Origin of the sequence: Filomicrobium sp. (assembly GCF_025698805.1) — a bacterium.
In the GTDB taxonomy this organism is placed as follows: domain Bacteria; phylum Pseudomonadota; class Alphaproteobacteria; order Rhizobiales; family Hyphomicrobiaceae; genus Filomicrobium; species Filomicrobium insigne.
The window spans coordinates 1-57,671 of record NZ_JAILWT010000004.1; the positions used below are offsets into that span (position 1 = coordinate 1).

Sequence of the window (57,671 nt, forward strand, 5' to 3'; positions counted from 1 at the left end):
TGTCATCGACGTGGGGATTAATCGTCTGCCAAATGGCCGTCTCGTCGGCGATTGCGACTACGAAGGCGTGCGGAAGCGGGCTTCCTACATCACGCCGGTACCAGGTGGCGTGGGGCCGATGACGGTCACGATGCTTCTGGTCAACACGATCAGCTCGGCAGAACGTTCATTAATGGCGGCTTCTTACCGGGCCTCAACAAACATTCACGAGGCTCACGGAGCATAATACATAAGGGCGTCGGCACCTGTTTCTTGACTTGACGGCCGGCGGGCTCCCCGCCGGATTGTCGTAAGTACATGTACAAACGGCTGGCGGGTCTTGGCAAAGCGGCTTGCGAGGTCCCGCCCCTGGAGCTATAAGGTCGCTTCGCTTGGCGACCGACCTCCGCGCAAAGTTCCTTTGCCGACGTTCGGCGGCAGCAATCACATATCCTCGGTCGGGCGGAGCGTAGCGCAGCCTGGTAGCGCACTTGCTTCGGGAGCAAGGGGTCGGGAGTTCGAATCTCCCCGCTCCGACCATTATTTCGGTTGTGATTTGCCACGCACTCCGTCCACATCATCATATACAGCCCCGCCAGACCGATGCGCGTATTCGTAGCCGAGCGCGCTATGGACCAGCCTCAGAGTCACCTCAAGAAGGTGACGCAGAGGATAAAGATAAATGCGCCCACCATTAGTGTGGCGTGGAATGACATGAGCAGGCGTCGAGCCTCAGCTTCAGGCATAAAACTTGAGAGTATCAAAGCCATAGTGGTTCATCTTTCTGCTCGCCGAGCTATGTGCTCGGCGTAACTGGCGCGCCTTGCAAACACGAGACAGCTGTGATTTATGCCGTATCACCGGTTCGCCGCCCCGAAAGTCTCCCGGAGCGGCGGACATGTCAGTTAGGTAAGGACTTTTTAGAGCTGGTTAGAGCTGGCGCCCGTTCGCAAAGGCATCAACCTCACGTTTGGCTTCCTCGTGATCTAGCGAGTATTTTGACTGAACCTGGGTAACCAAATCCGCATTGTCTTTTAGGGCTCTGATTTCCTGATGTGAGAACTTGCCCCACTTCTGCTCAATCTCGCCCCTCATACCGCTCGGTGAAGCCGTGTTGGGCTGGGTGTTTTTCTGGGCTTGTGCGTTGTCAGTCATGATGTATCTCCAAATTATACAATATTGAAAATCTAGATTTTGAAACTCGATGAATTCGAACTTCCAAACATACATATGGATAATACATTCGACAAAACAATGCCGATCGCAGAAATAAAAGCTTAAATACTAAATTTGCCAGCGCTGACACAAATATACTTGCAAATATTTCCGATTAAATATTTTAAAGATACTTATTCTTTCTACAAAGTCTATTTAACAACATTTGCTGTGTCGACTGATCCGCTACGAGCTTTGCCTTGCCTCGGTTACTGGTGCACAGCCCAATCCCAAAAGATTGCTTGCTTGAAGTCGCACCCTTACCACCCCTGATTGTTGCAGCCTCAACGACGTTGCTTTCGCGCTACTTGGTAGGGCACTTGCTTCGGGAGCAAGGGATTGGGAGTTCGCATCTCCCCGCTCCGACCATTATTTATCTTTCGGATAGTCGGGGCAGCCCCTTCGCGTCATAAGTTGTCCCGTGAGGGACGGGTACCGCCCTGGCTCGGTTTGCTCGCCGTTAGAGGGCATTGCCTGCACCCGCTGCGCGGGGCACGACTTCATTAAATTGGTGCTTCGGCTTTTGAGCTATAACGGTCACAAAAGCTCTACGACGTACTCGCGCAGACGCTCCGCCAGCCGCCGCGCATCGCCGCTCCGAATTCCCCGTTCATCGACGGTTTCGCCCAGATACGCCCTGCGCACATCCTCGAGGATCGCGGCATCCTGATTCCGGATTTGTGGGATGGCCCATTCAGCGGCTGCATCTTTCGTGACGAACTCACCCGTGCTGGCGGTTCGCCACATCCTCGCAAGTGTCAAAAGGACGTTCCGCTCGTCTCCTTCAAAACTGTCCAGCAGCGCCGGGAGTGCATCCCGCATGGCCTGCCGGACCTGCTCTGGGGGGATTACAGGCAGCAGCTCGGGTGCGCGCGGGCCGAACAGGGGCAGAGCCGCCTGACGGGCTTGCGCGAGAACCAGCGTATGTTCGGGATCATGTGCGGGCATCGGTCTATCACCAGCCTCGAAAGCGTCCCGCAACCATTCGCCATAGATGAATTCTGCCCGCGCCGGGAAGGCCACTTCAGCAAAGTCGGATCGACGGAATACCATGATCTCGAGGCAGCGCGGGCCTCCCGGCGTTGCAGGATGGCGGCCGGATAGTCGCAGCAGAGCCGTCAACAGTTCATCACGCTGATCGTCGGTCAGGTCGCGCTCCACGACCGCCAGAAGGTCAATGTCGCTCTGCCGCTGAAGCCGGTTTAAACCCGCCGACCCATGCAGATAAACAGCAAGCAACGTCTCCCCAAGGATGGCGCGCAAAGCCGCTACCGCTCTTTGTGTCTGCTCGGCTTGTTCTGGTCTCGTCTGCATTGGTCGCCTCGCTTCTCGTGAGGCGCTTAGCACCCAAAAGGTGGCTTTGTCCCGCATAGCCGCCCTCAAGAAGATCGCAGCGTCGCCACTCCTGGTTTCAGGACTTGCGCTTTTTTCCTCGCGCTATACGACGATCCGTTTGGTTCCAGTTCCGGATGAGACCAGGAGATTGCTGCATGCCAACCGCCCGCAGAATCGTTGTCGAGGCCCACGGTGGGCCAGAGGTTCTATCGCTTGTATCCGTAGACGTGCCACCGCCTGCCGCGGGAGAGGTGACAGTCCGACACTCCGCGATCGGCTTCAATTTCATCGACACCTACCAGCGTAGCGGCAGCTATCCGCTCGACTTGCCGAGCGGTCTCGGCTTTGAGGCGGCCGGGCGCGTTGAGGCGGTCGGGGACAGCGTGATCGGGATCAAAGTCGGCGACCGGGTTGCGTATATGAACGCGGGCGTGGGCGCCTACTCCGAACTGCGCAATGTCCCCGCAGCAAAACTCGTCGTCTTGCCGGACAACGTGAGCGATGAAGCTGCCGCTTCGCTGTTGTTCAAGGGAATGACTGCACAGTATCTCGTCCGCAAAACGCATGCTGTCCAGCCGGGCGACCTGCTGCTTGTTCATAGCGCTGCTGGCGGCGTTGGGCAGATCCTGACCCGCTGGGCTACCGCGCTTGGCGCGACCGTGATCGGAACGACGAGCTCTCCCCACAAGCGCGATCAGGCGCTGGCGGCCGGAGCCGTCGCGGTCATCGACACGAATGATGAGAATTGGCCAGAGGCATTTGTGAAAGCAGCAGGCGGCCGCAAGGCCCGCGTTGTCTATGATGCCGTTGGCAAAGACACGCTTCTCAAGTCCCTGGACTGCGCTGCGCCTTTCGGTCTCGTCGTCATTTACGGTGCCGCCTCGGGACGCGCACCTTCCATCGATCCCGAATTGCTGAACAAGAAAGGCTGCCTCTTCCTGACGCGCCCGTCCGTCTTCCCGCACAATGCCGATCCGGAGACGTTCCGCGCTAACGCGGCCGATCTGTTCGATGCCATCGGCAAAGGACATGTCACCGTCGACATCGGTGCGCGCTTTCCACTTGAGCAGGTCGCCGACGCCCATAGAGCCGCCGAGGCACGCAGCGTAACCGGCGCTATCGTGATCACGCCGTAGGCAACGTTCGTATCAACGTACGCCTCATGGGCGGGGTTCGAACTTTCCCCGCTCCCGGCCAAAGGGGGCTCCGACACGGCGGGTGAGCGTTGATGCGTCCGCTATGGCACGAACGCGATTGCCCGCGCGGGTGCGCCGGACCCCTTCGCGATCTTCATCGGCAGCACAACGCCCCACGCTCCGGTCGCAGGAAGTTGGTCGAGATTTGTCACGTTTTCCAAGCCGACCACATTGGCGGCGCCTGCGATGCGGTGGACGAGGAAGTCCTTCGAAGGCCCGTTGTCAATGCTGGCGGTGTCGACGCCCAGGACCGCAACACCGCGGTCGACAAGGAGGCGCGCCGCCTCAGGCCCATAGGAGGGAAAGTGCAGGTTGCTGGCATCGCCCGGCGTGTCGTCACCGAGATAAGCGCGCTTGTTAGGCCAGCGGTTGCTCCAGCCCGTCCGCAATAGAACGATAGCGCCGTCTGGGATCTTACCGTGGGCATGCTCCCAGTCGCTAACATCCTGTGCGCTTAACGTGTAATCGGTATCCTCGGCGGCCTTTGTCGACACGTCGATAACGACCGCTGGCCCGCTTAAGCGATCGATGGGAATTGCAGCGGTCGTCTGGCCACGTTCGGCAAAGTGAAAGGGTGCGTCGACGTGCGTGCCCCCATGCTCGGGTGAGCAAAATCTGTAGGACGCATAAAAGAAGCCCCGCTCGGTGACGCCTTTGTGTACTTCGTCGAGCTGAAAGGTTTTCGTCTCCGTCGGCCAATAGATTGTATTGGCGTCGATAGGATGGGTGAGGTCGACGATCGTCGCCTTGGAGACATCAAGGGCCTGCGCCGCTGGAGCTGAACTGAGTGAGGACGAAGTGACTATCAGCACGATGAACGCGAAGGTGAAGGACAATCGGAGAAATATGGTCATTGCAGCCTCTCGGAATCATTGCGATGGAGAGCGTATATGAACGCTGGCGCCGTCCACTATGCCGACCTGTTTTAGGCCAGCGTACCCCGTTACGTCCGCTTCCCACACGATCAAGTTGCCGAGACATACAGGGCGCCCGAGACGTAAGGGGTATCCGGTTCTATGGTGATTACGCCGTAGGGCTGGGACGATAGCTGTGCTGAGATGCAGAACCCTAACGTTAAGAGTTAGGAGTTAGGATCTCCGCCGTTCGATCATGTTTCCGTGACGATCGCGGACTTCGATCTCTAGCGAAACGGTGGCGCTAGTGGCAGCCGCTAGCCCAACGTGTACGAACTCCCCGATCTGCGCGATCCATTGCTCACGTGTGCTGTCAGGTCGAAGCTGAACGTGCTCGATGCGGCTAGCAGCCGCCACCTTGGCGGCACCCTGCTGCAATGGGAATGGGCTGACCGTAATGCCACCGTCTGTGCCGATGTCGTCAATCCTGTAGGCGACTGCGGCTAATGCCTCTTGGTTGAGACGGCGCTTGTATCGGCGGCACTCCACGAGGACGATTGCGCGATTGCTTTCGCGGATGCCCTTCGCATCGATTTCCCAGTCTGTTCCGCTCTTGCGGCCAGAAGCCCTCTGTTTGCCTTCGATTTCCGCGAGCCCAAAATGTTTGCCGATCAGCTGCAGAACGTATACCGCAACTTCCTCGTAGTTTTCCCATGCTTTATCGCGCTTGGTCGGACGGTGCGGTGGTGCGATGGACTTTTCCTATTGGCTAGACTTTCACTGTCAAAGTAACCGCGACTTTAATGTCCACCCGGGCGGAAGTCGACACTGGCTAGTCTTCCTTTGTCATCAGCTAAGTTCCCTTAGGTCAATCGTCCAACAGATCCGTCGGCTTCGCCCATTTATGCTATGTTAGAGCGCGTTAGATCGCAGCGCACCATTGCGCGGCCTTCAATCGCCGAAACAGAACCAGCGGGTAACCGCTCACTCTTAGCTTTTCCGATCATGAGCGCCAAACTGACATTCAATACAGACATGACGTTTTCGTACGGCGAACCGGCGCAAATGGCTCCGGGCGTGCAGCGGATCGTTGCGAATAATCCGGGTCCGTTCACGTTCAAGGGTACGAATACGTATCTGGTGGGGACCGAGGCACTTGCTGTCATCGACCCCGGTCCGGATGATCCAGCCCATCGCGATGCCATTCTTGCCGCGGCGAAAGGACGGCCGATAACGCATGTCCTCATCACGCATACGCATCGCGATCACGTAGATGGTCTTGCCGCACTGCAGGACGCGACCGGCGCCAAGAGCTACGGCTATGGCCGCCGAAAGTTCGCGACGCAAGTGAAAGGCACAAGCCCCTCGGGCACGGAATTTATCGATCTTGACTTTGCGCCAGATGTCGTGGTGCAGGATGGCGATGTGATCTCGGGGCCGGACTGGACTTTGCTCGGCCTTTACACACCTGGGCATGCGCCCGATCACCTCTGTTTCGAGCTTTGCGACCAGGGTGTGATCTTTTCGGGTGACCACGTCATGGGTTGGAATACGACGGTTATCGCGCCGCCCGAGGGACACATGGCGTCATATATGGCGTCTCTGGAACGTCTGCTTGAGCGCCAGGGTGAGTTCTATCTGCCTGGTCATGGCGGGCGTATCGAAACACCCCAGCGCGCCGTGAAGGCCTATCTGCTGCACCGGCAATGGCGCGAGCAAGCCGTGCTCCGCGCCGTGCGCGGTGGAGTTGGCAGCATTCGCGATATCGTCCGGCTTATCTATCCCGACCTTTCGGACAAGCTGATTATCGCAGCCTCGCTGTCCGTCCAGGCGCATGTCGAGCATCTGATGGACAAAGGTGAAATCGAAAAGCAAACGCCGCTCGATTTCGATACGCCGCTCAGCGCGCGCGCCTAGCGCTGCTGCGGCGTGGCGTGTCGCCCTCCGCAGTCGGTACTGTCGCTTCCAGCCGAACAACGATCTCCTTCAGTATTCGCCGGATGCGTTCCGTATTGCGTCCGAGATCATGGGCGCCGTAGCGCGAGGCCGACCGCACATCGATTTGCGCAGTCTGGCTGTTGCCGGTCACGCGGATCGCGACGTCATCGTAAAACCCCCAGATAGGTGTGCGGTCATAGGCTTCAATCAATCCGGTAGCCGGAAAATCCTCGCCAGGCGGTTCTTCATTAACGAGGGACAAACGCTGACGGCGCAGGGCGTCAGCGGAAATTTCGTAGGCCTCCGCTACGGAGCGATTGATCTGCAGTGGGCGCAGGTCCGGATAAGCCCGCATCTGCGCTTCCGCAAATGCCGCCCCTGGATACTTAGGGTTGTTCGCATCACGCGCGCGGGCGGCAGCCAACTTCTTGAAGGGTGGTGGGGACTTCGTATCCGTCGTCAAATCATTGATTTCGGGCTTGTCTCTGATCGTCGCCAACTGCGGCAGCGGCCAGCCAATGACGGCCAGTGCAATCAGAACCCCCACAAAGACCCGCGCGCCCCCGGCAGCGCCGACCCGCCATATTCGAACGCTGGCGATGAAAGCCAACGCGAGCGAGATAAACCCGCCGAGAATTGAAAGCTTGACGAGATTGAGCGCCACGGGTGTCGGAATAGAAAACAGCCTGTGAAGGAACAAGGCAGACAAAACAAGCGCCGCGCTGAAGAGCGCGATGCGCGTTGTCCAGCGTGCTGACACTGGTGTGGTCTCACTCGCATCCTCAGTAAGCGGCATCGTGAGGTCATTCCCCTTGCGAAGTGGTCGCGTGACGCACATCGTCACCGTGCAAAATTAGCTCATGACGACTGAGCCTGCGCGCCGCTCTATGGGAAGAGGCACTGCTTGTGCCATTCCACATCGGCTGTGGCTCGACGAAACACCAGACGATCGTGGAGACGGTAAGGCCGCTCGTGCCAGAACTCTATCTCCAGGGGGACCAGACGGAAGCCCGACCAATGGGGAGGACGCGCGACGTCGGAGCCAGAAAACCGGGCTTCCTGTTCCGCAACGCGACTTTCGAGAACCTCGCGCGAGGGTAGCCTGCGCGATTGATCAGACGACCATGCCCCGATCTGACTCCCCCGCGGGCGCATCGCAAAATAGGCGTCGGCCTCATCGGGCGTGACGGATGAAAGAATACCGCGCACGCGGATTTGGCGCTGCAGAGATTTCCAGTGAAACAAAAGCGCGGCCTGCGGGTGTGCCTTGAGCTCTTGAGACTTTGCACTGGTGAGGTTGGTGTAGAAAACAAAACCGCGGTCTGGACCGGCCTCGTCATCGAGACCCTTAAGCAGCACCATGCGCACATTCGGCATGCCGCGCTGATCGACCGTCGCCAGCGCCATTGCATTGGGATCGGCTGGCTCGCTCGCTTCCGCTTCCGTCAGCCACGCGGAGAACAAAGCAAAAGGATCATCCGCTCCGAGAAAGTCTTCACTGGCCGCTTGCCCCGGCTCCGTCTTGAAATTGCCGTCCTCTTTCGATTTCACTTCGCCACCGATCATGGTTAACGCCTCAATTTCCCGAATCGCACGAATGACGCGACCGTTTAGTTGCTCTTAACGCGTAACGTGCACACTTGGAATCTCGCGGCTTAAGTTTGTGGGCCGATTGTCTTGTCTTTGCGTTCTGCTTGATGTGAGCGTCATGCGTCATTGTAATTGCTTGCCTTCATTGCTGGCCATATTTGTGGTCATTGCCGCCGCCTCTATGATGGGCGCGGCTTCAGCAACTGCTGCGGATGCGCAAACATCATCTGCAAACGCCGAGTGCAAAGATACGCAAAACGGTGGGCAAACGCTGCGTCCCAAGTTTGCTGGGCTTTCCGCTCCCGCAGTTACCGTATTCGATGTCTCTGATCAGCGCGCGGCGCTCGAAAGTGTGCAGTATGCCCTGACTGAAATCAGTGACGGGGCTAGCTATGTCTGGCATCGTGGTCATGGTAAACTCTCCGGTGTCGTGCAGCCGACCCAGTCATTCAAGGACGCGAATGGCAAAATATGCCGTCATTTCGTCGTCATGCTCGCCTCGGGCACCTATACAAAACGCACGGAAACTGTCGCGTGTCGGACGGAGGATGGCATCTGGCAGCTAGACGGCTAAGAAATCATTGGCTTTTTTGATATTTCGGCGCTCGCCACCCCGCGGGCGCCCCTTCGTGTCACTTAGCCGCCGACTTCCTATCACATGGCCATCTGGACCACGGGGCCCTTTTGTGTAGGATGCGCGCGAAACATCATAGAAACTTAAAAAGGGCTTAGGGCTTATGACCGAACCTGCGCCGGGCACGGGCGCCGCCACTGGCACTCTGATGACTGGCAAGCGCGGCCTTATCATGGGGGTTGCCAACAATCGTTCAATCGCCTGGGGTATCGCCAAAGCATGTGTGGCGCAGGGCGCTGAAGTCGCTCTGACTTATCAAGGCGACGCGCTTAAAAAACGCGTTGAGCCATTGGCTGCTGAGCTTGGCTCCAACCTCGTGCTCCCGTGCGATGTCACCAATGCGGCTTCGATGGATGCCGTATTTGAATCTCTAGGCAATGCCTGGGGTGGCCTTGACTTCCTGGTCCACGCCATCGCGTTTTCCGACAAATCCGAGCTCGACGGCCGTTATGTCGACACCACGGAAAAAAACTTCTCACAAACGATGCTGGTGTCGTGCTTTTCGCTCACGGCATTGGCCCAGCGCGCTGAAAAGTTAATGCCGTCAGGGGGATCAATCCTCACGCTTACCTACTATGGCGCAGAAAAGGTCATGCCCCATTACAACGTGATGGGCGTTGCCAAGGCCGCCCTGGAAGCGTCCGTCCGTTATCTCGCCGCCGACCTCGGGCGTACGGGAATCCGCGTCAACGCTATTTCTGCCGGGCCGATCAAAACGCTGGCGGCATCGGGAATCTCGGACTTCCGGTATATCTTGAAGTGGAACGAGTATAATTCGCCGCTACGCCGTACCGTAACGATTGAAGAAGTGGGCTCTGCCGGGCTCTATCTTTTGTCAGATCTCTCACGTGGCGTAACCGGTGAGGTCCATCACGTCGACTCCGGCTATCACGTGCAAGGCATGAAGAACGAGGACGCGCCCGATATTACAGTGGCTAAAGGGGATTAGCTGGTTGCGGCCTTCCGCGGCCGCCTTTATCCCGCTTTTCGGATCATTCAGGGTCTACGGCATCAGCCTATCGATGCATTGCGCGCGTGTTGTGAGCTACCATATGCCTGAGGTGGCGGGCACGAAGCATTACGATGGGGACCATGCTTGAAGATGTCACAATATACTGCATCCGACACGGTGAAACGGATTGGAATGCAGAGTCGCGCTATCAAGGCCAGGCCAATATTCCCCTAAACGCGCGAGGGCGCGCGCAGGCCAAGCGCAACGGCGAAGCACTTCGGCAATTTCTGCCCCAGATCGCCGACGCGGACTTCGTCGCCAGCCCGCTCGACCGCGCGTATGAGACCATGCGTATCGTGCGCCGTGCGCTGGAGCTTCCAGAAGACGACTTCCGTCTCGAAGACAGATTGCGCGAAGTTCACTATGGACATTGGGAAGGTAAGCTGCTCACCGAGCTTCCTGAGCTCGATCCGGTGGGCGTGGCGGACCGGCGGGCCGATCCCTTCAAATGGCGTCCCGACGGGGGCGAGAGCTATTCAGACCTCATGGAGCGTGTGGCGGAATGGCTGGAGACCGTTAAGCGGGATACAGTTATCGCGGCGCATGGCGGCGTCAGCCGATCGCTCCGGGGGTATCTACTCGGTGCGGACATGGGCGGTGTCTTACGTGTGCCCGTGCCTCAAGATCAGGTCCTGATTATCCGCAACGGTGAAATGCAGTGGCTCTAGCGGCCATGCGCGCTCCCACACCTCTACCGTCTCATAAAAGCAGAAAGAGCTGAAGCAGCGGCCGCCTCAGCTCTTTCCAACGCTGGTTAAAGAATCGCTCCTACGGGTTGCTCAGACCCACAAGAGAAACTCCTTTTGCATGGTAATCACGACGCTCCCTTCGTTGTATGTCGTTCAGCTTGGTTGAACAAACGAAGGCGCGACGGACTCTTTACCTACGCGGCTGCGTGTTCCGGCTTAGCGTTCCTCATCCTAAGCATGTAAATGCCAGCCGGTTCCCTGTGGAATCTTCGGCTCGGTCATTGAGGTTGAAAACCCGGAGTTTGCCGAAGACACGCCTTGGGTGGGCTGTGTCGACGGGAATCACGCTGTTACTGAATCTGAGTCATAAGCTGCGTTGCGGGGCATTGTCATCCAGAATGCCCGCTACGGGTGGGTTGCGACGCGCTTGCCGGCCCCGTAAATGTCTTTTGCAACACACTCCGCTATAGAATCAGCGGGCAACCGACACCGAGGATGTATCATTCTCGTCGTCCCTTTTGCCGTACGAGGCCCATGTCACACAACTCATTCGGTCATCTTTTCCGCCTTACGACCTGGGGCGAAAGCCACGGTCCGGCGATCGGCGGCGTCGTTGATGGCTGTCCACCAGGAATTCCCCTTGAGGCCTCGGAAATTCAGACCTACCTCGACAAACGTAAACCGGGGCAATCGCGCTTTACGACGCAACGTAAAGAGCCGGATACAGTCGAAATCCTTTCGGGTGTTTTTCAGGATCAATCCGGTCGACAGGTCACGACCGGAACACCTATTTCCCTGATGATCCGAAACGTCGATCAGCGGTCGAAAGACTATGGTGAGATTGCCCGCACATTCCGCCCGGGACATGCCGACTTCACATACCAGCAGAAGTACGGAATTCGCGATTATCGCGGCGGCGGCCGTTCGTCTGCGCGCGAAACGGCTGTGCGGGTCGCGGGGGGTGCCGTCGCGCGCAAGATCCTCGACGGCGTGACATTCAAAGGCGGATTGGTCCAGATCGGCCCACACAAGATCAATCGTGACCGGATTGACTGGGGGACCGTCGATGACAACCCCTTCTTCTGCCCCGATCCGAGCGTGGTCGACTTCTGGTCGACCTATCTCGACGGCATCCGCAAGGATGGTTCCTCCATCGGCGCAGTCGTCGAGGTGATCGCGGAGGGTGTGCCGGCGGGCCTCGGCGCCCCGCTCTACGGAAAACTCGATCAAGATCTCGCGTCAGCGATGATGAGCATCAACGCCGTTAAGGCCGTCGAAATCGGTGACGGCATGATGGCGGCGACGCTTACGGGAGAAGAGAACGCTGATGAAATCCGTCTCGACAGGGATGGGCAACCAGTGTTCCTATCAAACCATGCAGGCGGCATTCTGGGCGGTATTTCAACGGGGCAGCCCATCGTCTGCCGGTTCGCGGTAAAACCGACGTCGTCAATTCTCAAGCCGCGCTTGACGATTGATGCCGACGGCAACGAGACGGAAATCGTCACAAAAGGCCGGCACGACCCGTGTGTTGGAATTCGGGCCGTGCCAATCGGGGAAGCCATGATGGCAATCGTACTTGCCGACCATTTGCTGCGTCATAGGGGACAATGCGGACCGGGCGGCTAGCCAAACAGTACTTGAGGGCAGAATGGGCATTCCCGCGCGAGATATTGAACACGCCGAAGGTTACATCGTCCGCTACGATAGCGCGAAAGCGGGTACCCGCGTTTATGCAATGGCAGCGATCGGCGTGGGCGTGTGCGCCGCCGCTATTTTGCTGGGCAGCGAAATTTTGATTGCCCTTGGCCTCGGCGCTCTCGCCACGGCTTATTATTTCTATCCGTTTCTGGAAGCACGCCGCGCCCGGCTGGGGGCCAATGAATACGGCATCTTCATAGAGGGTTTCGGCCTTATCGACTGGCGATCCATCCGGCGTATCGAGCTCGTTCCCACTTCCGTGAGGAGTATCATCCTCCACGAGTTGCAAATCCAGCTTAGCCAACCGGTCTCAAGAGCACTGCTCGTCGATTGGCGCCGCATGCCACTTTACCGCCGGCTGATGCGCCTTCCCTGGGTTATAACTCCTGATGACAACACGCTCCACGTCGAGTTGGACTCATTCAAGCAGTCCCCCGAGACGGTGCACCGCACTCTGCAAAGCATCTGGCAGCACTATCGCGGCTGGTGAGCTTCACTTGGGAACCGGTGTGCTCTCATTCTGTACCCGGGTCTTCGCGGGCAGAGGTACACCTGCAGTTTTGAACGCTTCTGCCTGACGCGCCTCGACGACTGCAGGGTCGAAGTCTTGAATGGTTTCATTAAACAGCTCGTACCAGTTGAGCTTGGCGCCAAGATGCAGGAATACGCCACCTAGGCCAATCGCAGCGCGATCCATGAAGACGAACTCGCGCGGGACGGTCACTGGCCCCTTTTCCTTCAGCATCTTGCTCACAGTGAAGGCTTCCTTGCGGCCATACTCGCCCGGAGCGGTATCCTCGGCGATGGTGCGCTCGCGATCATCGAGTAAGGGGCCGTAGATGAACCGCGCCCAGATCGTCAGCGCCTCGATTAGTTCGTCGTTGAGGCCCCGAAAGCCCCACCTCTCGTAGGCATGGACGATGAGGTCGCGGTCGTTGCGTTGCAATCCCGTATAAAGATCGATGACGCCGCTGATGAACGAGATCGGAAAGGTCCGGATGCATCCGTAATCCAGGAGGTTCACGCCGCCGGGTTTCGCGTCAGCCTCGGAGGATGGGAAGATCGTGTAGTTGCCCAGATGCGGATCGCCATGAATGGCCCCGAAATGACTGAAGGGGTACCACCATGCTCGGAACATCGCGCGCGCAATCGTATTGCGGTCTTCGAGTGCGTGCTCCTTGAACTCCAGCAGTGGGCGCCCTTCCAGCCACGTCATGGATAGCAGCCGTTTGGTCGACAGCTCCGGCACGACCTCGGGCACCCGGATCGCCGCGTCGTCTCGGAAGATCAAATCGTAGAGCGCGATGTGGCAAGCTTCGAGTTCGTAATCGAGTTCCTCGCGCAGGCGCAGTGAGATCTCCTGATAGATTTCTTTCGTATCGATGCCTGGATCCATCCGGGCGTGAAGCTGGAAGATGACCCAGAGCTGATTGAGATCCGCCTCCACGGCCGATTGCATATCGGGATACTGCAGCTTGACCGCCAGATCGCGGCCATCGGCTGCGACAGCGCGATGGACTTGCCCTAGCGAGGCCGAAGCTGCTGCTTCCGTCGAGAAGTCCTTGAACCGGTCACGCCATTCCGGCCCAAGCTCCGCGACCATGCGCCGACGCACGAATCCGGGGCCCATCGGCGGTGCCTGGCTTTGAAGCTGCGCCAGCTCTCTGGCATATTCCTTTGGGAGAGCCTCTGGAATGGTTGAAAGCAGCTGGGCCACTTTCATAATCGGTCCCTTAAGTCCTCCGAGTGCCGCGGCAAGATCCTGCGCTGCCTTTGATCGGTCAAACTCAAGACCAAGAAAGCGTTGCCCCGCAAACCGCGCGGCCACGGAGCCGACGTTGGAGCCAACACGGGCATATCGCGCAGCGCGCGCTGAAAAGCGATTTTCTTCGTTGCTCATGTAGCTTTCCGGTTTTGACTTCAGGACTTCTCTCAACGGATATCGCCACGCCCGTCGCGCGCTTCAACATGATGTTATGCCAACGTGAGATCGGCTTCACCGGCATTTCATGCTATCGCAGACCCAATACAAGAGGCCGCCTTTTATTCAACGTGCGAAGCGATAGAAACGGATTACACCTATGTTCTTCCGAGCCCCCGTCTTAGTCGCCATCATGGGCCTGGTTTGGGGCGGCGTTGCTCTTGCCGCCGAAACTCAAGCCCCGCCATTGCAGGTCTTCAAGTCCGCCACATGCAGCTGCTGCTCAGCCTGGATCAAGCATATGACCCAACACGGCTTTACAGCTGAGGCGCAGGACGTTGCCGCAGGTGAACTGGCGCGGATCAAGCAATCCGCTGGCATCGGACCGCAGCACGCCTCCTGCCACACGGCCAAGATCGGCGGCTATTCCATCGAAGGTCACGTACCGGCCGCCGATGTGAAGCGGTTGCTTGCGGAAAAGCCAGATGCCGTTGGGCTTGCGGTTCCGGGGATGCCGATCGGATCACCCGGAATGGAAGCGGGCGACACGCGCGAGCCGTACGAGGTGCTTCTCATCAAGCATGACGGCACGAGCGAAGTCTGGTCGAAGCAGAACCAGTAGTTCTCAGCGGTTCATTGTGCCTTCGTCGAGGGTAACGCTGAGCGAGATCGCCGAAGCTCCCGCGAACAAGTCGCGGGATGACCGATGTGTGGGTGCGAGCGCATTACCCCCGCAACCCGACGTCCCAGGCCACACCGGGCCGCATCTGATCGAGAGTGACGGCGGAGGCATAGGCTCATAGGCTCCCGCCGTCCTCGTATACTTCTAAGCCGCGCGATCCATCGCCTCGAGTTCGTCGATCATGCCTTCGATGACCTTGAGGCCCTTCTTCCAGAATTGCGGATCGCGGGCATCTAGGCCGAAGGGTGCGAGCATCTCTGAGTGATGCTTCGAGCCACCGGCTTTCAGCATGTCGAAATACTTTTCGACGAAGCCCGGATGCGCTTCTTGATACAGACCGTAGAGCGAATTCACGAGGCAGTCGCCGAACGCATATGCGTAAACGTAGAACGGCGAATGGATGAAGTGTGGCACATAGGTCCAGAAGACCTCATATCCATCCTTGAATTCGATCGCAGGCCCCAGGCTTTCTGCCTGAACTTCCATCCAAATGGCGTTGATCTGATCCGAGGTCAGCTCACCGCTGCGTCGTGCTTCATGCACCTTACGCTCGAATGTGTAGAACGCGATCTGACGGACGACCGTATTCAACATGTCCTCGACTTTGCCGGCCATCATCGCTTTGCGCTCTTTCGGGTCGGTCGTGTCGGCCAGCAGTTTACGGAATGTGAGCATCTCGCCGAAGACCGATGCGGTTTCTGCAAGCGTCAACGGTGTCGGTGCGAGCAAGGGACCCTGATCGCGCGCAAGCCACTGGTGAACACCGTGGCCTAGCTCATGCGCCAACGTCATGACGCAACGCGGCTTGCCGAGATAGTTCATCAGCACGTACGGGTGGGCTGAGGGAACCGTGGCCGCAGAAAATGCCCCAGGAGCCTTGCCGGGCCGGACCGGCGCATCGATCCAATTATTCTCGAAGAAGCGGTCGGCGATCTCAGCCATCTCGGGCGCGAACCCGCCATAGGCAGAGAGCACCATCTCACGTGCCTCCGGCCATGAAATCACACGCTCAGGACGGTCCGGAAGCGGTGCGTTGCGATCCCAGTGGGCCAACTTGTCGAGACCGAGCCACTTCGCTTTCATCGCGTAATAGCGGTGGGACAGTCTGGGGTAGGCCTCGCGCACGGACTGTACGAGGGCGTCGACCACAGGGGCTTCAACGCGGTTGGACAGATGGCGGCTGTCCGCAACGTCCTTGAAACCGCGCCAACGATCCGAGATTTCCTTGTCCTTGGCGAGAGTATTCGTGATCAGCGTGAAGACACGCACATTGTCCTTGAAGACTTTCGCCAGCGCTTCCGAGCCAGCTTGCCGGCGCGCCCGATCTGAATCCGACATCAGATTGAGCGTCGGTTCCAATGCTAGAGGCTCGTCTTCGCCTTCGACGTCGAAGCGGAGGGCGGACATCGTTTCATTGAAGTGACGCGTCCAAGCGCTCCGTCCAGTCTGGCCCTTTTCGGTGAACAAACGCTCGATGTCTTCGGAGAGCTGATATGGCTTCTCTTTGCGCAGATCCTCGAACCACGGTTTGTAGTGCGCCAGGTCCGGGTGTGTCAGGGCCTTATCAAGAACAGCGTCATCGATCTGGTTGAGTTCCAGCTCAAAGAAAATGAGATCCGTCCAAATCGCGGTCAGCTTCTCTGAAACATCACCGTAGAACTTCGCAATTGTCGGGTCGGACTGGTCGGCGGCGTAAAGCAGACCGGCATAGGAGCCCAGGCGTCCCAAAACATCCGCCAAATCTTCATAGGACTTTACCGCCTTCGCTAGAATAGCGCCGTCGGCAGCCATGGTCGCAAGCTTGCCTTGGCACGTCTCTTTGATGCGTGCCGCGGCCGCAGCTGCTGCTTCCAGGTCGCGCTGAACCTCTGGCGCAGTTGGAGCCGTATAAAGATCATCAAGTCTCCAGTTCGGCAGATCGCCAAGCTGGGCCGTCGCCGCGGACGCGGCCTCAGGCGGAGACATCGTTACAGTCATCAAGTCGGCGAATTTCGCACGCGGCGTCAACGTCATATCGTGCTCCGGCAAATGGCAGGGAAATCGGTGTTAATGTGCCGATCATGGTGTCGAACTTCAAGGTCGACGTTTCACGGCGGGACAACATAAGGGGCATGCCCTTGTGCCACTTTCGAGAAAAAAGCACCAAGACGGCAAATTCGGAAACGGCTTCTTTACCCTTATCGGGCAATTCTCATCCCGCAAGTCGAGTAGCTGCTTGCTGCGTTGGTACTCGGAGCGCCTGTCCATGGCGCCGATGTGTATCGCGCTCTGCAGCATCGTTTTAGTCGAGTTTGAGTACGAGTGCCCCCATGGCAAAACGCGTCCTTGTTGTCGATGACGACCCAGTACAGCGCCGTCTCCTTGAGGAAGTCATTAAACGCCTCGGTTATGAGACGAAGACCGCCGCATCCGGCGAACAAGCCCTATCCCTTCTTGATGACCGTGAAACGAACGCCATTGGGCTCGTTCTGCTCGATCTGGTGATGCCGGAAGTAGACGGCATGGCCGTTCTTGACCGGATGCGCGAAAAGCCAGGCATGCCGCCGGTGATCGTTCAAACGGCTCATGGTTCTATCGATGCAGCCATCAACGCCATGCGCGCCGGCGCCGTCGATTTCGTGATCAAGCCGGCAAGCCCGGAACGCCTTGAGGTTTCCATCAAGAGCGCGCTCAAGATTGAAGCCCTTTCGGGTGAAATCTCCCGGATGCGCAAGACCGTCGAGGGGACTATGACTTTCGCCGATCTGGTCATGCGTGGCGATGCCATGAACCGCGTAGTCGCACTCGGTAAGCGTGCCGCAGCTTCCAACATTCCGGTCCTCATCGAGGGGGAGTCGGGTGTCGGTAAAGAGTTGATCGCACGGGCCGTGCAGGGTGAATCCGATCGCGCAGGCAAGCCGTTCATCACGGTCAACTGCGGCGCAATTCCCGAGAACCTCGTAGAATCCGTCCTGTTCGGGCACGAAAAGGGCTCGTTCACGGGTGCCGTCGATAAGCGCATCGGTAAGTTCCAAGAAGCCGACGGCGGAACGCTGTTCCTGGATGAAGTCGGTGAGCTGCCACTTGAAGCTCAGGTCAAACTCCTCCGCGCTCTGCAAGAGGGCGAAGTTGACCCGGTCGGCAGCAAGCGTCCAGTCAAGGTGGACTTCCGCCTGATCTCGGCGACCAATCGCGACATGATCCAGCTCGTCAAGGAAGGTAAATTCCGCGAGGACCTGTATTACCGGCTCAACGTCTTCCCAATCTGGGTGCCGCCCCTGAGAGAACGTGCGGATGACATCCCCGAACTCGCCCACCACTTCCTGGCCCGGTTCGCGGCTGAAGAGGGTAAACGGGTCACCTCGATCAGCGAAGACGCGCTTCGTCTGCTCAAATCCTATTCCTGGCCGGGCAACGTGCGCCAGCTCGAAAACGCCCTGTTCCGCGCTGTCGTGTTGACGGATGGCGCTGAACTTACGGTCAGCGAGTTCCCGCAGATTGCTGCCCACGTCGAGGGCTTCAAGGTTCAACCGCCGGAAGCTCCGGCAGCACCGATCTCAACCACGCCCACTTATACGGGTCCGGCGTTGCTCGGCGCGGAGAACACGATCCCACAGACTATCGAAGTAAAGCCAGGCGCGCTCGGTATCCCGGCGATGGACCCAGGCGGCAATGTGCGGCCGCTTGATGAAATCGAAGCCGATATGATCCGCCTGGCACTCGGACGCTATCGCGGTCACATGACGGAAGTTGCTAAGCGGTTGAAGATCGGTCGCTCGACGCTCTACCGAAAAATGCAGGAATACGGACTGGAGCCCAGGGCCAACTAGGGCACTCCAAACTCCCAGAACTCTCGAAAGCCCTCTTTCGAGTTTGCGAGAAGGGCTCGGCCACCTATGAGTTGCCGGGCCCTTTTGGCATGCATGCGCGGTCCCGTGTCGAAATTTGAGCGCAGAACAATCCATCCGTGGGCGCAGCTTCGACTATTTGCGGTCAAATTCAGCTGTAACATCCTTGCGAATGGCATTATCGCCACACGTTCTGCACGACGTTGCATCAACAGACCCATCTCTGCCCGCTTAGTCTGGCCATCGCCCCTCAGGTCAATTATTTTCCGGCGGCCTGAGATTTTGGAGATTCATAATGCGCGCCCGCCTGGTTGCCCTCAGTATTGCTACCTCAATTTTTTCACTCACGCCTGCGCTCGCCATCGAACCCAACGCACCGGAGCGGTTGATTTCGGTTGATCAGGCGGCCGGAATTTCAGCGCGTCAGATGCTGGAAAGTGGCTCAGGAGTCGCCGCGCGTGCCTATAAGTCCGACCGCGAGGCGCTGGTCGCCTTCTATACTGCGCGCGAAAGCCACCCATTATGGATCGACGGAGATCATCTCTCCTTGAAAGCCCAGGCCGTAATTGGGGAAATCAAAAAGGCCGCTGACTGGGGGCTCGATCCTGCTGAATTCACGCTGCCGGGGACAAGCGTTCAGACGAGCAGTGATACTGACAAGCGCGACACTCTCGCAGAAGCCGAAATGACGCTGTCACTTGCGGTGTTGAAGTATGCACGGCATGCGCGTGGTGGTCGGATTATGGATCCGGCGGGGGATCTGAGTTCCTACCTTGATCGTAAGCCCCAGCTTAAAGACCCGGCTGCTGTCCTCGAAGATATTGCGGCTGCATCGGAAGCAGATGCTTACCTGCGCGGGCTGCATCCTCAGCACCCGCAGTTTGCCAAGCTTCGCGCTGCGCTCTTGAAGATGCGCGGTGGTGGGGCGGAAGCTGAAGAAGAAAAGATCGTTCGCCTGCCGAGCGAAGGCCCCCTCTTGAGTGTTGGCAAACGACATCCCGATGTTGCCCTGCTTCGTCAACGCCTTGAAGTGCCCCCGCCAACAGGTGATGGCGAAGAAACCCCTGCGGAATTGTTTGACAAAGACGTCGAAGACGCGGTCGTCGCGTTCCAGCGCGAAGCAGGCATCTCCGCCGACGGTGTTGTCGGCAGCGGGACGCGTGCAGCGTTGAATGGCGATACGCCAGCGGAAATAACCGAGGCTGCGATTATCGCCAACATGGAACAGTGGCGCTGGATGCCGGAAGACCTCGGGCGCTTTTATGTGACCGTGAACCTCCCCGAGTATACGATCCGTGTGGTGCGCGACGGTGATGTCATTCACAGCGAGCGGGTCATCATCGGCGAAATCGCAAAGCAGACCCCCATATTTTCAGATGAAATGGAAACGGTAGTGTTCCACCCCTTCTGGGGCGTGCCCAATTCCATAAAGGTCAATGAGATCCTTCCTAGCCTAGCGCGCGGCGGGAACGCTATGTCCCGGCATAATTTGCGGCTTCAGTACAATGGGCGGGACGTCGATCCTAATTCCGTCGACTGGAGTCAGGCGGACATCCGTAGGTTCCATGTGTATCAGCCTCCGGGCGGTGGCAACGTGCTGGGCCAGGTGAAATTCCTGTTCCCCAATCATCACCAAGTCTACATGCACGATACGCCGACGAAGAACCTGTTCAACTCTACGCAGCGTACATTCAGCCATGGTTGCATGAGAATTCGCGATCCGCTGAAACTTGCTGGATTCATTCTCGCGGAAGACAATGGGTGGGACGAAGCAAAGGTCCAGAGCATCGTGCGTGGTGGTCCGCAGAACAACCACGTGAGCCTGGAAAAGAAGACGCCCGTGCACATGACGTACTTCACCGTTGTTGCGAACGATGATGGTAGCGTCCACGCGTTCAAGGACATTTACGGTCACGAGAAACGCATCAAGCTTGCGCTCGCTGGCAAGTTTGACCAGATCGCACGGCATCGGGATCATCTTGCGCCGGTCACCTACGACCGCGCGAAATATGCCGGCATGAAGAAATCCTATGAGCCTGTAACGGATATCTTCAAGGCCGTGTTCGGCGGCTTCTAGGGACCCGCAGCCGTACTATTCATAGTGAGCCAGAGCCATCGCGTGCTGGAACAAATGCATGCGATGGTTTGCCATGCTCATGCCGCAACTCGCTTCTAGATTCACCCTTACGACATTTTAACGGTTCCACGTTAATCGTTAATTTGCCGGTATTCGGGAGACGACGCTTCGCCCACCGGCACAATTCCGGTGGACCTTGACTTCGCTAGGGGGCGAACGGGGGCGCGACGTCGAAAATCGACGGGGCAAATTTACTCGTGCAATTCAGCTTGAGACTGCGCGCGACTTGCTTGCTTGGCGTTCTGGCCTTAGCCGGTCTCGCAAGCACGCATCTGCTGGCTGACCGAAAGGATGAGCGGCGGATCGCGCTGTACAATATTCACACCAAGGAAACGCTCGACATCGTCTATATGCGCGATGGCAAGCGCATTCCGGAAGCCATGACCAAGATCAATTGGATGTTGCGGGATTGGCGCCGCGACGAGGCCACCAAGATGGACCCAGAGTTGATCGATATCCTCTGGGAATTAAAAACCGAACTTGGCGCCACGAAGCCGATCCACATCATCTCCGGTTACCGGTCTGAAAAAACCAACAAGATGCTTCGCCAAACTCGGGGTGGCCAGGCGAAGAAGAGCCGACACATCCTTGGCATGGCCGCGGACGTGCATTTCCCGGACGTCCCCCTGAAGAAGTTGCGTTATTCGGCGCTCGTGCGTGAAAAGGGTGGCGTGGGATATTACCCCACTTCGGCAATTCCGTTTGTACACGTCGATACTGGTCGGGTTCGGCATTGGCCGCGCATGCCGCGCTATGAACTCGCGCTCTTGTTCCCCAATGGACACTCAAAACACGTACCGGCCGACGGGCACGAGATTACAAAATCCGATGTGCAAATTGCGCGGAAGAAAGAACCTGCACTCGCGACGCAAATAGCAGCCTTTCACGATTTCCGCGCGCGGCCCCATGCCCCGGCTCCGGTGCTCGTGGCCAATGGCTGGAACGCAAACGTACAAGCTCATCAACACGATACGCCTGAGATGCCGACGCGGCCCTACCAGGTGGCGTCTCTGGGTCCTATTGCGCCCCCAGCGCCAAGATTGGCAGAGCGACCCTCGCACTTTCGGTCTGGTCCTGATGAAGCCGACCGCCGGCAGCTCGCCGATCTCGTAGCGCGCGCGTCCGTCAATCCTTTGATGGGATTGTTCAGTGCGATGGGTAAAAAGGAGCCGGCGGGGGCCGCGTTGGCACGCGCGCCAGCGAAGCCTCAGGACGAAACAGCTCGACACGCCGACAGTCGCTTTGGTTGGAGCAACGGCTGGGTGACCGCGCCGGCTTACGATGAGGAGCATCCGGACGAGTTGTTCTACCGACCGTTCCCGCTTGCTCCGTTTCTTACGGCATCAGAATCAGCAGACGATCCGGCTTTGGCTCAAATGCAGCATCCCGACGTCTCGGCGACTCTTGAGTTCGTAAGCGATGAGATCAGCGCCTTACCTATGCGCTTCACTCCCGGTGGGGGCATTGCGGAACTTCTCTGGACTCAACAGTTCACACCCGCTCCCGGTGGGTCCCCAACCACTATCGGTCGCGGCGGCCTTGAGAACAGACGTGTTCAAACCTCTATGAGATAAAGGAAGACATGCGGCGCGAGCTTGCGCCCTGGATGCATATCGGGGGTGTTTAGGCTGCCTCGTTGCCCTTGCCCTTTGGCACGAATGTCCCTGCAGCTTCCAGCAATTGCGTCGCCGACTTCTTCACGATTTCGCCGAGTTCGATGAAATCCTGCTTGCGTGGCGATGTCGCGCGCCAAACCAATCCAAGCGTCCGGCTCGGTTCGGGTTCGACGAAGCGCATCAGCTTAAGTGAGCGCCCGCGCGTTTCAATGCCGAGGCTAATCTCAGGGAGCAGCGTGATGCCATATCCGGCGGCGACCAGCTCAACAATTGTGGCCAGACTGGAAGCTCCAAAAGTATTGATCTTCCGGACTTGCTGCAGGTTACAGTAGGTCAGTGCCTGATCACGAAGGCAATGCCCTTCCTCCAGCAACAAGAGACGCTGCTGTTCGACGAAGTCTGGCGTAGCACGCACGCGCCCTGACAGCTCGCGGCCCGCAGGCAGCGCCAGGACGAACCGATCTTCGACCAAATCCATCGTCTCGATATCGGCATGCTTGACGGGTAATGCGAGCAGCAAAACGTCGAGCTTGCCGTCGACGAGTTCCTGCAAAAGTGTGTGTGTCTGTGTCTCGCGGACTGCCAAAGTCAGGTCGGGATAGCTCTCGCGCAAAGCCGGCAAGACGGGCGGCAACAAATACGGCGCCACGGAGGGGATGACGCCCAATCTCAATTCACCGGTAAGCACTTGATCGCCGTGTTGTGCCACCTCAATGAGTTCGCGAGTATCCGCGAGAATCCGTGCAGCGCGCGCGGCGATTTCAACGCCGTGTTTGGTGAGCTGAACACCTGATCTCGTCCGCTCAAGAAGCGTGAGGCCAAGGTTATTCTCAAGCTCCTGAATCTGCATGGAGAGCGCAGGTTGGGTGACGGAACATGCCTCAGCGGCGCGCCCGAAATGCAGCTCGCGCGCCAACGCATCGAAGTAGCGCAACTGTTTCAAGGTAATGTTGATCATAAGCCAACCTGATAGCCTCGGCCACAACTTCATATTAGAACTTATCTAAACAAGTGTCTAGTTTGAAGGCGTTCTAACTTGAGAGGTAGTCATGACCAAAAAGACCCTAACGACCTCCGCTGGCGCGCCAGTGGCGGACAATCAAAATTCCATGACTGCTGGTGCACGTGGCCCGGTGCTGCTGCAGGACTACCAGCTTATTGAAAAGCTTGCGCATCAGAACCGGGAGCGGATTCCTGAGCGCGTCGTGCACGCCAAGGGTTGGGGGGCCCATGGTACGCTCACAGTCACGCACGACATTTCCAAGTACACGCGCGCCAAGCTGTTCTCGAAGGTCGGGCAAAAAACCCCGATGATTGCCCGCTTCTCAACGGTTGCCGGTGAGTTGGGCGCGGCAGACGCCGAGCGCGACGTTCGCGGTTTTGCCCTGAAATTTTACACAGAGGAAGGTAACTGGGACCTCGTCGGCAACAACACGCCTGTCTTCTTCGTCCGTGACCCGTTGAAGTTCCCTGACTTCATCCACACGCAGAAACGCCACCCCAAAACCAACCTCCGGTCACCCACCGCCATGTGGGATTTCTGGTCGTTGTCACCCGAAAGCCTTCATCAGGTGACGATCCTGATGTCGGACCGCGGTATCCCAGTCGCTCCGATGTACATGAACGGTTACGGCAGCCATACCTACAGCTTCTGGAACAATGACGGCGAACGATTCTGGGTGAAGTTCCACTTCAAGACCCTGCAGGGCCACAAGCACTACACCAACGCTGAAGCTGAAGCTCTGATCGGTAAAACCCGCGAGAGCTATCAGGAGGAACTGTTCGGCGCCATCGAGCGCGGCGAGTTCCCGAAGTGGCGCGTGTGCGTGCAGATCATGCCGGAAACGGATGCTGAGAAGACGTCCTACAATCCGTTTGACCTGACCAAGGTCTGGCCGCACGGGGACTATCCGCTCATTGAGGTTGGTGAACTCGAACTCAACCGGAACGCAGATAACTATTTCGCGGAGATCGAAATGGCAGCGTTCTCGCCTTCGAACGTCGTTCCGGGCATTTCGTATTCCCCAGATAAGATGCTGCAGGCGCGAATCTTCTCGTATGCGGACGCGCACCGCTACCGTCTTGGTACGCACTACGAGGCGCTTCCGGTCAACGCTCCGAAGTGCCCGGTTCACCACTATCACAAGGATGGGGCGATGCGCTTCTTCCCCAATGATACGGGCAATCCGGACGTCTACTACGAGCCGAACAGCTTCAACGGTCCAACGGAAGATCCTTCCGTGAATGAACCGCCGCTCAAGATCTCTGGCGATGGCGACCGTTATAATCACCGCATCGGCAATGATGACTTCTCGCAGCCACGCGCGCTGTTCGAACTCTTCGATGCCGGTCAGCGCGCACGTCTATTCAGCAACATCGCAGCTGCGATGGGCGGCGTTCCACCAGTCATCAAGGAGCGGCAGTGCCGCCTCTTCGACCAAATCCATCCTGAATACGGTGCAGGCGTACGGAAGGCGCTTGAAGCCGCTGGCGAAGGGTATGATCCCAACGCTATTCCTGTGACGGACGCCACGCCACAGGAAGCCGCAGAGTAATCTGAGGCTTATGGCTTAGAATTATGGGGCGCTCCAACTGTTGGTTGGGGTGCCCTAATTCTTTTTGCCGCTGCTACGCCATGTCAGCCGCAAACGGCCCGCACAGACGCTCACCGGCTGGACTATTTTCCCAGCGGTCGCACCTGTTGCAGGCGGAAATCGGTTTGGTCGCGGAAGCTGAACCGAATCAGGCTCAGGCCGCAGGCACCCGGCCTATTCGGCGGCCATCAAGGCGTCTACAGCTTCATCGGAAGGCAACTCATCGAGCATTCCTAGAGCATGCATGTAGACTTCGAGGATGCCATCCTCTTCCTGGCGCTCGGTCTTCGATTTCTTACGCAGAGATATAATCTTGCGCATTGCTTTGACATCGAACCCCGTCGCCTTGGCCTCTAGGAACTTGTCCTTGATGTCGCCAGCGATGGCCTTTTTCTCTTCTTCAAGCCGCTCGATCTGTTCGATGAACTGGCGCAATTGCGCCTGCGACGACGCTTGCAGCGTTGTCATGGCTCAAACCCCACTGAATGCTTAAACGATGAACGCGATGTACTGGAGGTCAATGCACCGCCCCGCCGAAGCGGCACGGTGCTTGCTGCCAAAAACCCTCTCTTCTGGCGCATGACTTCACGCTAACGGGGGCTGGCGGCGCTATCAAGGCGCAGTTGAAAACCATCCAAAGGTTTCGAGGGGTCCAGAATAAAATCAGTGGTCCTTCGGGCGGTTTTGCTCGAAAGCGGCCTTCTGGTCTGAAGAGGCCTCGATTTGATGTTTGGCCTGCCACTGCTTGTAGGGTTCGCCGTAGATGATCTCTCGCGCCTCGTCCTTACTCAACGTAATCCCGTGATTGCTTGCCGCCTCCATATACCAATTGGACAGGCAGTTACGGCAAAAGCCAGCAAGGTTCATGAGATCGATATTCTGGACATCGGCGCGTGTGCGGAGATGGCTGACCAAGCGGCGAAATGCAGCAGCTTCCAGCTCGGTGCGGGTTTTGTCGTCGAATTCTTGCGAGCGGTCGGTCATTAATCCGTTTTCCTTGTTATGATTTCGCACTTCTAGATATGGTTATGGTGCTTGCTGGATATCAGGATAACGAGGGTGCGGCCTGCGGCCAAGACGCGGACAGCGGCGGAGCGACTTGACGGCCTCGCGCCGATCCCGCAAACCAGCCCGGCAATTCGACTAAACGCTAACACGAAGGACCGCCCATGGCCGCCAGTCCCGTCCGCGACACGCGGGCGTTTCTCATGCAGCTGTTCGATATCGCCGTTAAGGCCGCGCATCCACATGCTTGCGTTCCACCACATCTTCCAGAAGTTCCTGAAGGCGGCCGCATAATAGTTGTAGGAGCTGGCAAAGCCGCTGCCGCCATGGCGCAAGCCACGGAACGGCATTACGAGGCCAAGGGACAGATCGATCGCGTCAGTGGTTTTGTTGTAACGCGGCACGGGTACGGCCTACCCACGAATGCCATCGAAGTTGTCGAAGCTGGACACCCGGTACCTGACGCCAACAGCGTAGCCGGCGCCAAGCGCGCCATGGAGCTGGCAAAGAGTGCCGGGCCGAACGATCTCGTGTTGTGTCTGCTTTCCGGCGGCGCCTCTGCACTCTGGTCGGCTCCTGTCGATGGAATCGATTTCGAAGCCAAGCAAATGCTGACAAAGCAGCTCTTGGCCTCGGGGGCCCGGATTTCAGAAATCAACTGCGTCCGTAAGCACCTCTCGCGCATCAAGGGCGGACGACTTGCTGCTGCAGCCTATCCAGCACGTTTCATCACGCTGGCCATCTCCGACGTTCCCAAGGACGATCCGGACGCTATCGGTTCGGGGCCGACTGTCGCGGACAAGACCACCCTGGCTCAGGCAAGGGCGGTTATCGAACATTATCGGATTACGCCGTCCCCTCAGGTCATGGCGGCGTTAAACGATCCTGCCAATGAAACACCCAAGCCAAACGACAAGGCATTGTCGCGCTCGGAATACATTCTTGTGGCGGCTCCCAAGGCTTCGCTAGAAGCAGCCGCAGCCCTTGCGCGTGACCAGGGATTCCGCGTCGATATCCTTGGCGACTCGCTGGAAGGCGAGGCACGCGACGTCGCGCGTTTTCACGCGGAAATGGCTATGGATGCGAAACGCCGTGGCGAACGCCTAGCGCTCATGTCGGGTGGCGAACTGACGGTCACGGTACGGGGCAACGGTAAAGGCGGGCCCAACCAAGAATATGCTCTGGGGTTGGCCGCCGCCCTCAATGGCGCAGAAGGAATAGCCGGCCTCGCGGCAGATACCGATGGCACTGACGGTGGCGTCGGCTCAGCAGATGACCCGGCGGGTGCCCTGGTTTTGCCCGATATTCTAGCACGCGCTAAAGCGAAAGACCTCGATCCGGTCACCTTTCTGCAGAACAACGACTCTACAGGCTTCTTTCGCACGACCGACGATCTCATTTTGTGCGGCCCGACCCAGACGAACGTGAACGATTTTCGCGTGATACTTGTCGAGCCCTGAGACCGGCGCGGCTGCGACCTGCCTTTTACTCCGCCGCTTTGCGGCGGAGACAGCGCTTTTCGATTGGTGTCCGCGGGGACCTATGACTGTGTCATATGAGGGATCGGTCCGTTTTCGTGTGCCGCGCTCTGCGCGATGGCTGGTGATCTTAGCTGTTGCCATGGTGGCCCTTGGCAGCATAAGCAGCGCAGCGCGCGCGGATCTCAAACTCTGTAACGGGACAACGAGCCGCGTAGGCGTTGCTGTCGGCTACCAAGATGACACGGGCTGGACCACCGAAGGATGGTGGAACATAGCGTCGCAAACATGTGAGACACTGCTCAGAGGTGCAGTGCCGAGCCGCTTTGTGTATGTGCATGCGGTCGACTACGATCGCGGTGGCGCTTGGGTCGGCAAGCACTTCATGTGTACGCACGACAAATCGTTTGCGATTCGCGGCGTGCAGAATTGTCGTAGCCGAGGCTACAAGCGGACAGGATTCTTTGAGGTGGACACCGGAGAGGCAAAAGAATGGACGATCCGTCTGGCCGATCCGGAAGCGGAGGGGGAATGAGGCGCAATAGACGTGTAAAGCTGGTTGCCACTGTAGGACCGGCGTCTTCATCACCGCAAATGCTTGAAAAGCTATTTCAGGCCGGCGTCGATGTCTTTCGTATCAACATGAGCCATGCCAGCCATGAGTTGGCGCGCGAGCTGCATCTGCGGATTCGCGAACTATCGGCAAAACACAGCTTCCCAATAGGTATTCTTGCCGACTTACAGGGTCCCAAGTTCCGCCTAGGCGCTTTCCAAGATGAACGCGTGAAGCTGGAGCCAGGCTCAACATTCACATTTCTGCGCTACGAGAGCCCCGGGAAGGCGGATCAGGTCTACCTGCCGCATCCTCAGATTTTCGAAGCTGTCGAAGCCGGACACACGCTGCTCCTAGACGACGGCAAACTCAGGATGCGCGTCGACAAAGCCAGCGACGACAAAATCGTCGCGGAAGTGCTTGTCGGCGGCATGCTGGCCAGCCGTAAAGGCATTTCTCTTCCTGATACGCTTCTCCCTGTCGGTCCGCTGACGGACAAAGATCGTCTGGATCTCGATTTTGCTTTGCAGCTTGGTGTCGATTGGGTGGCATTGTCGTTCGTGCAACGCGGTGTCGATGTCGAGGAAGCAAACGAGATCGTCGCCGGGCGCGCTTCGGTCATGGTCAAAGTCGAGAAGCCTCAGGCCATCGACGACCTCAACGCTATCATCGCTGCCGCTGACGGCTTCATGGTGGCCCGTGGCGATCTCGGCGTCGAGATGCCGATCGAGAAGGTGCCCGGCCTACAGAAGAAGATCACCCGCAAGGCTCGCGCCGCGGGTAAGCCCGTCGTAATCGCGACGCAGATGCTGGAGAGCATGATCTCCTCGCCGGTCCCAACGCGTGCCGAGGTGTCCGACGTGGCAACGGCCGTGTTCGAGGGCGCAGATGCCGTCATGCTCTCGGCGGAGTCTGCCGTCGGCAAGTACCCGGTCGAAGCAATCGAGATGATGAATCGGATTGCCGTCGAGGTCGAAAACGATAAGGGCTATCAGGCGATCCTCTACGCTTGGCAAACCGAACCACAGCCAACCGCGGCGGACGCCATCGCTGCGGCCGCACACGCCATCGCCAACACGGTGCAGCTCGCAGCGATCGTCTGCTACACCGCAACGGGCTCGACAGCCCGGCGGGTCGCGCGCGAACGTCCGAATTTGCCGGTGATCGCATTGACGCCTGTGCCAGAAACGGCGCATCAGCTATCCGTCGTTTGGGGGCTGCACTCCATTGTGCTCGATGCTGATCCGGATACGACGTCAGACATGACGCGCAAGGCGTGTCAGATCGCATTCAGTCAGGGCTTTGCAAAGCCTGGAGAAGGTGTGCTGATCACGGGCGGCGTACCGCTGGGGACGCCGGGCACCACGAACATGATCCGCATCGCATACATCAATGAGGATGGTGAGCCGATGGCTAAAGGGTAATCCCTTGCACGCGTCCTAATCGGCGACATGAATGCGGCCGTGGAGATGGAAGCTCCCACGGCCGCATTTTCTTTCAGTGGAGACTAACGGGGCGCCCGCTTAAATTCCCTGCCCCTCGACTTCACGCTCAAGCTCTTTCACAGCATCACTGGCACCGGGCCAGTAGGGATTGATGCTCATAATCTGACGATAGGCCTGCAAGGCCTGCTTATCTCGATCCAGTTCCCGAAGAATCTGGGCGAGCCCATCAAGCGCCTTGTAGTGGTTGGGATCCAAAGCCAGCACCCGGCGCAAGTCTCCCAGCGCTCGCATGTAATCGTTGTTGGCGTAATAGACGATGGCGCGCCGATTCCACCCTTCCGCATAGTCCGGAGCCAAATCCACAACCGCGTCGAGCAGCTTCAAGGCAAGGCCGCTGTTCTTTTCCGCCATCGCCTTTACGGAACGATCCATGAGCACGGCGATGGTATCGCTGTAGGACAGCGACCATACCTGTTCGATGGTTTCGGTTATCATCGAGGCCGACTGCGCATCCGGCGCGGCTGCCAAATGGGCGTAGAGGTTTGCTAAAACCTTCGCGCGGTCAGCCGGCGTCTTTGGCAGCCCTTCACGGACCTGCTTGAAATAAGGCTTCTCAGCTTTGGGCTGATCTTGCGCGAGCTCCTGCGCCGAGGCTGTAACGCCTGAAAAGGCGAGCAGGATCACCGCGAAGAATGTGGAGGTTTTGATATGCATCCCGCCACGATAGGCTTGCGCCATGCGCGATGTCAAAGCTGATATTTCAGCCTTAATCGCGCCGGCTTCTCGCCAGCGTATACGCGAAATCTAGCTCGCGCGACATGCAGGAGATCAGTGGCTTAGCCCTGACGCGCCTTGAACCGACGCTGCGTCTTGTTGATCACGTAAAGCTTACCCTTACGGCGAACAAGACGGTTGTCGCGATGACGCGAGCGAAGCGATTTCAGAGAATTGCGGACCTTCATGGTGACACCGGTATATTTATAAAAGCTGCTCTTCGATATGGCCTTACTACGGGGCCATCAGGAAAGGACCGCCGCACCGATACATCAACCGATGCGGTGTAGTCAGCCGCGCGCCCTTTCGAAAGATTGCGCGACCCTATTCATCCCAGCGCATATGTCAACAGTGGCAATGCTTTCCGGACGGCTGTTACCGCCTCGGTTGCTTCGTGCCGCCCTACTGTTGGCCGCGGTTGGGATGGTGGGCACTAGAGGGATCGAACCTCTGACCCCTACCATGTCAAGGTAGTGCTCTACCGCTGAGCTAAGTGCCCGTTGGCGCTCGGCGCCTGAGGAAGGCCTCCTATATCGACATTGCGGCCGGGAGGCAAGCCAATCATAGACATTTCGATGGCGGCAAATAGATCTGAGATCGCAGCCGAAGAAAGATCAAGCCTCCAACAGCGTCTCGACCTGCGTGACCAGGTCTTTGAGATGGAACGGCTTGGAGAGGACGCGGGCATCCTCAAGCGCATCCGCTGCATTATTCAGCGTGACGGCAGCAAAGCCCGTGATGAACATAATTTTTAGGTCGGGATCCAGTTCACTGGCACGGCGGGCCAGCTCGATCCCATCCATGTGCGGCATCACGATATCGGTCAGCAGCAGAGAGAATGGCTCTTCCTTCAAACGCTCATACGCCTCGGCGCCGTTTGCGAATGAGGCGACGTCGTAGCCGGCTTTCGTCAATGCGCGTTCGAGAAAGCCCCGCATAGAGTCATCGTCTTCAGCGAGAAGAATGCGGCTCAGGGGAAGGCGCGATGGCTTGGCGGTCATGTTCGATTTTACCAGACTAATCTGCTACGTTTGTGAGGCATCCGATGCTCGGACAGGCGACAGTCCATACCCGCCATCGGTCGAAATTACGGCCACGCAGCTCGCATTTTTCCCGGCATCGGGAAATGTCCACAGCGTCTCGCATTCAGAACCAATAGCGCGTTACCTGCCAACTTGTCGCGAGTTTGGTAAAGGTAAGGTTGAGGCGGAGACACTTCCGCGACGAGCGTGGCACGGTAAAGACACTTGAACGTGCATAGCTTTGCCCAGCGGGCTCAACGAGCATAGACATACCGCAATGGCGTTGGCAGAGTGTGGGCGGCCGCAACCCGCCACCCTGCTTCAATCGAACAACACGGAATTACGCCTACGATGCCCGCAAACGAACGGAACGCAATTCTGGCCGAATTGACGCCTGCATTCACTATTGATCCGCCGCAGGAACTGAATTCGCCGTTCGTATTTTGCTCACCGCACTCGGGGCGCGTGTATCCGCGCAACTTCCTGCGGCAGTCGCGGCTCAGCCCTCACGCATTACGCAAGTCCGAAGATTACTATGTCGATGAGTTGTTTGCTGGGGTCCCCCGGCATGGTGCGCCGCTGATCGCTGCGCGGTTCCCGCGTGCGTATCTGGACGTTAACCGTGAGCCGTATGAGCTTGATCCGTACCTGTTTACCGAACCCGTACCCGATTATGCCAACTGCCAGTCAACACGGGTTGTCGGCGGGCTGGGCACTATCGCACGTATCGTCGCTGACGGCGAAGAGATCTATGCACAGCGGATGTCGCTCGCCGCAGGGCTTGAGCGGATCGAAAGATTGTACAAGCCATTTCACCGTGCATTGAACGGCCTTATCGACGATGCGCGGGAAAAGTTTGGGCACTCAATCCTGATTGATTGCCATTCAATGCCGTCTTCTTCGATGACAGCCGTCTCTGGACGCCGACCGGACATCGTTCTTGGCGACCGCTTTGGCGCGTCTTGTGACGGTCGTATCACGGCCTTTACCAAGGAAACATTTGCCAACCTTGGGTATAACGTACAGATCAATCGGCCTTATGCCGGCGGGTTCATTACCGAACACTACGGCCAACCGTTGCAGCGCTCTCATGCGTTGCAGATAGAGATCAATCGCGGCCTTTATTGCGACGAGGCGAAGCTATCGCCCACGAGCGGATTCGAAGCCTTGCGTCGGGATCTCGAGGTGGTGACGTCGCGGCTTCTCTTTGCGTTGCCGCTCCTCCTCGAAAGCCGGCAGGCGGCCGAATAACTGCACCGCGGCAATAACATGCTGCAGCGCAACATCAGAACTCAGACGGCACGCATAAGTCTGCCTACGCCAGCGCGTTGGCATACCAGCGAGCAGTAATTTTCTGAAATCACCCGGGTTTAGTGCGCTTTGTCGGCTTTGGGTTGCGCCGTAGCGTCGATGTCCGCCCCAAAAAGAAAAGGGGCCGCTCGAAAACGAACGGCCCAAGTCTAGGGAGGAAACGCCCAAGGAGGGCTGCGGCATCGAGAGCATATGTCATCGATGTCGCATTGCACAAATAGCGCTGCACCGCACAACAATCAAGCGCCTTTTTTGCATTGCTGCCCTGCGGAGCGCGGGCATCTCGTGACCGGTAAAGCTCATCAATGAACCGCAGTGTCACGAAACGCCTTGAGCGCTTTGAGATATGGGGCGTTTTTGAACGTCTGCAAGGTGCTAGCTATCGCTGCCAAGCTCGATCGCTGACGATAAAGTCGGGCCGAATTGCCGCAGGCTGAAATTTATAAGGTTTAAGAAGCGATCAGCTTCCGCCTACGCGATCCAAGCCAATTAAACAGGCTATACGCAGCGTAAAAGGGGCCGTGCGACGCCGCAGCGGCCCAAGTCTAGGGAGGAAGCACCCGAAGCGGGCAAAAACGGCAGATGCGAAAAAGTTCAGCTTGCCGTTGCATGCTGTTATGCGCTTATTCGTGGGATCGCGCAATTCGGTCATTCCATCTTTGCCTAACACGCAGGATTTCGTTGCCGTTGAGCCACTCCGCCGTTGCGTATGAGCAAATCCGATCATCCTGGTGACTTTCGTAGACTTTCCGGCTACGCAAGCACCGATATAGCGCCTAATCCGCTTTCACCTCCTCTAGCTTCATCCACAGGTACTTTATCGCTGTGCCCATAACAACACACTCTACTGCACCCTCCCCAGATGAATTTCTGGAATTACTAGCCTGTGCGCATAGCCTTGCGGACCTCGCTGCTCCGCTCACCCTCCAGTATTTCCGTACCCCTATGTCGATCGACAACAAGGCGAGCGAGAGCGATTTTGACCCTGTGACGGCCGCCGATCGGGCAGCGGAAGAGGTGATGCGCCAGGAAATCTCCCGGCGCTTTGCGAGCCACGGGGTTATCGGAGAAGAGTTTGCCGACACAGGCATCGAGGCGCGATTTCGCTGGGTTATAGATCCGATCGATGGCACCCGCGCCTTCATTATGGGTTGGCCAATGTGGGGCATGCTGATCGGACTTATGCATGACGACATGCCCTACCTGGGCCTCATGGATCAGCCGTTCACCAAAGAACGCTTTTGGTCCACGAAGGACGCGGCACACTTTCGCTATGGCGACGGGACGACCGGCGAACTGAGAACGAGGGCCTGCGGCGGACTGGGAACCGCAGTACTCTCCACCACGCACCCAGACCTGTTTGCCCCCGGAGAAGAGGCCGATGGTTTTGGACGGATCAAGTCTGAAGTCCGCATGACTCGTTTCGGGGGAGACTGCTACGCCTATGCGATGCTGGCGGCAGGTCATTGCGATCTCGTTGTCGAGGCGGGGCTGAAACCGCACGATATCGCCGCACTTATTCCGATCATAGAAAGGGCCGGCGGGGTGATCACGACGTGGGCGGGTGACCCAGCCAGCAACGGCGGCAACATTGTCGCTGCCGGAGATGCAAAAGTGCATGCAGAAGCCGTGGCCCTATTGTCGCGCTGACCGCTCCAACGCTGGGCTCTGGATTCAACGCCACGTGGCTCACACAAACTCCATGTCATAAGGTGGCGCTCGGCGATCCCGAATCACAGCGTGGCAATCCGCGAGGGCAGGATGGAGCTTAAGTCCCAAGCAAAGAACCCGGTCCCAAGCGGTCCCGTCGTCGGCGCCTTTCGGGGATATGACGGACAGCCCCTGCGCTTTGCCCGCTGGGACGCGACCCAAGGGCCGCGACGTGGCACTGTTTGCCTATTCCATGGCCGTAGCGAATTCATAGAGAAGTACTTCGAGACGGTTGCCGATCTCCGGCGCCGCGGCTTTGCCGTCGCGACCTTCGATTGGCGTGGCCAAGGCGCTTCCTATCGCAGCCTCGACAATTTCAGGAAGGGCCATATCAACGACTTTTCCGAATATGAAAGAGATGTTCTGCGGTTCATGAAGGATGTTGTGCTGCCGGACTGTCCACCGCCTTACATCGCGTTGGCTCATTCCATGGGTGGCAACGTCATGATGCGTATGGCGAGCATGCAGGGTTCGTGGTTCGAGCGGATGGTCCTTGCCGCGCCCATGATTGCCATTTCAGAGGAAGAACTACGCCACAGGCGCCGATTGGTACGCCTTTATGCCGAACTCAGCGTGCTGGCTGGCCTTTCGACATCATATATCTACGGCGGCAGCGACGCGATCGTCGGAACGGAGAGGTTTGAAGGCAATCCGCTGACCTCGGACCGGGAGCGGTGGTCGCGCAACAAAGCTATCATCGAAGTTGCTCCGCAGCTTGGGCTCGGCTCTCCCACCAACGGCTGGCTGCGCGCTGCTTTGCGCTCTTGCGCCAAAATCTCCAACCCAGATTACATTCGGCGGATTAATCTTCCGATTTTGATGTTTGCGGCCGGTGAAGACACCGTTGTCTCAACTCGGGCTATCGAGGAGCTTGGCGTGCGGCTGAAGATGGGCAGCCATATTCTCATTGCCGGATCACGTCATGAGATTTTGCAGGAGCAAGACCGCTTCCGTCAGAAATTCTGGGCTGCCTTTGATGCATATCTTGGAGTGGCGAGCGCCGCTGCCTGATAGCGCAGCGCTCGCCACTCATGAGATCTTAGTAGCGAGAGCCATGCCGCCGAGCCCAACGGCGGTCTTCGGGTTTCGCATCGACGATGTTTCCTGAGCAGGCGTCGAGCACCAAATCAAACTCTCGATCAGTGTCCACGCGCCGGGCCTCCAGCTGCATGAACCGGCCCTCGAACTCGACATCTTCGATGTCGTGCCAGCCATCCTCATACAGCACCCGCTCGATCTCTTGAGGGCTCAGACAGGGCGCTGGCTCGCTGACATAGCGCTCGCGCACGCGGTAGTGCCGCTCCTCTCGCTCCTCGTAATGGCGAACTTGAGCTCTAGGCGGCGGGTACTCATAGATCTCACGATAGCGCTGATCTTCGTAAGCGTACGGCCTGCGCTCACCACCATCATATAAGTCTGCGGCAGTGGCTGGCACGGTGCCCACCGCGGCAGCGGCCAACATCACGGGCGGGAGGAAGAAACGCGTTAAGTGCGTCATGTTCGGGTCACTCCATAAACTGCGGCGCGCGTCCCCCCGGGCCCCTTAGCGCTCCATCCGCCAAACTCTCCGGACTATAGCCCGGACTAACTGCAAACAGCCCCATCAAATCCGTCTACAGAAGCGTTGACCGTAACACGGCTTACCCGGGATCGCATCCGTATAATTTCAATGAAAACAGTGCCCTGGGTTAAATCTCAGGAAAGAGAGGCATGTGTGCTTCACCCCTCTTGAAAGGGGCGTATGGCCTCCTAAATCAAGCTCGTGCGCTCGCCGCTTGTTGGGTGTGCACGGTTATGTCTCCGGCCGGCAAAAGCAAATGCGGCCGGGAGTTCACATGTCGCTTCTTCAGGAGGATATGTCATGCGACACATCGATTTTCCGTCTCTTTATCGTTCTACCGTTGGCTTTGACCGGCTCGCACAGTTGCTAGACCAGGTTTCCGGAGAGGACAGCGGGTACCCCCCTTACAACATCGAACGTCTCGCCGAGAATGAGTACCGCATCTCGATGGCGGTCGCCGGCTTTACGCGCGATGAATTGGAAGTGGAGGTCAAGGAACAGACGCTTAGTGTGCGTGGCCAAAAGGCTGCGGAGAGTACAGAACGACAATTCCTACATCGCGGCATCGCCGCCCGGTCCTTTGAGCGCCGTTTCCAGGTTGCTGACCATGTTGAGGTCACCGGGGCCGATCTGAAGGATGGCATGCTGCACGTTGACCTTGTCCGCAATCTGCCGGAGCGGATGAAGCCGCGTACCGTCAGCATATCGGATGGCAATACCGGTGACACCGCAAAGCAGATTGAGGCTCACGCCTAAATCTGGTTCTTCCGTTCGTTCCCCTATCTTCCCAACTCGGCCGCCACCGTCATCAGTGGCGGCCGATTTTTTTTATCGTAAACGGCCTTAGCCCAATGCCGGTGGGCACAGCGCGTCCGGAAAGTTTGGGCAGTTAGATTTTTTCTTGTGCGATTTTCCGAAATCTGCAACATAAGTGCATTAGGTCAGCACTCCTGTCCTTCTTTTGCAGAGAGTGTGCGACCTGAGTGGAGATTGTTTTGCGTGCTTTCCAAAGGCTGTTGCGGTGAACCCGAGCATGGTTTGTGCCGTACGACCAGGGAAGTTCGAGGGGCAGTAACCAGGGGAAACCGGGCGGTGGTCGCGGTCGTCATGTTGGATGACCTCAGACCATTATAATGCGGCGACACGCTTGCCGTTTCCGGCTTACTCCTCCACTCTGACTATCGTCAAATACGGGCGACGTGTGCCGTGACCTTTTTGAGGCCGGTACTCGGGTGGCCGCCGGTGTTGTCATGCCTGTGGCCTCTTACGTTTCGGCTGCCGCAGCCGACGTAAGCCTTCTCAATAACGCCACGAGAGACAAGGCCGAACCATGAACGAACACACCCTGGCAAAGAGCAGCGCGACGAGACAAATTGAGCTCGCGCCTCCAGACGCCGAGGGCTTGTTTGATCCCAAACGCGAGTTCGATGCATGCGGCGTTGGTTTCATCGCCGACATGAAAGGCCGCCGCTCGCATAAAATCGTACAGGATGCGCTACAGATCCTCGCTAACCTCGAGCATCGCGGCGCAACAGGCGCCGATCCTCTGGCTGGTGATGGCGGTGGCATCCTCGTACAGATTCCGCATGCCTTTCTCGCGCAGGAATGCCAGCTCCAGGGCTTTTCGCTACCGCAACCCGGCAACTACTCCGTTGGCCATGTTTTCATGCCACGCGACGAGCGGCTGCGCGCGCATTGCGAGAGGGTCTGGGCCCGCATCATAAAGGAAGAAGGGCTCAGCCTGCTTGGCTGGCGCTCTGTTCCTGTCGACAATTCATGCCTGTCCGAAATGGTCGTCGGGACCGAACCGGTACACCGTCAGGTGTTTGTCGGGCGCGGTTCGTTCAGCGGCGATCAAGACGATTTCGAGCGCCGGCTTTATCTGGTGCGCAAGCGCGTGTCGAACGCGATCGAGAACGCGTACAAGGGCCGTGACATCGGTCATTACACCGTGTCGCTTTCAACGCGCACGCTCGTCTACAAGGGCATGTTCCTGTCGTATCAGGTGAAGGCCTACTACAACGACCTTTCCGACCCGCGCTTCACCAGTGCGATGGCGGTGGTTCACCAACGCTTTTCGACGAACACCTTCCCGTCCTGGAAGCTCGCACACCCTTATCGAATGGTCGCGCATAACGGCGAGATCAACACGTTGCGGGGCAATGTGAACTGGATGGCGGCGCGGCAAGCTTCCGTTTCCAGCACGCACTTTGGCGACGACATTACGAAGCTCTGGCCCATCTCTTATGAAGGGCAATCCGACACGGCCTGCTTCGACAATGCGCTCGAATTTTTGGTGATGGGAGGTTACAGCCTCGCCCACGCAGCAATGATGTTGATTCCTGAAGCCTGGGCCGGTAATCCCCTCATGGATCAGAAGCGGCGCGCTTTCTATGAGTATCACGCCGCGCTGATGGAGCCGTGGGACGGCCCCGCCGCCGTCGCCTTTACCGATGGCCGGCAGATTGGCGCGACGCTCGACCGCAACGGTCTGCGGCCCGCACGTTATCTCATCACCAAGGACGATATCGTCATTATGTCTTCGGAGTCGGGCGTGCTGCCCGTGGCTGAGGAAAACATTGTACGCAAGTGGCGCTTGCAGCCCGGCAAAATGCTTCTGATCGACCTTGAGCTAGGACGCATCATCTCCGATGACGAACTCAAGGCCGAGATCTGCGGCAGCCATCCGTATGAAGGCTGGCTCAAGCGCACCCAGATCATGGTGTCGGACCTCCCTCTGCCGCAGAGGCCGGTCGTTGCGCGCCGCACCAACGTCGCCCTCCTCGACCTGCAGCAAGCGTTCGGCTACACGCAAGAAAGCGCCAAGTTCCTCATGTCGCCAATGGCGGCTACGGGACAAGAAGCTATTGGCTCGATGGGAACCGATACGCCTATTTCGGCTCTGTCATCGAAGTCGAAACTGCTGCACACCTACTTCAAGCAGAACTTCGCACAGGTGACTAACCCGCCGATCGATTCGATCCGCGAGGAACTGGTGATGAGCCTCGTCTCGTTCATTGGACCTCGCCCGAACATTCTCGATCTCGAGGGGACATCACGCCAGAAGCGGCTGGAGGTCTACCAGCCGATCCTTACCAACGAGGACCTTGAGCGCATTCGAGGTATCGGCGAGGTCAAGGACAACAACTTCTCATCGATCACAATCGATATTACGTACCCGGTCGAACGCGGTGCCGCGGGTATGGGTCCGGCTGTCGATTCCGCCTGTGCGGAAGCTGAGGAAGCCGTTCGCTCCGGCGAGTACAACATCATCATTCTGTCTGACCGCAGCGCCGGACGTGACCGGATTCCGGTGCCGTCTCTGCTGGCGACTTCGGCGGTACATCACCACCTGATCCGCCAAGGCCTGCGGACCCGCGTCGGGCTCGTGGTGGAAACGGGTGAAGCCCACGAAGTCCACCAGTTCTGCACGCTCGCCGGCTATGGCGCAGAAGCCATCAACCCCTATCTCGCGTTTGAGACGCTGGAAGCAATGCTGCCAGATCTCGACGAGGAACTGACCGAGAAGGAAGTCAAGAACCGCTACATCAAGGCCATCGGCAAGGCGATGCTCAAGGTGATGGCGAAGATGGGTATCTCCACCTATCAGTCGTACTGCGGCGCGCAGATTTTCGATGCCGTGGGCCTCAAGTCTTCGTTCGTGGATCGCTATTTCACCGGTACGCATACTCAGATCGAGGGTGTAGGCCTGAGGGAAATTGCGCGGGAGACAGTGGAACGGCACGCGTCTGCATTCGGCGATTCTCCTGTGCTTTCCAGCATGCTCGATGTTGGCGGCGAATATGCCTACCGCACGCGTGGCGAAGCACACATGTGGCGTCCTGGTACGGTTGCCGACCTGCAGCACGCCGTACGCGGCAACCTGCCCGATAAGTATCGCTCCTTCGCGAAGGCCGTGAACGAGCAGTCGGAGCAGCTTCTGACTATGCGGGGTCTATTCCGCATTAAGTCTGCCGATGAAGCGGGACGCAAGCCCGTGCCGCTGGATGAAGTTGAGCCTGCATCCGAAATCGTAAAGCGGTTTGCGACAGGCGCGATGAGCTTTGGCTCCATCTCACGCGAGGCTCATACGACGCTCGCGATCGCCATGAATAGAATTGGCGGACGGTCGAACACCGGTGAAGGCGGTGAGGAACCGGATCGGTTCAAGCCAATGCCGAACGGCGACTCCATGCGCTCAGCCATCAAGCAGGTGGCTTCCGGCCGGTTTGGCGTGACGACCGAGTATCTCGCCAACTCGGACATGATTCAGATCAAGATGGCGCAGGGTGCTAAGCCCGGTGAAGGCGGTCAGCTGCCTGGTCACAAGGTGGATGCGACTATCGCCAAGGTCCGGCACGCGACTCCAGGCGTCGGCTTGATCTCTCCACCACCACACCACGATATCTATTCGATCGAAGATTTGGCTCAGCTCATCTTCGACCTGAAGAACACCAACCCGGCAGCGGACGTCTCCGTCAAGCTGGTTTCGGAAGTCGGTGTGGGTACGGTGGCGGCTGGTGTGGCTAAGGCACGTGCCGACCACGTCACCATCTCGGGCTTCGAAGGTGGCACCGGCGCGTCGCCATTGACGTCTATCAAGCACGCGGGGTCGCCATGGGAAATCGGCCTGGCGGAAACGCATCAGACTCTCGTTGGCAACCGGTTGCGCGGGCGTATCGCGGTGCAGGTTGATGGCGGCTTGCGGACAGGCCGGGACGTTATCATCGGCGCACTTCTGGGTGCGGATGAATTCGGCTTCGCCACGGCTCCGCTTATCGCGGCGGGCTGCATCATGATGCGCAAGTGCCATCTCAACACCTGCCCGGTCGGCATCGCCACGCAGGATGAGCGGCTCCGCGCGAAGTTCACGGGCACGCCAGAGCACGTCATCAACTATTTCTTCTTCGTCGCCGAGGAAGTGCGCGAGTATATGGCAGCGTTGGGTGTGCGGACGTTCAACGAACTGGTCGGGCAATCTGACCTGCTCGATAAAGAACGAGCGATTGCGCATTGGAAGGCCAAGGGCCTGGACTTCACCAAGCTCTTCCACAAGCCGAACGTGCCGAAGTCCGTCGCGATCTACAATTGTGAGCGACAGGACCACGGGCTTGAGAAGCTGTTGGACAACAAGCTTATCGAGTTCTGCCGCCCTGCTATCGACTCCAAGGAACGGGTGTCGAAGGAGATCGCGGTCAAGAACACGGACCGGTCTGTCGGCACGATGCTCTCGGGCGTCATCGCGAAAGCGTATGGTCATGCAGGCCTGCCGGAAGACACCATCTGGCTAACACTCAAGGGCACCGCCGGACAGAGCTTCGGCGCGTGGGTTGCCCGTGGCGTGACGTTAGATCTTATCGGCGAAGGTAACGACTATGTCGGCAAGGGGTTGTCGGGCGGCAAGCTGATCGTACGTCCGGATGCGCTCTCAGGCATCATTCCGGAAGAGTCGATCATCGTCGGCAACACCGTGCTTTACGGCGCAATCGAAGGTGAATGCTATTTCCGCGGCATTGCGGGCGAGCGCTTCGCCGTGCGCAACTCGGGCGCTTATGCGGTTGTTGAAGGCACGGGCGATCATGGCTGCGAATACATGACGGGTGGCGTGGTCGTGGTCCTTGGTCCGACGGGGCGTAACTTCGCGGCGGGTATGTCCGGCGGCATCGCCTACGTCCTTGACGAGGCTGGCGACTTCGAAGCGAAATGCAATTTGGCCATGGTCGATCTGGAACCCGTCACCGCAGAAGATGCCGTGATGGCACGCCTGACAGATCAGAAGGGTGAACTTGAGAGCCACGGCCTCGTCGAGGTCATGGAAGACATGACCAGCCACGACGTCGAACGGCTACATCAGCTCATCACGCGGCACGCACACTACACGAACTCGCAGAAGGCTCAGCAGATCCTCGCGAAGTGGTCCGAGTATCTGCCTAAGTTCCGCAAGGTGATGCCCGTCGAATATCGCCGCGCTCTGGCCGATATGGCCAAGGCTCAGCAAGCCGATAAGACGGGACTTGGTGTGCTTGAGATCGGTGTAACACGCGCCAAAGCGGATTAAGCCGTTACACGGCTAGGGCCGGCTGGAAATGATCCCGGCCGGCTCCTCGAATGTTCGACGCAGGCAGTAAATAGAACGCCACGACAGGGCAGAGAAACGGACTGAAGAATGGGCAAGGTTACGGGTTTTCTGGAATTTGCGCGCGCTGAGCGGAAATATGCGCCAGTCGAAGAGCGCATACAGCATTGGCATGAATTCGTGCTGCCGATGGCTGAGGACGAAACCAAAACTCAGGCCGCACGCTGCATGGATTGCGGGATTCCGTATTGTCAGACGGGCTGCCCGGTCAACAACCAGATCCCTGACTGGAACGACCTCGTCTATCATAGCGATTGGCAGAGGGCGGCAGTCAACCTGCACTCAACCAATAACTTCCCTGAAGTGACGGGACGCGTTTGCCCGGCACCCTGCGAAGCAGCCTGCACGCTTAACATCGATGACACGCCGGTCACGATCAAAGCGATCGAGTGCGCCATTGCCGATCGCGGCTTTGAGGAAGGTTGGATCGTACCGAAGCCGGCCGACAAGAAAACCGGAAAGAAAATTGCTGTTATCGGCTCCGGTCCGGCTGGGCTGGCTGCCGCGCAGCAGCTGGCGCGTGCGGGTCATGATGTGCATGTCTATGAGAAGAACGCTCGCCCCGGCGGACTTCTCGTTTACGGCATTCCCGATTTCAAAATGGAAAAGAGCGTGATCGCCCGACGCGTTCGCCAGATGGAAGCCGAAGGTGTCACCTTTCACTGCAACGTCAATGTTGGCGTCGACGTGACGGCGAAGAGCCTGGATAGTTCGCACGACGCCGTCCTGCTCGCCATTGGCTCGGAGCGCCCGTTTGATTTCTTCGCGGATGCGCCCGGCCGGAACCTCGACGGCATCCACTTCGCCATGGATTTCCTGCCTCAGCAGAACCGGCGCGTTGCCGGCGAGACTATCCCGCCGACGATCAACGAAATCTCGGCGAAGGATAAGCATGTGATCGTTATTGGCGGTGGCGACACGGGCTCGGACTGCATTGGCACGTCGATCCGTCAAGGTGCGAAGTCCGTCACTCAGCTTGAAATTATGCCGAAGCCTCCTGTGAAGGAGAACAAGGCGATGAGCTGGCCCAACTGGCCGATGAAGTTGCGGATATCGAGCAGTCAGGCGGAAGGTGCGGAAACCGTTTACTCCGTTTCGACGACCGGATTTTCCGGCGAAGACGGCAACGTGAAGAAACTCAACTACGTCCAAGTGGACGAAAAACTGCAGCCGATCCCGGGCAGCGAAGCTTCACTCGATGCGGATCTCGTGTTGCTCGCGATGGGCTTTTCCGGCCCCATCGAGGACGGTCTCGTCAACGAACTTGAGCTTTCTGCCGTGCCGCGCGGCCGCTTCAAAGGCCTCGATGCCGACGAACAGAACTACAAGCTTCCTGGCGACAATGCTCTGTTTGCTGCCGGGGATATTCGCCGCGGTCAGTCTCTGGTCGTCTGGGCGATCCGCGAAGGCCGCCAGGCCGCGCACGCCATCGACAAGTTCCTGATGGGCTCAACGGTCCTGCCGCGCTAAACGCAGCGTCCTGATTTTAGGATTTATGCCGAGATATTCCGGCCTGGGTTAAGCCCTGGGCCGGAACGGGCTGACGTCCGGCAGCGGCGTTCCGCCATTCTCTCCGTCTTGGTCCGGTTTGGAATCGCTTGGGCGCTTCAAAGGTGGCGGCTCAGGGCGCGGCCATGCAAAGTCATCGGCGCGACCCGCACGCGCTTCGAGCCGTTCTCCTTTAACGAGTACACGGAAGAAGGGGGCTTGCGCCGGCGAGAACTTCCGCATTTGACCGTCGATCGAAGCATCGCTGGCAGCTGTCACGGAGCTCATGATGTTGAGGCCTCCGGCGATCTGATCGACGAGCACCGCACCCATAGGAGTCGGACGATCCGGGCTCTGCTTGCGGGTGACAAGGGCAACCACGGAGCCTGGAATAGCGGGACGCACGATCTCCAACGGCACGATGTTTTCGCGACCGTTGGGTCCGATGGTCTTCAAGTTGATGCGGCTGTTGTCTTCCTTCTGTTCGCCGCCCCCGGCGCGCAGGAAAAATGAGCCTTCGCTGCTTTGCGTGGCGGCTTTGGCCTTTGCCCGATCAATAGAAGCGCGCCACCCTGTCAGGTTGGCCTGCTCGTCCTGTTTGACCATGGCGCTCACGCGCTTTTGCTCTTCCTCAGCGCCCGCAAGTGGAATGGACCGATCAGCTTTGGCCTGCGCCAGATCCCGCTTGAGTTCGCGCTCCAAGAAGTGCGCGAGCTTCTCATAACCGCGGTAGGTAAAATGGATGCCATCGCGCCAACGCAACAAGCTGATCTTACCGCTAAGGTCGGGCCCATAAGCGCTATAGCCTTCTTCACCGTCTGAGAAATTTGCGACCGTGTCGATAAATTTCAGGCTGTTGAGGTAGGCCCGCTCACGAATGATTTCGTTGATGATCTGGGTTTCAGCATCGGCACTCGTGGAGCGCATGGTCGGCGCACCCATCCAATAGACAGCGATACTCTTGTTTTTCAGTTCTTTCATGAGTTGATCAACTCGGCGGCCGTACTCTGTGCGCCAATCCTGCGAACCGAACCGATAGCTATTGCCATTTGGCGCGCGGACGGACCGGCGGTCGTTCACGCCGAGCATGATGACCGCGATGTGCACCTTGTCTCGCTCAAGATCAGAGACCAGCTCCTTCAACTCGGACGGGAAGCGATTGGTCGTTATTCGACTCAGGGTCCACAATTTACGGTTGACGTTTACGCGCGCTTCCCTCGCCAGGGTGTCGGAGTCGACCATGGCTCCCAACAGCCCTTCTGCGAGCGTGTCTCCCACAACCCGGATCTGATACGTGTCGCCTTCCGGAAACGGCGTGATGTAGCTCGCCCCTGCGCCCATTTGCGCACGCACCGCCATCGGCGTCATGACCGCAATGGTCACGCAAAACGTCAGTGCCCAAGTCAAACGCTTCGACATTGTCACGTCGGGGTTGCTCCATCGAATCGGCGCATGCGCCACCTGTGTCCCTGACCCGGCACGGGTTGGCACGGAACCGGCGGATCGCGGGTAAGATACCGCGTGGTCGTCTCGCGTTAAAGCTGGATGTTAGCCAACTCTGCGCGTCATCCGGAAGTCTTTTGCAGGTGGTTCAAAACAGCATCGGACGGCCAGCAGTCAACGCGCAGGCCATTGTCTTTCTGGTATCGCCCAACCTGACGCCGCGTATTGGAGCCGATAAAGCCATCGACGATCTCGATGCCATAGCCGCGGTCTTTCAATCCCTGCTGTATACCACGGATCAATGCCGTGCGTTGCGGTCCGATCGCTTCCCACCGGGTATGGAAATCGCCGCCTCCAGCAATGCGGTCGGCCAAATTACCGACGAATGTCGCGTAGAGGTCCGATGTGTTGTAGCGACGAATTACCTGGAAATTTTCCAACGCCAGGAAGGACGGGCCATGAGCGCCCGCCGGTGACATGAGATACGCATTTTCATTCAGCATGGCGTCTGGAAATTCGCGGCCGCCCGTGCGGCGGTATCCCAACGCCACCCACTCGCGCAGCGGACGCAGGCCGGGAGGGCCTTCGAGGGAACAATCTGACGTTTCTGGGATGGCGACCTCATAGCCCCACGTCTGACCACGCTGCCAGCCCTTGTTCTTTAGCTGGCGTGCAGCGGAAGCTAAGGCGTCGGGAACGGAATCGAAGAGATCTGCATAACCATCGCCGCCCATGTCATGCACATGCGCGAAGAATTCCGAGGGCATGAACTGAGTCAGCCCCATCGCGCCAGCCCAAGAAGCGCGCATTTTGTTCCGGGGCACGCCCTTTTCCAGCAATTTCAAAGCGTAAAGGAACTCGTCGCGAAACATTTCCTTGCGCCGGCCGGTCCAGGCTTGGGTGGCAAGCACAGTGATCGCATCATATTTTGGTGTGTACGCGCCGAATGCTGTTTCGCGGCCGAAAATCGCCAGCACCGAATAGCGATCGACACCGAATTCCTGCTCAATGCGGTCAAGCGCGGCCTTGTGTTCAGAGGCTAGCCTCTGTCCCGTGTTGGCGAGACGGGCAAGATAGGCCGCATCGATGTAGTCGCTTGGTTCGCTGGTGAACTCCGACTGGCGCACCTGCGTTTTCTGGCGGCCTGGGATCTCCAAATCGGGCAGGGACAGATCCGGCTTCAGGCTTTTGACCACCTTGTCGAAGGTCTGTCGCGAAACTCCGTATTTATCGCGCGCTTCCGGCCAGAGGTTCTCCAGGAAGGTCTTGAAATCCTCACGGGCTTGAGCCGGAGCTGACCAGCTCCAGAAGCTGGCGAGCATCATGCATACGACCAAAGCTTGGAACGCGAAGGGGCGCGCGCCAAGCTTGTCTGCCGGCCTACCGATTGTCATGCGTTGCACCGCATCTGCCTTTATTTGTCGGGCCCAGTTTCAAAAACGCTTTCGGGCACTCCTACTGGCTAGGCAGTCTGCGAGGATTCGCGGCGATTTTAGGACTTTTGAGCCCAACTACGAGGCCTCGCGGAGCCCAACGAGATGGCGTTCCCAGGCGAAGGCCTGGGCGACAATCACATCGAGGTCATCATATTCGGGCTGCCAGCCGAGTGCTTCGCGGATTTTGGCGGATGCCGCAACGATCGCCGCGGGATCTCCGGGACGCCGCGCGGTCATTCGCACGTCGAAGTTCGCTCCGGATGCACGCTTTACGGCCTCAACCACCTCGAGCACCGAAGCGCCGCGCGAGTAGCCGCAGTTGAAGATTTCCGACGCGCCGCCGCTCCGCAAATGCGCGAGCGCCTTCATGTGAGCGCGCGCCAGATCCTTCACATGGATAAAATCGCGGATGCAAGTGCCATCTGGGGTCGGATAGTCCGTTCCAAATACTTGCATGTAGGGACGCATACCTAACGCCGTTTCACAGGCGACCTTGATCAAATGCGTCGCCTGCGGAGTGGATTGGCCAGTGCGGCCGTCCGGGTCCGCACCAGCCACGTTGAAATAGCGCAGCGCCACGTAGTTGAAATCGTGAGCCCGCGCAACATCAGCGAGCATAAATTCCGTCATCATCTTGGACGTGCCGTAGGGCGACATCGGCCGCAGCGTCGCGGTCTCGCTTACAGGGTTTTCTTCCGGCATGCCGTATACGGCTGCTGTCGAGGAGAAGATGAATTTGTCGATCCCTGAACGTACGGCGGCCTCGATGAGATTGCGCGAGTTGCCAGTATTATTCTGATAGTACTTCAGAGGATTGCTGACGGATTCAGGAACGATGATGGATCCAGCGAAGTGGATGATCGCTTCTACGTTCCACTCTTTGGCGATCCGGCAAACGAGATCCATGTCGCCGACATCGCCGACGATCAAAGGTACGTCGTCGGGAACGGCCCAGCGGAACCCGGTTGAAAGGTTGTCGAGTACAACGACGCTTTCGCCCGCGTCGCGCAGCTCAAGAACCATGTGACTCCCGATGTAACCCGCCCCGCCTGTTACCAAAATCGTCATTTTCGACTCAATCCTCTTGCTAATTAAGGACTATGTTCCCGGCGATCAGGAAGTGCAAAAAAATCGACACAATGTCCCGCCTAGTAACCGCCGGCGTCCTTTAGCCTTTGATATCAAGGCGCAGCAAATTCCGAATTAACGTGATATCAGCGCTTCGGTTGTCCTTTTCAACTCATTAACAGAACTACGGGAATCCGCGAATGGCTTCACCACACCGCCCAATCCGAAAGGCCGTACTCCCTGTCGCTGGACTTGGAACCCGATTCCTACCGGCTACGAAAGCGGTTCCAAAGGAGATGCTGACGGTCGTCGATCGTCCCGTTATCCAACACGTGGTGGACGAAGCTCTCGCGGCGGGCATCGAGCATCTGGTTTTCGTAACTGGTCGCAATAAAGCAGTTATCGAGGATCATTTCGACAGCCAGTTCGAGCTGGAATGGACGCTACAGGATCGCGGTAAAGAGCGCGAACTGGAGAAATTGCGCGCGGAAATGCCCAAGCCCGGACAGACGAGCTTTACGCGCCAACAAGCGCCTCTGGGTCTTGGCCATGCCGTATGGTGTGCACGGAACATCGTCGGCGACGAACCCTTCGCTTTGCTCTTACCGGACATGCTTCATCTGGCCGATACGCCATGCCTCGCGGACATGATCACAGCCTATAACGCGTGCGGCGGGAACCATATCGCGGTGTCGCCAGTCCCCGAGGACCAGACGCAAAACTACGGCATCGTCGGTGTCAAAGACGCATCGGCTCCCGTGAGCGAAATCACCGCAATGATCGAGAAGCCCAAGCCGGGGACTGCGCCCTCCAACCTGCACATCACCGGCCGTTATATTCTGCAGCCGGAAATTTTCAGCATTCTCGCCGATCAGGAACGCGGCGCCGGCAACGAAATTCAGCTCACGGACGCGATGATAAAGTTGCAACACGAACAGTCTTTCCACGCCGTGCGCTTCGACGGGACGATTTACGACTGCGGCTCGAAGATGGGCTTTCTGCTCGCCAACGTCGCCTACGCCCTGGAGCGTGAAGATCTCGCCGATACGTTCCGCGCAGAGCTCAAAAAGTTCATATGATCTGACGGCTGATCAACCTCTAACGCCTCAGCCGCAAGCCAATCCGGAATTCGTCAGAATTGTAGTTGCTATCGGGGAAATCCGAGCGGAACGCGACGTGCTCATAGCGCGAGAAGACAATCGCTTCTCGGGTCATGAAATATTCAAGCCCCAGCCTCAGTGCCAATTGGCGCTCATCGACATCTATACCGGCGTAGCTTCGGCGGGTTCCCTCGATACCCGCTGAACCAACGAGGCTTGTCATGAAGGCATGACGCATTTCTACGCCCGCACGGTGTTCCAGGACGCCGCCGGAGCCAACGGTCGTGGTTTCCGAAAAATTGGTTCCCGCCGTGAAGAGGAAAGACGTTAGTGCGTTGAAACGGTAAGCGAGGTTGGCTTCCAGGATCGTACCGTCAACATCTGCGAGATCTGCGGCGTCAAAATCCTGGCTGCCGTATCCGACGCTGACCTCGCCGCGCAGAACCTGCCCCGTCTCACCGAAGGAAATACCGCCGCGGTAACGGCTACCATGGGAATCCCGGCTCAATCCGTCGGTCGTCGCGACTTGTTCGAACTTGCGCGTATTGCCGTCAACCGCGGCAAACACGGACAGCGTCGGTTTGAACTCCCATGATACACGCGCGCCCGCGGCTCGCTCCGTAAAGTCACGATCGTCAGGATTGCTTATGCCGGGCGTGTCGTACTGAGTATCGGTGAGCGTTCCGTTCAATTGAACGGTCAGGCGGTTGAACCGGTGGGTGAGTGTCGAAGCCGCCAGGTCCTGCGTGACGTAAGAAGCGGGACCGACCGACGAAGCGTCGATGGCAGACCGGCTCTCTTTTGCATGTTGCCGGGTCAGGACGGCCTGCAGGTTCGTCCGACGTGTGACATCCAGGCGACCACGTCCCTCTAAGAGATAGCCACGGTCGTTCTCGCTCGTGAACTCGTTGTAAAAACTGAAATCACCAGCTGCTCGCAGTTCCAACGCGTGGTTGGACCAATCGGACACCAGGCGCCCTGTCGGCAGAATGTCGAGAGCCCAGTCCGACTCTGCGTTGGGCGAGGCGAATACGTTGGAAAATCTTGCGCCGCTGAGCTCTACCTCCGGGAACAGCACGAAAGATCCCAGCCGGATACCGATGGGATCGTAAGGCTCGATCTCGAACAAGCGGCGAGGCCGCCGGTTGAGGATAGGGTTTGAGGGGGCGATGTCCTCAATCTGAAACAATAGCGGATCGTAGCCAGCCGGCGGGTTTTCAAATGCCGCTATAGCTTCCGGCGCACGCTGATCCACAAGGGCTGGGTCGTCAACAGCGCCAGCCTCCTCGGGCGCAGGCGCCGTTAAGATGCCATCTTGAACATCTTGGGGCTCGGGCGGGTAGTTAAGATCACCATCTTGTACGATAGGCCTGCCGGAGGGAATTGTGCCGCGTAATCCCGCACTTGGAATAATTGTGTCGCTGGGATCACCCGCAGTTTGATCTCGGGAATCGACATTCGGCGCCTGGCCGAACGCTGGCGTGGCGACAAGCACCATCGCAGCCGCACAGGCGACTAGCGCACGACCGGCTCGGAGTCGGACGACCTGTGCAAAATGACGCACTGCAGCAACGCTCCTGGATCAAGCAACGAAAAACGCAATACGCCAGAGCCAAAGCTAGGAGGTTGTGGTTAACCATCCGTTTAGCGTTGGTCACATCACCGCCCGCATTGGCGGATCAAAATGTGTCTGATACACAGACATGACCCAGAGGGATTGGGACCTAAAAGGGGCTGCAGCCGCGGGCAACCATCGGCTGCGAAAGAGGGAGCCGCCACGGGGGCGGATAGGATGGCGCAACAACGGGTCAAGCTGAGGGCTATCGAGGGCGGCGCCGGGCGCGCACCTGCGAAAAAGCCGACCAAGTCGAAATCCAAGACCTTGGCATCGGTGGAAGCCGCTACACGCACGGTGCGGCTAGAAGTCGAAGGGCTTGCCGCTCTTGATGAAGCGCTGCAGAACGGACTTGGAAAGCCGTTTAGCCAAGCGGTGAAGCTGCTCGCCGCCGCACGTGGCCGCGTGATCGTTTCCGGCATCGGCAAATCAGGGCATGTCGGCCAGAAAGTTGCCGCGACGTTTGCCTCGACTGGTACGCCATCGTTCTTCGTGCATCCGAGCGAAGCCTCCCACGGTGACCTTGGGATGATTACGCCAGATGATGTGATCCTCGCGATCTCATGGTCTGGCGAGACCGTCGAACTCAAGAATATCATTACGTATTCGCGGCGCTTTTCCGTGCCGTTGATCGCGATTACATCACGGAAAACTTCGGCGCTCGGCGGGCAAAGCGATGTCTGCCTGGAGTTGCCGCGGGCTAAAGAAGCCTGCCCACACGGATTGGCTCCAACCACGTCCACGACCATGCAACTGGCGATGGGTGATTGTCTGGCGGTTGCGCTCTTGGAGGCCAAGGGCTTTACGGCCCATGACTTTAAGGTGTTTCACCCGGGTGGTTCGCTCGGTGCGTCGTTGAAATACGTCGGCGACCTGATGCACAGCGGCGAAAAGCTTCCACTGGCCCGCAGTGACGAGCCGATGGCCGCCGCTCTCGTCACGATGACAGCCAAGGCGTTCGGATGCCTTGGGATCGTGAACGGGAAGGGTAAAATGGTTGGTATCGTCACCGATGGTGATTTGCGGCGCCACATGGGGGCAAGTCTGGTCGATGCGGTTACCCGCGATGTGATGACTAAAAACCCCAAGACCGTCGAACCAGGGATGTTGGCCTCTGCCGCGCTTGAGCTTATGAACTCAAAACGCATTACGGCATTGTTCGTCGTCGAGAAGGGACGGCCGGTCGGGATCGTGCATGTCCACGACATGCTGCGCGCAGGCGTTGTCTGAGCGCAATAACGGCGGCCCGCAGGGGACCGCCGTTCGGTAATTCGTTCTATTGTGTCTCTAAACTCAGTCGCCCTGGAAGATGGGGTTATCGCATCCCTGACCGCTGTACGACAGTGGAGCTGCTTGCGCTGCACCGAATGCGCCAGCGAGAACTACGAGGGAAAGAGCAGCCAGTCCGAAGGTCTTTGCGATCATGTTCATCTCATTGTCTCCATGTGTTTACGTCACCCGTTGTGACTGAAGGGACAATGCTCCGAGCTCCGCCATTCGCATGTTTCTCAGGGAACATTCTCTGGTGGGTTCACGAGAGTGTGACGTATGCCGCCCAACTCCAACGTCATTCTCAATGAATACGGCGGTCCCAATGGAACCGCCGTACCGTCTCCGATCGATCTATGCGAAGTCCGGGATCAGTTGCCCTGGAAAACAGGACTATCGATGCCCTGGCTTCCGAAGGGTGCGTGCTTGGTATGCGCCTGAGCAGCCCCCATGACGCCCAGTGACATCGTCGTTATGGCAGCTGCTACGATCAGTGTCTTTGCAATGGCTTTCATCATCATCTCCACTTTTTAAAAGCGCCTTTTATTCTGACGCTTATCTGGATTTAGGCAGTGGAGATGATCCGCCAAGAGCGAATACGCGCGTTTCACCGGGGTGTGACGCACCGTGATTTTTACGGAGACTAATTAATTTGCGAGGGCTACTCGGCGGTGCGCTGTACGATCAAAACAGTCGCATTGACGCCGACAACCTTCACTCTGGTTCCGGCAGGTAAATCTGGGCCTTCCGCTTGCCACAAGCTATCTCCCACCTGGACCTTGCCGCGCCCATCAACGATGGGTTCGACGACAGTGAAGGTGCGTCCTACGTAACGAAGCGCGCGCGTATTAAGGCCAGGCTCATCGCTAGGGTCCAAATCGGGACTCGAATAGCGCCGGACGAAAAGTACGGCTGCCATTGACAACAATGCAAACGCAACGAGTTGAAGTTGCCATGTAAAAAGCTCGGCGGCTTCTGGAACAAAATTGGCAAATGCCAACGTGACCGCGCCGATAATCATCGCGGCGAGCCCGAACCAGATCAAATAGACCCCTGGCAGAAGGGTTTCCATGACGAACAACGCAACGCCGAGTATCACCCAATTCCAAGGACCAAGGCTGCCGAAGAAATCTGTTAATCCAGCCATCTTGGGTTACCCCCATTGCACCCGAACACAAGTCTAGATCAAACGGACGAAGGCACAATCTCCTTCGTCCGTGCGCGAGCCTGCTTAGCCTCAGGTGCGGGGCACCGAGCCGCGTGACGCAGGCGTGGACGGAGGAGACTGATCCTTCTTGAAGGCCTGTCCTGTAATCTCCGCGAGCCCGGCGATGGAGCCAATCACCGATGACGCTTCTAACGGCATCATGATCACTTTCTGGTTCGGAGAGGCCGCCAACTTCTCCAGCGCCTTCACGTAATTGTTGGCGACGAAGTAGTTGATGGCCTGGACGTTGCCATTGGCAATCGCTTCAGACACCATCTGCGTGGCCTTGGCTTCGGCCTCGGCTTGGCGCTCGCGTGCCTCGGCGTCCTTGAATGCAGCCTCACGGCGTCCTTCCGCCTCTAGCACCGCTGCTTGCTTCTCGCCTTCGGCTTCAAGGATGGCGGCTTCCCGTGCGCCTTGAGCTTCCAAAATCTGGGCCCGCTTTTCGCGTTCGGCTTTCATCTGGCGGGCCATCGAGTCGACGAGGTCACGCGGGGGATCGATATCCTTGATTTCGATGCGGGTGACTTTGATGCCCCAAGATTCAGTCGCCGCGTCCACGACGTGGAGTAGCTGCGCGTTGATGTGGTCACGGTTGGACAGGAGTTCATCGAGGTCCATCGAACCCATAACGGTACGAATGTTCGTCATCGTCAGATTGATGATCGAATGTTCGAGCATATCGACTTCATATGCGGCGTTAGCAGCGTTGATGACCTGATAGAACGTGACGCCGTTGACGCGCACCATAGCGTTATCGCGGGTGATGACATCCTGCGAAGGAATATCGAGCACCTGTTCCTTCATATTCATACGGGTACCGATACGCTCCATAACCGGAACCAGAATATGCAGTCCCGGCTGTAGCGTGCGGGTGTAACGTCCAAAACTCTCGACAGTATAATTGTACCCCTGAGGTACGATCTTCACAGTCGACCAAAGCGCCGCAATGGCCGCCAAGATCAAAAGGGCTCCAAGGAGGCCCAGTCCGTCCAACATGCTTTTTCTCCAAAACGAGGCGTCGTGAGGCGACTTTAGCTCTGCAGTCAGAGCTTTTTTACGGCACGGCGTGCAAAGTCTTGGTTAACAAAGCGTCTATAAGCTATTAAATTCCTGATAAAAATTCCCTCTCTCTGGGGGGTAGCCCCCCGGTCCCAGCGGCCGGCTCATGAATTAAGGCGCTTTTGTTTAGATCCAGCCCATCAATTCACGACGCACGACCGCTTCGATGACCTTCAGGCCTTCTTCGCTGTCGTTGAGCGCAGGAACGTAAGAGAAGCGTCGCCCACCATTCTCGCGGAAGATGTCACGATTTTCGACTTCGAGTTCTTCCAGGGTTTCGAGGCAATCAGCAGAAAATCCGGGGGCGATGAGCAGAATGTTTTTCACGCCTTCCTTTGCCAACGCCTCAACCGTTTTGTCCGTATAGGGCTGCAGCCAGGGATCGTTTCCGAAACGGGATTGAAATGTGGTCAGCCAAGTCTCGGCGGGCCAATTCATCTTCTCGCGCAACAGCCGCGATGTTTTCTGGCATTGGCAGTGATAGGGATCACCCTTCTCCAGATATTCCTGCGGCATACCATGGAATGTCGCGATGATCCTTTCGGGCTTGAAATCGAGGCCGTCGAGATGGCGCTGCATGCTGGTGGCGAGCGCCTCGATATATACAGGGTCGTCGTGATAACTGGGCGCAACCCGCACAAACGGCTGCCATCGCATTTTCATCAAGGCGCGAAAAGCTTGATCGCATGCCGTCGCGGTGGTTGCCGCCGCATACTGCGGGTATAGAGGAACAAGCAGAATGCGCTCGCAACCTTGCTCCTGCAGCCACTTTAGGCGGCTTTCGGTCGACGGGTTTGCATAGCGCATCGCCCAATCGACAATAATTCTGGGATCTCCGGACAGACGCTCGGCCAGGACAGTTGCCTGATTTCGAGTGATCGTCTTAAGCGGACCTTCGTCGCGTTCTTTGTTCCAAATAGTCTCGTAGTCTTTGCCCTTGGTGGAGGGCCGGCGCGTCAAAATAATTAGATTAAGAATTGGCCACCATTTCCAGCGTGGCACTTCGATAACGCGTGGGTCGGATAGGAATTCATGCAGATAACGGCGCATCGACCAATAGTCGGTGCCGTCTGGCGTTCCGAGATTGAGAAGCAAAACACCAATGCGACCGCAGTTTGTCTTGGGGTGACCGGCCGGCCACGTGGCGCGGTTAGGCTTCGGCGCAACGGCCTTGGTCATCTCGTTCATCAACGTACCCATTTCTCAATCAAAACAGCATTGCGGAAACGAGCTGCGTGCCCGGATCAGGCTTAGGCCTCCTATAATGAAGCCTTTGGCTCGCAAAAGCAGGACTATGATACGACTAAGCGCTTCGCCAGCGTACGGTTTGACGTTGAACTCGCGTTCTGGTCGCTTGGGGTGGCCGCCTCGCCAGTTTCTTGTTCAACTTGCGCTCGTCGGGCAGAAATTGCCCGGTAGCGCTGCACCCGTTCCGCCAACTCTTTCGCACCATCCGCGAAAAGGAGTTCACCCTTCGCGAAGGCCTTCGCACGCAATTCCTGCTGGCGAGCGCTAGCTAGCGCCGAGATCAATTCAACTCGACGCGCACCGATAGCATTTCCTTCACCCTTCTCAACAAAGGCGATCAGGACGGCAAGGTCATGATCCAGTCCCAGCAAATCTGAGAGCTCCTTGGCCAAATTCGCGCGTACGGTTAAGTAGGCCGGCCACGCTTCCGAGAGCAGAAGAGCGTGCCGCCAGTGAGCCTGAACGGTCTTTCTCCAGTCGTGCATCGCGTCATCGTTGGGCCGCTCCTTAGCGGCCGCCAGTGCGCGCTGGCCCGACTTGTAACTGCGCTTCAAACCGACCGGAAGCGGGTCCTTAATCCGGAACTGGACGCTCTTGCCCTTTAGGTCTTTCTTCGCCTCATCCAGCGCGGCGATGGCTGTGGCAACTGACTGATCCGCTACCGTGTCTGTGCCGTCCTCCATGTCTTTGGAGAGCACTTCGGCCAAAGCTTGAAGCGCCTTTTGATGTTGGACATCAGAATCTCCCGCAAGGCTCGCCACGGTTTCGCGCATAACCTGCCGATCGCGCGAAGCCGACAGCATGCGGCCGATATCGCGGAAGCGCGCGTTTTCCCGACGATATCGCTCGTCGCTCAGCGCCGGGCGCACAAGCCGAAGAAGGGCTCGCACGCGTTTCAGGCATTTGCGCGCCTCATGGACGGCAACGCCGTGATCCTGACCTTCAGCGAGTTCTCGACGGGCGCGGCTAATCTGGCTTATGGCGAGACGCCGGAAACCTGCCGCGGCGCTTTCTTTCGTCCGGAAGCAAAATGCCATTTCTGCTCTAAATCAACGTTTGCCAAGTTATAGATATGCCTGCGTTTTCGCAGGTGCATCGCAAAAAGTAATATCGCTATTAATTGGATGAAAGTACAGATCCCAGCCGCTGTGACCAGATCAGCCATTCTCGGACACGGTCTTCCGGATCCGGATGTGTGATGAAATCGGTAATGACTGCAATACTGTCGGCGCCATGCTTATGCGCAAGTGTCGCGCGCTCCGGCGTCAAACCACCAATCGCGACGAGTGCAACATCACCGATACGGTTGCGCCATTCCGTGATGCGATCCAATCCCTGCGGGGCCCATTTCATCACTTTGAGCTTGGTTTCGTATATCGGCCCCAGCGCCACATAATCCGGCTCTATACGCAATGCCGTTTCCAATTCGGAATGATCGTGTGTCGAAATTCCAATTCGGAGGCCGGCGGCACGAATGGAAGCGATATCCGCGACCGCCAAGTCTTCCTGACCTAGGTGAACATAATCGGCGCCCAACGCGATCGCGTCCGCCCAGTAGTCGTTGACAATCAGCTGGCACGCGTATTGGCGGGTGATTTCGATGCTCTCTGCAATCTGCCGCTTTACTTCGTCGGGCGCAGTATCCTTGAGACGGAGCTGAATTGTGCGCACCCCTAGAGGTACCAGCCTGCGCAGCCAATGAACATCAGGTGCGATCGGATAGAAGGCATCCAGCCCTGCAGCGGATTCACGCGTCATCAGTTGTTACGAGCTCCGCGCGGCAAGGAACCGGAAGGCTCCAAATCAAAAAAAGCTGTTCCTGCGACGGGCGTTGAGGGGGCGGCCATGTCGCGCATCTCCATCAGCCCGGCCTCGTAAGCTTCCCGACCACATTCTATGGCACGGGCGAAGGCGCGCGCCATGCGTACCGGATCGATAGCCTTGGCGACGGCGGTATTCAGAAGGACGGCGTCGAACCCCATCTCCATGGCCTGAGCGGCATGAGATGGAGCCCCAATTCCGGCATCCACGACCAGCGGAATATCCGGGAAATAATTGCGCATAGTTCTCAAGGCGTACGGATTGGCCAGCCCTCGGCCAGTACCAATAGGGGCACCCCATGGCATCAGAACGCGGCAGCCAGAAGCGACTAGGCGATCGGCTGCGCCTAAATCTTCCGTGGTGTAGGGGAAGACTTTGAAGCCTTCGGCATTGAGGGTGGTTGCCGCTTCCACGAGTCCGAAGAGGTCCGGCTGCAACGTGTCATCGTTGGCGATGACCTCGAGCTTGATCCAATCTGTGCCAAAGAGCTCGCGCGCCATCATCGCCGTGGTCACGGCGTCTTTCGCTGTGCGACACCCAGCCGTGTTCGGGAGTACGTGAACACCCAGACGCTTAATAAGCTCCAAGAACCTTTCGCCCATGCGGCCACGTGCGGCCTCTCGGCGCAAAGAAACGGTGACGATACCGCACGCTGATGCTTCGACGGCATCAGCCATGACTTGGGGTGAGGGATAGAGCGCAGTGCCAAGCAGCATGCGCGAAGCAACCGGCTCGTCGTAAAACGTCAAGCCGGTGAGCGCCCTGTGGGTCGTCGTATTCATAACGGTCATCTGCGAGCCTTGTCCTCAACCACCCTGGCGAGCGGACAGAATTTCTATGCGGTCCCCTGGGGTCAGTCGGACTGAGCTGCGTGCCTCGCGCCGCACAAACTCACCATTCACCGCCGTAGCGACGCGTTCATCGACAAAATCAAGCTCCACAATCAAGGCCGCCAAATCAGCGGCGCCGGTTTCTACGTCGGAGCCGTTAACCGACACG

Annotated in this window: 51 protein-coding genes, 2 tRNA genes and 1 pseudogene (1 of these 54 running past the window's edge); 25 read left to right on the forward strand and 29 right to left on the reverse strand. The window is 58.0% G+C overall.

Annotated elements, in window-relative coordinates; genetic code table 11:
* Positions 1-226: pseudogene (locus tag K5845_RS10985) on the forward strand (bifunctional methylenetetrahydrofolate dehydrogenase/methenyltetrahydrofolate cyclohydrolase); the annotation flags it as partial.
* 216 nt (positions 227-442) lie between these two features.
* A tRNA-Pro gene (locus K5845_RS10990) sits at positions 443-519 on the forward strand.
* A 390-nt stretch (positions 520-909) separates the two neighbouring features.
* Here the strand turns inward: K5845_RS10990 and K5845_RS10995 are convergent.
* Together K5845_RS10995 and K5845_RS11000 are read right to left on the reverse strand one after the other, a co-directional pair.
* Positions 910-1,134, reverse strand: a complete 225-nt coding sequence (locus K5845_RS10995) for a hypothetical protein (RefSeq protein WP_287958988.1) — start codon at positions 1,132-1,134, stop codon at positions 910-912.
* A 597-nt stretch (positions 1,135-1,731) separates the two neighbouring features.
* A complete protein-coding gene (locus K5845_RS11000; RefSeq protein WP_090225749.1) occupies positions 1,732-2,508 on the reverse strand; it encodes an aminoglycoside adenylyltransferase domain-containing protein in 777 nt (258 codons plus the stop codon).
* Positions 2,509-2,684: 176 nt separating this feature from the next.
* On the opposite strand from K5845_RS11000, the gene K5845_RS11005 reads away from it, so the two are divergent.
* Positions 2,685-3,665, forward strand: a complete 981-nt coding sequence (locus K5845_RS11005; RefSeq protein WP_287958989.1) for a quinone oxidoreductase family protein — start codon at positions 2,685-2,687, stop codon at positions 3,663-3,665.
* A gap of 101 nt (positions 3,666-3,766) precedes the next feature.
* On the opposite strand, the gene K5845_RS11010 is transcribed toward K5845_RS11005, so the two are convergent.
* Together K5845_RS11010 and K5845_RS21210 are read right to left on the reverse strand one after the other, a co-directional pair.
* The gene (locus K5845_RS11010) at positions 3,767-4,579 is read right to left on the reverse strand and encodes a cyclase family protein (protein ID WP_287958990.1); all 813 of its coding nucleotides are present in this window, start codon (positions 4,577-4,579) and stop codon (positions 3,767-3,769) included.
* 234 nt (positions 4,580-4,813) lie between these two features.
* Complete coding sequence (locus K5845_RS21210) at positions 4,814-5,332, reverse strand: restriction endonuclease (RefSeq protein WP_353736546.1); 519 nt, start codon at positions 5,330-5,332, stop codon at positions 4,814-4,816.
* A 252-nt stretch (positions 5,333-5,584) separates the two neighbouring features.
* Between K5845_RS21210 and K5845_RS11020 the strand changes: the two genes are divergently transcribed.
* Positions 5,585-6,496, forward strand: coding sequence for an MBL fold metallo-hydrolase (locus K5845_RS11020; protein WP_287958992.1), 912 nt, complete (start codon positions 5,585-5,587; stop codon positions 6,494-6,496).
* Here the strand turns inward: K5845_RS11020 and K5845_RS11025 are convergent.
* Together K5845_RS11025 and pdxH are read right to left on the reverse strand one after the other, a co-directional pair.
* Positions 6,480-7,313, reverse strand: coding sequence for a DUF1499 domain-containing protein (locus tag K5845_RS11025; RefSeq protein WP_287958993.1), 834 nt, complete (start codon positions 7,311-7,313; stop codon positions 6,480-6,482). The genes K5845_RS11020 and K5845_RS11025 overlap by 17 nt on opposite strands.
* 89 nt (positions 7,314-7,402) lie before the next feature.
* Positions 7,403-8,083 (reverse strand): pyridoxamine 5'-phosphate oxidase, encoded by a 681-nt coding sequence (gene pdxH, locus K5845_RS11030; protein WP_287958994.1) that lies wholly within the window; start codon positions 8,081-8,083, stop codon positions 7,403-7,405.
* 142 nt (positions 8,084-8,225) lie between these two features.
* Here pdxH and K5845_RS11035 point away from each other — a divergent pair, with 142 nt between their 5' ends.
* From K5845_RS11035 to K5845_RS11055, 5 genes are all read left to right on the forward strand, one after another.
* A complete protein-coding gene (locus K5845_RS11035; protein ID WP_287958995.1) occupies positions 8,226-8,681 on the forward strand; it encodes an RT0821/Lpp0805 family surface protein in 456 nt (151 codons plus the stop codon).
* Positions 8,682-8,844: 163 nt separating this feature from the next.
* On the forward strand, positions 8,845-9,690 hold the full coding sequence (fabI, locus tag K5845_RS11040) for an enoyl-ACP reductase FabI (protein ID WP_046478296.1): 846 nt from the start codon (positions 8,845-8,847) through the stop codon (positions 9,688-9,690).
* A gap of 143 nt (positions 9,691-9,833) precedes the next feature.
* Positions 9,834-10,421: a histidine phosphatase family protein gene (locus K5845_RS11045; protein WP_046480276.1), complete on the forward strand. Its 588-nt coding sequence runs from the start codon at positions 9,834-9,836 to the stop codon at positions 10,419-10,421.
* Between the two features lie 555 nt (positions 10,422-10,976).
* A complete protein-coding gene (gene aroC, locus K5845_RS11050; protein ID WP_046478295.1) occupies positions 10,977-12,071 on the forward strand; it encodes a chorismate synthase in 1,095 nt (364 codons plus the stop codon).
* 22 nt (positions 12,072-12,093) lie between these two features.
* Entirely contained in the window at positions 12,094-12,633 is a 540-nt protein-coding gene (locus tag K5845_RS11055; protein ID WP_090225760.1) for a hypothetical protein, read from the forward strand.
* Positions 12,634-12,636: 3 nt separating this feature from the next.
* On the opposite strand, the gene K5845_RS11060 is transcribed toward K5845_RS11055, so the two are convergent.
* Positions 12,637-14,043 carry an ABC1 kinase family protein gene (locus K5845_RS11060; RefSeq protein ID WP_046478293.1) on the reverse strand — a complete coding sequence of 469 codons (1,407 nt, stop codon included), beginning with the start codon at positions 14,041-14,043 and terminating at the stop codon, positions 12,637-12,639.
* A 181-nt stretch (positions 14,044-14,224) separates the two neighbouring features.
* Here K5845_RS11060 and K5845_RS11065 point away from each other — a divergent pair, with 181 nt between their 5' ends.
* Positions 14,225-14,686 (forward strand): DUF411 domain-containing protein, encoded by a 462-nt coding sequence (locus K5845_RS11065; protein WP_287958996.1) that lies wholly within the window; start codon positions 14,225-14,227, stop codon positions 14,684-14,686.
* A 204-nt stretch (positions 14,687-14,890) separates the two neighbouring features.
* On the opposite strand, the gene K5845_RS11070 is transcribed toward K5845_RS11065, so the two are convergent.
* Positions 14,891-16,723: a M3 family oligoendopeptidase gene (locus K5845_RS11070; RefSeq protein ID WP_287959210.1), complete on the reverse strand. Its 1,833-nt coding sequence runs from the start codon at positions 16,721-16,723 to the stop codon at positions 14,891-14,893.
* 332 nt (positions 16,724-17,055) lie between these two features.
* Here K5845_RS11070 and K5845_RS11075 point away from each other — a divergent pair, with 332 nt between their 5' ends.
* The 3 genes from K5845_RS11075 (at position 17,056) to K5845_RS11085 (ending at position 22,284) form a co-directional block, all read left to right on the forward strand.
* On the forward strand, positions 17,056-18,555 hold the full coding sequence (locus tag K5845_RS11075) for a sigma-54-dependent transcriptional regulator (protein ID WP_046478291.1): 1,500 nt from the start codon (positions 17,056-17,058) through the stop codon (positions 18,553-18,555).
* 313 nt (positions 18,556-18,868) lie between these two features.
* A complete protein-coding gene (locus tag K5845_RS11080; RefSeq protein WP_090225765.1) occupies positions 18,869-20,650 on the forward strand; it encodes a L,D-transpeptidase family protein in 1,782 nt (593 codons plus the stop codon).
* A gap of 257 nt (positions 20,651-20,907) precedes the next feature.
* On the forward strand, positions 20,908-22,284 hold the full coding sequence (locus tag K5845_RS11085) for a peptidoglycan L,D-endopeptidase MepK (protein ID WP_287958997.1): 1,377 nt from the start codon (positions 20,908-20,910) through the stop codon (positions 22,282-22,284).
* A gap of 49 nt (positions 22,285-22,333) precedes the next feature.
* Here K5845_RS11085 and K5845_RS11090 read toward each other — a convergent pair whose 3' ends face one another.
* Positions 22,334-23,284, reverse strand: coding sequence for a hydrogen peroxide-inducible genes activator (locus tag K5845_RS11090; protein WP_046478290.1), 951 nt, complete (start codon positions 23,282-23,284; stop codon positions 22,334-22,336).
* 91 nt (positions 23,285-23,375) lie between these two features.
* On the opposite strand from K5845_RS11090, the gene K5845_RS11095 reads away from it, so the two are divergent.
* A complete protein-coding gene (locus tag K5845_RS11095; RefSeq protein WP_046478289.1) occupies positions 23,376-24,881 on the forward strand; it encodes a catalase in 1,506 nt (501 codons plus the stop codon).
* 213 nt (positions 24,882-25,094) lie between these two features.
* Here the strand turns inward: K5845_RS11095 and K5845_RS11100 are convergent, their stop codons facing one another.
* Together K5845_RS11100 and K5845_RS11105 are read right to left on the reverse strand one after the other, a co-directional pair.
* A complete protein-coding gene (locus tag K5845_RS11100) occupies positions 25,095-25,388 on the reverse strand; it encodes a DUF2312 domain-containing protein (protein ID WP_046478288.1) in 294 nt (97 codons plus the stop codon).
* 195 nt (positions 25,389-25,583) lie between these two features.
* On the reverse strand, positions 25,584-25,904 hold the full coding sequence (locus K5845_RS11105) for a DUF1244 domain-containing protein (RefSeq protein ID WP_046478287.1): 321 nt from the start codon (positions 25,902-25,904) through the stop codon (positions 25,584-25,586).
* Between the two features lie 185 nt (positions 25,905-26,089).
* On the opposite strand from K5845_RS11105, the gene K5845_RS11110 reads away from it, so the two are divergent.
* The 3 genes from K5845_RS11110 (at position 26,090) to pyk (ending at position 29,380) form a co-directional block, all read left to right on the forward strand.
* Positions 26,090-27,385, forward strand: coding sequence for a glycerate kinase type-2 family protein (locus tag K5845_RS11110; protein WP_287958998.1), 1,296 nt, complete (start codon positions 26,090-26,092; stop codon positions 27,383-27,385).
* 82 nt (positions 27,386-27,467) lie between these two features.
* Positions 27,468-27,938, forward strand: a complete 471-nt coding sequence (locus K5845_RS11115) for a DUF1036 domain-containing protein (RefSeq protein WP_046478285.1) — start codon at positions 27,468-27,470, stop codon at positions 27,936-27,938.
* Positions 27,935-29,380: a pyruvate kinase gene (gene pyk / locus K5845_RS11120; protein WP_046478284.1), complete on the forward strand. Its 1,446-nt coding sequence runs from the start codon at positions 27,935-27,937 to the stop codon at positions 29,378-29,380. Before K5845_RS11115 ends, pyk begins: the two co-directional genes overlap by 4 nt.
* A gap of 99 nt (positions 29,381-29,479) precedes the next feature.
* Here pyk and K5845_RS11125 read toward each other — a convergent pair whose 3' ends face one another.
* From K5845_RS11125 to cpdR, 4 genes are all read right to left on the reverse strand, one after another.
* Entirely contained in the window at positions 29,480-30,139 is a 660-nt protein-coding gene (locus K5845_RS11125; RefSeq protein WP_052743859.1) for a tetratricopeptide repeat protein, read from the reverse strand.
* A gap of 98 nt (positions 30,140-30,237) precedes the next feature.
* Positions 30,238-30,363 carry a type B 50S ribosomal protein L36 gene (gene ykgO, locus K5845_RS11130; RefSeq protein ID WP_076605315.1) on the reverse strand — a complete coding sequence of 42 codons (126 nt, stop codon included), beginning with the start codon at positions 30,361-30,363 and terminating at the stop codon, positions 30,238-30,240.
* A gap of 236 nt (positions 30,364-30,599) precedes the next feature.
* A tRNA-Val gene (locus tag K5845_RS11135) sits at positions 30,600-30,674 on the reverse strand.
* Positions 30,675-30,789: 115 nt separating this feature from the next.
* Positions 30,790-31,149: a cell cycle two-component system response regulator CpdR gene (cpdR, locus tag K5845_RS11140; RefSeq protein ID WP_046480271.1), complete on the reverse strand. Its 360-nt coding sequence runs from the start codon at positions 31,147-31,149 to the stop codon at positions 30,790-30,792.
* A 399-nt stretch (positions 31,150-31,548) separates the two neighbouring features.
* Here cpdR and K5845_RS11145 point away from each other — a divergent pair, with 399 nt between their 5' ends.
* The 3 genes from K5845_RS11145 (at position 31,549) to K5845_RS11155 (ending at position 35,229) form a co-directional block, all read left to right on the forward strand.
* Entirely contained in the window at positions 31,549-32,448 is a 900-nt protein-coding gene (locus K5845_RS11145) for an N-formylglutamate amidohydrolase (protein WP_052743858.1), read from the forward strand.
* Between the two features lie 885 nt (positions 32,449-33,333).
* Complete coding sequence (gene hisN / locus K5845_RS11150) at positions 33,334-34,158, forward strand: histidinol-phosphatase (protein ID WP_244464899.1); 825 nt, start codon at positions 33,334-33,336, stop codon at positions 34,156-34,158.
* A gap of 111 nt (positions 34,159-34,269) precedes the next feature.
* On the forward strand, positions 34,270-35,229 hold the full coding sequence (locus K5845_RS11155; protein ID WP_046478281.1) for an alpha/beta hydrolase: 960 nt from the start codon (positions 34,270-34,272) through the stop codon (positions 35,227-35,229).
* A gap of 28 nt (positions 35,230-35,257) precedes the next feature.
* On the opposite strand, the gene K5845_RS11160 is transcribed toward K5845_RS11155, so the two are convergent.
* Positions 35,258-35,716 (reverse strand): hypothetical protein, encoded by a 459-nt coding sequence (locus K5845_RS11160; RefSeq protein ID WP_287958999.1) that lies wholly within the window; start codon positions 35,714-35,716, stop codon positions 35,258-35,260.
* Between the two features lie 363 nt (positions 35,717-36,079).
* On the opposite strand from K5845_RS11160, the gene K5845_RS11165 reads away from it, so the two are divergent.
* The 3 genes from K5845_RS11165 (at position 36,080) to K5845_RS11175 (ending at position 43,385) form a co-directional block, all read left to right on the forward strand.
* The gene (locus K5845_RS11165; protein ID WP_287959000.1) at positions 36,080-36,535 is read left to right on the forward strand and encodes an Hsp20 family protein; all 456 of its coding nucleotides are present in this window, start codon (positions 36,080-36,082) and stop codon (positions 36,533-36,535) included.
* A gap of 574 nt (positions 36,536-37,109) precedes the next feature.
* Positions 37,110-41,837, forward strand: coding sequence for a glutamate synthase large subunit (gene gltB / locus K5845_RS11170; protein ID WP_046478278.1), 4,728 nt, complete (start codon positions 37,110-37,112; stop codon positions 41,835-41,837).
* A gap of 108 nt (positions 41,838-41,945) precedes the next feature.
* Positions 41,946-43,385, forward strand: a complete 1,440-nt coding sequence (locus K5845_RS11175) for a glutamate synthase subunit beta (RefSeq protein WP_287959001.1) — start codon at positions 41,946-41,948, stop codon at positions 43,383-43,385.
* A 48-nt stretch (positions 43,386-43,433) separates the two neighbouring features.
* Here the strand turns inward: K5845_RS11175 and K5845_RS11180 are convergent, their stop codons facing one another.
* The 3 genes from K5845_RS11180 to galE all read right to left on the reverse strand — a co-directional run bounded on the left by K5845_RS11180 (position 43,434) and on the right by galE (position 47,350).
* Positions 43,434-44,822 carry an SGNH/GDSL hydrolase family protein gene (locus tag K5845_RS11180; RefSeq protein ID WP_052743857.1) on the reverse strand — a complete coding sequence of 463 codons (1,389 nt, stop codon included), beginning with the start codon at positions 44,820-44,822 and terminating at the stop codon, positions 43,434-43,436.
* A gap of 146 nt (positions 44,823-44,968) precedes the next feature.
* Entirely contained in the window at positions 44,969-46,240 is a 1,272-nt protein-coding gene (locus K5845_RS11185) for a lytic murein transglycosylase (protein ID WP_287959002.1), read from the reverse strand.
* Between the two features lie 117 nt (positions 46,241-46,357).
* Complete coding sequence (gene galE, locus K5845_RS11190) at positions 46,358-47,350, reverse strand: UDP-glucose 4-epimerase GalE (RefSeq protein ID WP_046478276.1); 993 nt, start codon at positions 47,348-47,350, stop codon at positions 46,358-46,360.
* 200 nt (positions 47,351-47,550) lie between these two features.
* Here galE and galU point away from each other — a divergent pair, with 200 nt between their 5' ends.
* The gene (galU, locus tag K5845_RS11195; RefSeq protein WP_046478275.1) at positions 47,551-48,429 is read left to right on the forward strand and encodes a UTP--glucose-1-phosphate uridylyltransferase GalU; all 879 of its coding nucleotides are present in this window, start codon (positions 47,551-47,553) and stop codon (positions 48,427-48,429) included.
* A gap of 19 nt (positions 48,430-48,448) precedes the next feature.
* Here the strand turns inward: galU and K5845_RS11200 are convergent, their stop codons facing one another.
* On the reverse strand, positions 48,449-50,014 hold the full coding sequence (locus K5845_RS11200) for an outer membrane beta-barrel protein (RefSeq protein ID WP_287959003.1): 1,566 nt from the start codon (positions 50,012-50,014) through the stop codon (positions 48,449-48,451).
* Between the two features lie 228 nt (positions 50,015-50,242).
* Between K5845_RS11200 and K5845_RS11205 the strand changes: the two genes are divergently transcribed.
* Complete coding sequence (locus K5845_RS11205) at positions 50,243-51,295, forward strand: KpsF/GutQ family sugar-phosphate isomerase (protein ID WP_082101096.1); 1,053 nt, start codon at positions 50,243-50,245, stop codon at positions 51,293-51,295.
* 63 nt (positions 51,296-51,358) lie between these two features.
* Here the strand turns inward: K5845_RS11205 and K5845_RS11210 are convergent, their stop codons facing one another.
* The 9 genes from K5845_RS11210 to thiS form a co-directional block, all read right to left on the reverse strand.
* Positions 51,359-51,496, reverse strand: a complete 138-nt coding sequence (locus K5845_RS11210) for a hypothetical protein (RefSeq protein WP_160298701.1) — start codon at positions 51,494-51,496, stop codon at positions 51,359-51,361.
* Positions 51,497-51,705: 209 nt separating this feature from the next.
* Entirely contained in the window at positions 51,706-51,849 is a 144-nt protein-coding gene (locus K5845_RS11215; protein ID WP_170832375.1) for a hypothetical protein, read from the reverse strand.
* Positions 51,850-51,995: 146 nt separating this feature from the next.
* Complete coding sequence (locus K5845_RS11220) at positions 51,996-52,481, reverse strand: NfeD family protein (RefSeq protein ID WP_046478274.1); 486 nt, start codon at positions 52,479-52,481, stop codon at positions 51,996-51,998.
* Between the two features lie 90 nt (positions 52,482-52,571).
* Entirely contained in the window at positions 52,572-53,540 is a 969-nt protein-coding gene (locus tag K5845_RS11225) for an SPFH domain-containing protein (RefSeq protein ID WP_046478273.1), read from the reverse strand.
* Between the two features lie 189 nt (positions 53,541-53,729).
* Positions 53,730-54,791, reverse strand: a complete 1,062-nt coding sequence (gene hemH, locus K5845_RS11230; protein ID WP_287959004.1) for a ferrochelatase — start codon at positions 54,789-54,791, stop codon at positions 53,730-53,732.
* A 104-nt stretch (positions 54,792-54,895) separates the two neighbouring features.
* Positions 54,896-55,888: a CHAD domain-containing protein gene (locus tag K5845_RS11235; protein WP_287959005.1), complete on the reverse strand. Its 993-nt coding sequence runs from the start codon at positions 55,886-55,888 to the stop codon at positions 54,896-54,898.
* Positions 55,889-55,967: 79 nt separating this feature from the next.
* On the reverse strand, positions 55,968-56,609 hold the full coding sequence (locus tag K5845_RS11240) for a thiamine phosphate synthase (RefSeq protein WP_287959006.1): 642 nt from the start codon (positions 56,607-56,609) through the stop codon (positions 55,968-55,970).
* Entirely contained in the window at positions 56,609-57,454 is an 846-nt protein-coding gene (locus K5845_RS11245) for a thiazole synthase (RefSeq protein ID WP_287959211.1), read from the reverse strand. Before K5845_RS11245 ends, K5845_RS11240 begins: the two co-directional genes overlap by 1 nt.
* A 24-nt stretch (positions 57,455-57,478) precedes the next feature.
* Positions 57,479-57,671, reverse strand: the 3' portion of a protein-coding gene (thiS, locus tag K5845_RS11250; RefSeq protein WP_244466767.1) for a sulfur carrier protein ThiS. Its footprint extends 29 nt past the window's final position; only the last 193 of its 222 coding nucleotides appear in the window; its start codon lies off the right edge, out of view; the stop codon is at positions 57,479-57,481.

Coding starts and splice junctions, on each gene's coding strand:
- K5845_RS11045 (WP_046480276.1), top strand. CDS start 9,834: ATGCTTGAAGATGTCACAATATACTGCATCCGACACGGTGAAACGGAT.
- K5845_RS11160 (WP_287958999.1), bottom strand. CDS start 35,716: ATGACGCACTTAACGCGTTTCTTCCTCCCGCCCGTGATGTTGGCCGCT.
- K5845_RS11105 (WP_046478287.1), bottom strand. CDS start 25,904: ATGACCGACCGCTCGCAAGAATTCGACGACAAAACCCGCACCGAGCTG.
- K5845_RS11010 (WP_287958990.1), bottom strand. CDS start 4,579: ATGACCATATTTCTCCGATTGTCCTTCACCTTCGCGTTCATCGTGCTG.
- K5845_RS11185 (WP_287959002.1), bottom strand. CDS start 46,240: ATGACAATCGGTAGGCCGGCAGACAAGCTTGGCGCGCGCCCCTTCGCG.
- K5845_RS11095 (WP_046478289.1), top strand. CDS start 23,376: ATGACCAAAAAGACCCTAACGACCTCCGCTGGCGCGCCAGTGGCGGAC.
- K5845_RS11060 (WP_046478293.1), bottom strand. CDS start 14,043: ATGAGCAACGAAGAAAATCGCTTTTCAGCGCGCGCTGCGCGATATGCC.
- K5845_RS11210 (WP_160298701.1), bottom strand. CDS start 51,496: ATGAACATGATCGCAAAGACCTTCGGACTGGCTGCTCTTTCCCTCGTA.
- K5845_RS11215 (WP_170832375.1), bottom strand. CDS start 51,849: ATGAAAGCCATTGCAAAGACACTGATCGTAGCAGCTGCCATAACGACG.
- K5845_RS11035 (WP_287958995.1), top strand. CDS start 8,226: ATGCGTCATTGTAATTGCTTGCCTTCATTGCTGGCCATATTTGTGGTC.
- K5845_RS11110 (WP_287958998.1), top strand. CDS start 26,090: ATGGCCGCCAGTCCCGTCCGCGACACGCGGGCGTTTCTCATGCAGCTG.
- K5845_RS11115 (WP_046478285.1), top strand. CDS start 27,468: ATGACTGTGTCATATGAGGGATCGGTCCGTTTTCGTGTGCCGCGCTCT.
- K5845_RS11065 (WP_287958996.1), top strand. CDS start 14,225: ATGTTCTTCCGAGCCCCCGTCTTAGTCGCCATCATGGGCCTGGTTTGG.
- ykgO (WP_076605315.1), bottom strand. CDS start 30,363: ATGAAGGTCCGCAATTCTCTGAAATCGCTTCGCTCGCGTCATCGCGAC.
- pdxH (WP_287958994.1), bottom strand. CDS start 8,083: ATGATCGGTGGCGAAGTGAAATCGAAAGAGGACGGCAATTTCAAGACG.
- K5845_RS11125 (WP_052743859.1), bottom strand. CDS start 30,139: ATGGCGCAAGCCTATCGTGGCGGGATGCATATCAAAACCTCCACATTC.
- galE (WP_046478276.1), bottom strand. CDS start 47,350: ATGACGATTTTGGTAACAGGCGGGGCGGGTTACATCGGGAGTCACATG.
- K5845_RS11100 (WP_046478288.1), bottom strand. CDS start 25,388: ATGACAACGCTGCAAGCGTCGTCGCAGGCGCAATTGCGCCAGTTCATC.
- pyk (WP_046478284.1), top strand. CDS start 27,935: ATGAGGCGCAATAGACGTGTAAAGCTGGTTGCCACTGTAGGACCGGCG.
- K5845_RS11240 (WP_287959006.1), bottom strand. CDS start 56,609: ATGACGCGTGAATCCGCTGCAGGGCTGGATGCCTTCTATCCGATCGCA.
- K5845_RS11225 (WP_046478273.1), bottom strand. CDS start 53,540: ATGTTGGACGGACTGGGCCTCCTTGGAGCCCTTTTGATCTTGGCGGCC.
- K5845_RS11000 (WP_090225749.1), bottom strand. CDS start 2,508: ATGCAGACGAGACCAGAACAAGCCGAGCAGACACAAAGAGCGGTAGCG.
- K5845_RS11080 (WP_090225765.1), top strand. CDS start 18,869: ATGCGCGCCCGCCTGGTTGCCCTCAGTATTGCTACCTCAATTTTTTCA.
- K5845_RS11175 (WP_287959001.1), top strand. CDS start 41,946: ATGGGCAAGGTTACGGGTTTTCTGGAATTTGCGCGCGCTGAGCGGAAA.
- fabI (WP_046478296.1), top strand. CDS start 8,845: ATGACCGAACCTGCGCCGGGCACGGGCGCCGCCACTGGCACTCTGATG.
- K5845_RS11090 (WP_046478290.1), bottom strand. CDS start 23,284: ATGATCAACATTACCTTGAAACAGTTGCGCTACTTCGATGCGTTGGCG.
- hemH (WP_287959004.1), bottom strand. CDS start 54,791: ATGAACGAGATGACCAAGGCCGTTGCGCCGAAGCCTAACCGCGCCACG.
- K5845_RS11205 (WP_082101096.1), top strand. CDS start 50,243: ATGGCGCAACAACGGGTCAAGCTGAGGGCTATCGAGGGCGGCGCCGGG.
- K5845_RS11165 (WP_287959000.1), top strand. CDS start 36,080: ATGCGACACATCGATTTTCCGTCTCTTTATCGTTCTACCGTTGGCTTT.
- K5845_RS11055 (WP_090225760.1), top strand. CDS start 12,094: ATGGGCATTCCCGCGCGAGATATTGAACACGCCGAAGGTTACATCGTC.
- K5845_RS11020 (WP_287958992.1), top strand. CDS start 5,585: ATGAGCGCCAAACTGACATTCAATACAGACATGACGTTTTCGTACGGC.
- K5845_RS11145 (WP_052743858.1), top strand. CDS start 31,549: ATGCCCGCAAACGAACGGAACGCAATTCTGGCCGAATTGACGCCTGCA.
- K5845_RS11070 (WP_287959210.1), bottom strand. CDS start 16,723: ATGACTGTAACGATGTCTCCGCCTGAGGCCGCGTCCGCGGCGACGGCC.
- K5845_RS11025 (WP_287958993.1), bottom strand. CDS start 7,313: ATGCCGCTTACTGAGGATGCGAGTGAGACCACACCAGTGTCAGCACGC.
- K5845_RS11245 (WP_287959211.1), bottom strand. CDS start 57,454: ATGAATACGACGACCCACAGGGCGCTCACCGGCTTGACGTTTTACGAC.
- K5845_RS11180 (WP_052743857.1), bottom strand. CDS start 44,822: ATGTCGAAGCGTTTGACTTGGGCACTGACGTTTTGCGTGACCATTGCG.
- K5845_RS11075 (WP_046478291.1), top strand. CDS start 17,056: ATGGCAAAACGCGTCCTTGTTGTCGATGACGACCCAGTACAGCGCCGT.
- gltB (WP_046478278.1), top strand. CDS start 37,110: ATGAACGAACACACCCTGGCAAAGAGCAGCGCGACGAGACAAATTGAG.
- K5845_RS11155 (WP_046478281.1), top strand. CDS start 34,270: ATGGAGCTTAAGTCCCAAGCAAAGAACCCGGTCCCAAGCGGTCCCGTC.
- aroC (WP_046478295.1), top strand. CDS start 10,977: ATGTCACACAACTCATTCGGTCATCTTTTCCGCCTTACGACCTGGGGC.
- K5845_RS11235 (WP_287959005.1), bottom strand. CDS start 55,888: ATGGCATTTTGCTTCCGGACGAAAGAAAGCGCCGCGGCAGGTTTCCGG.
- galU (WP_046478275.1), top strand. CDS start 47,551: ATGGCTTCACCACACCGCCCAATCCGAAAGGCCGTACTCCCTGTCGCT.
- K5845_RS10995 (WP_287958988.1), bottom strand. CDS start 1,134: ATGACTGACAACGCACAAGCCCAGAAAAACACCCAGCCCAACACGGCT.
- K5845_RS11005 (WP_287958989.1), top strand. CDS start 2,685: ATGCCAACCGCCCGCAGAATCGTTGTCGAGGCCCACGGTGGGCCAGAG.
- K5845_RS11220 (WP_046478274.1), bottom strand. CDS start 52,481: ATGGCTGGATTAACAGATTTCTTCGGCAGCCTTGGTCCTTGGAATTGG.